The sequence below is a fragment of the Haloarcula rubra genome (genome assembly GCF_019599465.1).
Taxonomy (GTDB): Archaea; Halobacteriota; Halobacteria; order Halobacteriales; family Haloarculaceae; genus Haloarcula; species Haloarcula rubra.
This window is the reverse complement of record NZ_RKLR01000007.1, coordinates 111,442-163,999: the sequence shown is the minus strand read 5'-3', so window position 1 is coordinate 163,999 and position 52,558 is coordinate 111,442. Positions and strand designations below refer to the sequence as shown.

Below are 52,558 nucleotides of genomic sequence, written 5' to 3'. Positions count from 1 at the left end.
CACAGTTCTCGACGCACTGGACGACGAGGACTGCCGGGACATCGTCAGCGTGCTCGACGAGCCGATGACCGCGAGCGAAATCTCGGAGCAGAGTGACGTCCCACTGTCGACGACCTACCGTAAGCTCGAACTACTGACCGACTCGTCGCTGCTGTACGAGGGCGTCGAGGTTCGACCCGACGGACAACACGCCAGTCGGTACGCGGTCGACTTCGAGGAGGTGGTCATCGCGCTCGACGAGCACCGGGAGTTCGCCGTCGACATCACGCACCGCGCCCGGTCCCCGGACCAGCGGCTGGAGAACCTCTGGTCGGAAGTTCGAAAGGAGACCTAACACATGGTACACATACCCAGTTCACAGGTCGGTGTCGTCGTCTCGAAGACGCTCATCCTCATCATCGGTGGGCTGATAACCTACTACTCGTATCAGGCCTACGACCGGACGGGGGCCCCACAGCACAAGTGGCTCACCTACGGGTTCGGCATCGTCACGCTCGGTGCGATACTCGGTGGCGTGCTAGACCTCGTCGTCGGGACGTACCTCGGCGTGAACCTCATCTACACGAGCGTCTTCGTCTCCAGCGCCCTGACCGCAGTCGGCCTCGGCATCATCCTCTACTCCCTCTACGTGCGCTGAGCCGGGGCTTCTCACTCGCTGGCAACGCGCGCCGGTTTATATTGTCCAGAGTCGCGGAGCACTCCGCACGACGATGCACCCCAGTACCGTGCTGCTCGTGGCGGCCAAGACGGTGACGCTCGTCTGCGGGGCCGTCCTCACGACGCTGACGTACAGGGCGTACAACCGAACGCGAGCGACGGCGATGCGTGCGCTCTGGGTCGGTATCGGTCTCGTGACTGCCGGGGCACTGCTGGCCGGCAGCCTCCACCAGATACTCGAGTTCCCCGTGGCGACGAGCACCGCCGTCGAGAGCGTGTTCACCGCCGCCGGGTTCGCCGTGCTGACCTACTCGCTGTACACCGACCAGCCCAGCGAGGAATGAGCGAGTCAGGGCTCGGACTCTTCCACGAACCGACCGCCGACGAGCGCCGGCAACGACTGTGGCCCGTGTTCGACGAGGACGCCGAGCAGGTTGCCGGCGAACAGCACCGCCCCGACGAGGGCGAGACAGCCCACGAGCAGGCCCGTCCACGCTGGCACGGGACCGAGTCCGGTCCCGACGGCGAGGGCCGTCGCGGCGCCCAGACAGAGGCCGTCCCCGAGCGCGACCCGGTCGTCGTACAGGTTGTCTATCATCGGCACGTCCTCGAACCCGAGCCGGTCGCTGTACCGGTGGACCCAGACGACGAACGGGACGACGTGGTACAGCGTCCCGAGGACGACGAACCCGACGGCGCCCATCAGCAGCAGCGGCGCGAGCGCCGGGTGGCCGAACAGCGCACCGTAGGCGAGCGGGTCCTGCCACCACGCCCACGCCGAGAGCGGTGCCCAGACCACCAGCGAGAGGGCGACGACGGCGTACCGGGTGAGCATCGGCGTCCACTCGACGCTCGCGGCGAGGAGCCGCCGAGCCAGCAACAGGCCGACGACGGCCAACCCCCCGGCGACGAGGAGCGCACCGATGCGGGCGACGGTGGGCCGACCCAGCAATCGCCCGCCCGCGAGGAGCAGGACGCCGAGCGGGTAGCTCGCCGTCTCCGCTCGCTGGAGCGCCTCGCCGACGCGAGTGGCGTCGGTCTGCGTGAACATCGGCGCGAGTTGCGCGAGCGCGCCCGAGACGGTGGTCAGGATGGCGCCGAACACCGCGAGCGTGGCGTGGGCCAGCAGGAGGTCCGCTCGCGTGAGGCCAACGACAGGGAGGACGCCGGCGGCGTGGTCGAGCGCCAGCCCGACGCCCGCGCTCGTCACGAGGACGAAGAAGCCCAGTGCGGCCGCGAAGTGCACCGTCGTCACGTCCCACTCGGCCGCGGCGAGCGTCCGACCGACGGTGTAGACGAACGTCCAGACGCCCGCGACGGCCAGCGCTCCGGCTACCGGGAGGACGGAAGTGACGCCGAACAGGAGGCCGACGGCCAGTCCCGCGAACCCGGCGGCCGCGAGGGGCAACTGGAGCGCGGCGAGGCGGCGCGAGTAGAGGGCGACGCCCGACCAGACGGGGACGAACTGCGTCATCGCGCCCATGATGGTGAGACAGACCCAACCGGCGAGCAACAGGTGGACCTGTGCGAGGTGGCCACCGCGGCCGCCCGCCACGCCGACGGCCACGCCGGCCACGAGGAAGGCCAGCGCGACGACGAAGTGCCGGAGCGGAATCGTCATCGGCGGGCCCGCGTCCGTATCGACGTCTCCGGGTATCGCGCTCATCACTCGCCAGTTGGGGCGCCGGCCTGCTGTCGGTGTGGCCGAACACGTTCGGGGAAACCGTCGGCGCGGCGGAGCGTCAACGCCCACCTATGTCACTGGCAACCGACGCCGTCGTCGCCCAGACCGACGCGCCGGCCGACGCCCCGACCGAACGACTGGACGTGCGCGAACTGGGGCCGCCGAAACCGCTCGCCGAGACGCTCGAACGACTGCCGGAACTGGACGACGACACCGTCCTCGTCCAGTACAACGACCGCGCCCCACAGCACCTCTACCCGAAACTCGACGACCGCGGCTACGACTACGAGACCGTCGACACCGACGACGCGACCGTGACCGTCATCTGGAAACCATGCACGTGAACGACGACACCCGCGAGACGACGACCGACGTGGAACAGGCTCTCGGACAGATAGAGGCCCGAGCCGCCGAGATTCGGGCCGAACAGCTCGAACGAGCGCTCACACAGTTGCGAGCGCAGGGCGACCTGACCGACGAACAGGCCGCCGCCGTCGAACGCCTGAGCGAACGACTGGCCGAGCGACTGCTCGCGGTCCCGCGAGCGAGTCTCCGCCAGCCGAGCAGCGTCGGCGACGGGACCGTCGAGACGGCGGCCGAACTGTTCGGCTAGCCGAGGAAGCGGTCGCTCACGTCGTCGTCGGGCACCATACACTGGTCCTTGCGGCCGAACCAGTCGTACCGGTTCTCCGCGACGACGTCGTAGGCCGCGTCCCGCAGTCCGTCGGGCACGAGTCGCCCGACGCTCGCGAGACTGTAGGGCCACCCGAGCAGTTCCGCGACGCGGATGGCCGCGGCCGACTTCCGGTACACCTCGTCGCCCTCGACGAGGACGACGGACTCCATCTCGTCGGTCGGCAGGCCGACCCGCTCCAGCAGTTCCGTCCCGACTTCCGACTGGAGGGGCGCGAACCGGACGATTCCCGTCGGGTCGCGCGGGACGACGAACTGTACGGTCCGGTTACAGAGGTTGCAGACGCCGTCGAACAGCAGCACGGGGTGGTCGTCGACCGGGGCGCCTTCGGTCACGGCCGTCGCCTCCGGGCGGTCGTCAGCGTCCATCGTACCGTAACACCCATACCCACCCTAGGTCGTCCGGCCTGAAAACGTCGTTCGTCCCGTCAGGACCGCAGACGGGGATGTCTCACTCGGACGTGGCCAGTACCAGCAGCGCCTCGCAGTCGGTGACGGCGGCGGGCGAGATGTCTTGCTCGCCATCGAACCGGGCGACGTCGCTGGCCGACAGCGAGAGCGTCGTCTCGCCCAGCGTCAGGTCCACCTCGCCGTCCAGCAGGTGGAAGACGATGTCCCGGCCCGGATGCTGGTGAGGCGGGACCTCCTCGCCCGCCGAGAGCGTCAGCCGGACCGTCTTCGGTTCGCCCTCGAATAGTTGCGCGCGACCCGACGCGTCGAGGTCGGACAGCGAGACGCGTTCGAGGCCGGCGGCGCCGACCCCGCTCATGCTCTCTTCGGGAGGTCGGCGACGTACTTGCCCTCCCCCTCCTTCCGGCAGTCGTAGCGCTCGGCGTCGAACGCGTCGACTTCCGCCTGCAGTTCGTAGAACAGCGGCTTCGGTTCGTGGTCGTTGACGATGCGGAGCGTCTCACCCGGGTCCAACTCGTCGAACGCCGAGTGGATGGTCGGGTGTCGCTCGGGCGGTGCCATGTCGCGCAGGTCGAGTTTCGTGGCGGGCATCACCCGGAGGTACCCCGTCACCGGCGGAGGGGTTTCTCCCGAATATGTTCGTCACTCGGGGTCGAACTCGCCTCGCTTCAGCCCTCGTCGCACCGGGTCGTGTTCGGCGTCGGTCGGCGGCGGCGCGGTGACCAGCGTCGCTTCGAGTCGGCCTCCGTCCGCTCTGATGCCGCGTTCGTCGCCTGCTGGAACCGCCACCACGTCGCCGGACTCCACCGAGTACTCGTCGTCGCCGTCGCGGACCGTCCCCTCGCCGCTGAGGACGGTTATCGCCACGTCGCTGTCCGGCGCGTGGACCGGGATGAACTGACCCGGTTCGAAGTAGCCCAGCACGACTTTCTGGCGCTCCGTCTCGTGAATCGTCTGTGCAGAGAACCCGTCCTCGACGTACGCGCGTTCCGCGTCGAGGCTAGTGGTGACCATACGCGACTGTCGGCCGCCGTCGCCGGAGGGGGTTCCGCCGAACGTGTTCGGGGACACTGTCTGTGCGATTACCTGAGTAGGTCCCCCTATGAGCTTCCTCTCCGGCATCCGCGGCGGTGACGACACCGGCTTCGACGGCTACGACGCGTTCGCGCCCGAACACGTCCCCGACCCGGACGAGTTCCTCGACGGCCACGACGTGCTAACCAGTGCCGACCACGCCGCCTTCCACCGCCTCACGATGGCCCTGTTCGCCGAACGCGGCGTCTACGACATGACCTTCGGCTACAACCTCGCTCGACTGAACTTGGACCACCGCCATCCCGACGCCGGGTTCCGGTACGCTCGCGAGGCCGACGACCCGGCGGTCCTGCGGGCCGAGTTCACGCCGACCACGGAGTTCTGCCCGCAGAGCGACACGCTCACCGTCGGCGCGTTCCGGGCGTGGAACGGCCTCGCGGACCGCCACGAGTACGACCTCGTGAAAGTGCGCGTCGACCCGATGCACCACCAGAGCGTCGCCATCAACGGCAAACTGCGACAGTTGGAGGAGAGCTACCGTGAGACCGGCGAGATACCGGAGCAGGTGGCCGACGACGGCGACGACCTACCGGACGAGACGGACGTAGAGACGCCGTTCTGAGGGGGCGAACGCCTTCGGGACCGACGACTCCCGAGCGGGTCGCGTACGGTCGGTCATGGACCGCGAGCGACGGGCCCGGTCGCTGGCCGAGGCCCTCACCGACCGGCCGGAGGTCGCCGACGCCTGGACGGCCAAGAGCTTCACCGACCGTCTGCTGGTCGTCGAGTGCGACGCCGACAAAACCCTGCCGGCCTCGGTCGTCGACCGGCTCCGGGCCGAGGGGTTCGTCGGAGCCGAGGAGGCCTACGACATCGAGGGGGCCGCCGACGCCGCCTTCGCGGGTCGACTGGAGGACGCACACCGCTATCGGTTCGTCGACACAGAGAGCCGCGGCGAGCACCGGTCCTACGTCGTGGAGTAGCGGCCGGCCACGCCGGCGCATGGAAAGCGATTTAGCCGGCCGGGAGCCACGACCACCTAATGAGCCTGTCCGACGCGGACCACGACATCGTGGTCGACGAAATCGGTCGGGAGCCCACCCGGGCGGAGGCCGCTCTCTTCGAGAACCTCTGGAGCGAGCACTGCGCCTATCGCTCCTCTCGACCGCTCCTGACGGCGTTCGACTCCGAGGGAGAACAGGTCGTCATCGGCCCCGGCGACGACGCCGCAGTCGTCTCGCTCCCGAGCCACGGCGACGGCGAGGAGATGTACATCACCATGGGCGTCGAGTCCCACAACCACCCCTCCTACGTCGACCCGTTCGACGGCGCCGCCACCGGCGTCGGCGGCATCGTCCGCGACACCCTCTCGATGGGCGCGTACCCCATCGCGCTCGCGGACTGCCTGTACTTCGGCGACTTCGAGCGCGAACACTCCCGCTACCTCTTCGAGGGCGTCGTCGAGGGTATCTCTCACTACGGCAACTGCATCGGCGTCCCGACGGTCACCGGGTCGGTCGCGTTCCACGACGACTACGAGGGCAACCCCCTCGTCAACGTCTCCTGCATCGGCCTGATGGAGCCCGAGCGCACCATCACCGCCGAAGCGCAGGAACCGGGCAACAAACTCGTCCTCGTGGGTAACTCCACCGGTCGCGACGGCCTCGGCGGGGCCTCCTTCGCCAGCGAGGACCTCGCGGAGGACGCCGAGACGGAGGACCGCCCCGCCGTGCAGGTCGGTGACCCCTACACGGAGAAACTCCTCATCGAGTGCAACGAAGCCCTGCTGGACGAGGACCTCGTCGAGTCGGCCCGTGACCTCGGGGCGGCCGGACTGGGCGGCGCGTCCTCCGAACTCGTCGCGAAGGGCGGCCTCGGCGCGACCATCGAACTGGACCGCGTCCACGAGCGCGAACCCAACATGAACGCCATGGAGTACCTGCTCGCCGAGAGTCAGGAGCGCATGGTGTACGAGGTCGCGCCCGAGAACGTCGACCGCGTGGCCGAACTCGCCGAGCGCTACGACCTCGGTTGTTCGGTCATCGGCGAACTCACCGAACCCGGGACGAACTACGTCTGCACCTTCGAGGGCGAGACGGTCGTCGACGTCGAGGCGGAGTTCCTCGGCGACGGCGCCCCGATGAACGACCTGCCGAGCGAGGCCCCGCCCGAACAGGAGCGTGACCTCCCGACCGTCGACCTCTCGGAAGCGTTCGAGCGCATCGTCGCCAGCCCCAACACCGCCTCCAAACGGTGGGTCTACCGCCAGTACGACCACGAGGTGCAGGTCCGCACGAGCGTCCTGCCGGGCGACGACGCCGCCCTCCTCGCGATTCGTGAGGCCGGCACCGGACTGGCCTTCTCCGCCGGCGCCGACCCCAACTGGACCGACGCCGCGCCCTACGAGGGGGCCCGCGCCGTGGCGCTGGAGAACGCCACCAACGTCGCCGCGAAAGGCGCGATTCCCCACGCCGCCGTCGACTGCCTGAACGGTGGCAACCCCGAGAAACCGGACGTCTACGGCGGCTTCAAGGGCATCGTCGACGGCCTCGCGGACATGTGCAGCGACTTAGACGTGCCCGTCGTCGGCGGCAACGTCTCGCTGTACAACGACTCCGTGGCCGGCCCCATCCCGCCGACGCCGACGCTCGCGCTGGTCGGCGTCAAGGAGGGGTACGACGCCCCGCCGATGGAGCTGTCGGGCGAGGGCACCCTCGTCGTCGTCGGCGACACCGCCCTCGAAGGCGAGGCCGACCCGCGTCTCGGTGGCTCCGAGTACACCGCCACCTTCGGCGGCACCGACGCCTTCCCGGAACTCCCCGCGGACCCGACGATCCTCGTCGAGACCATCGCGGACGTGGCCGACGAGGACCACGTCCTCGCCAGCCACGACGTGAGCCACGGCGGCCTCGCAGTGGCACTCGCTGAGATGGTCCACGAGGACGCCGGCGCTAGCATCGAGATAGAGACGGTCGACCGCGGCACCCAGAAGCGTCTCCTGTTCAACGAACGGCCGGGCCGCGTCGTCTTCGAGACGACCGACCCCGCGGCGGTGCGAGAAGCGTTCGACGGCGTCGCCCCGGTGACGGAACTGGGCGAGGCCGACGGCTCGAACCACCTCTCGCTCACCGTCGAGGACGAGCGGCTCCAGTACCACGCGGGCGAAATCGCGGACCTCCGGTCGACCATCGACGACGAACTGGCCTGAACGGCGGCTCCGCGGTCTTTTAGAACAGTAAGAGAGAGCGGTGGTCTAGACCAGCGCGAACGCGATACCGAACGTGAGCGCGAGGCCGACGAGTGCGACGACGGCGCCCGTCGACACCTGCGACGTCGTGAACTCGCTCTGGGGCGCCGTCTCGCGAAGCGGCGGCTCCTTCGACGGCAGGTCGACGTTCTCGGGGTCGAACTCGGGACGGTCCTCGGCGTGGTGGTCGTCTCCCATGGACGGGCGTTCTGGAGACTCCTACCTGTAACTGTCGGATTCGCTCGGTCAAAGCCGGGTTTGAGCTACCTGAAGGCACTTTCCGGTACCGAGTCGATAGTGGCTATGGAGTACACGCGACGACGCCTGCTGACGACGGTCGGCGGCCTCGGGACCGCGAGCGTCGCCGGTTGTCTGGACCGAGTGACCGGCCGGCGCCACGAACGCATCGACTGGTACGTCCAGACGGAGGGCACCATCGGTGCGCTGGCTCCCGCGGACGGGACGCTCACGGTCCTGACGATGTGGCGCGCGCTATCCTTCCGCGCCGACGGAACCGAACGCTGGCGCGTTCTGCTGGACGACCCCGGCGATACCGTCTGCTACGATTCGGGCCTCGCCGTCGGCGACGCCGGCGGCACCGACCGCGCGTACGTCGCTGGCTGTGGGCGTGTGCAGGCGTTCCGAGTCGACGACGGGAGCGTCCTCTGGGAGACGCCGGACGTGGCGTCGCTGGAGTCGATTACCACTGTCGACGGCCGGTTGTACGTGAGCGGCGGCGGCCTGACGGCCCTCGACGGCGCGGACGGCACGGTCCGGTGGACGGCCCTCGACGACGCCGACGGACTCACACCCCCGGGGGCGACGGCGGAGACTGTCGTCGTCGGGAGCGACGCCGGCACCGTCTACGCGCTGGACGCCGCCGACGGCACCGAGCGGTGGCGCAACGACCTCGGCGGCCACCGGATCCAGACGCCCACGCTCGTCGACGGCACGGTGTACGTCGCGACGAGCGTCCCCGAGGACGACCGGGGCGAGTTGGTGGCACTGGACGCGGCCGACGGGCGCGAGCGCTGGCGGATCGACACCGGACAGGCGCTGGCCGACAGTCGGCCGGTGGTGACAGACGACACGGTGTTGCTCGGCACGGCCAGCGGGTCGCTCCACGCCCACCGCCGGGACACGGGCACACAGCGGTGGCGTTTCGACGCCGACGACTGGCTGGTGACCCAACCGGCCGTCGCGCCCGGCGGCGGGACGGCCTACGTCGGGAGCAACGACGGCAACTGCTACGCCGTCTCGCTGGCCGACGGCGAACAGCGCTGGTCGGTCGCGGTCGGGTACAGTTCCGTCACGCCGGCGGTGGACGGCGACCGCGTCTTCGTCGGGAGTCACGACGGCCTGTTCGCGCTCTCGCGGGACTGACTGCCCGCGAATTGCGCCAGCCGAAACCGTCAAACGGCCCTGTGGCAAAGGTGCGGGTATCAGATGACGCTCACGAAACGCATCATCCCCTGTATCGACGTGGACGTCGACGAGAACGGGGAGGCCGCCGTCTACACCGGCGTCAACTTCGAGGACCTGGAGTACACCGGGGACCCGGTCGAGATGGCGAAAGCCTACAACGAGTCCGGGGCCGACGAGTTCGTCTTTCTGGACATCACCGCCTCGGCCGAGGGCCGCGAGACGATGCTCGAGACCGTCTCCGCCGTCGCGGACGAGGTGTTCATTCCCCTCACGGTCGGCGGCGGCATCCGCACCCGCGAGGATATCAAGGAGACCCTGCGGGCGGGCGCAGACAAGGTGTCCATCAACTCCGGGGCCATCGCGGAGCCGGAACTCATAGAGGAGGGCGCCGCCGCCTTCGGCAGTCAGTGCATCGTCATCTCGCTGGACGCACGCCGGCGCTTCGACGACGAGGGCGAGCACTACGTCGAGGTGGACGGCGAGTCCTGCTGGTTCGAGTGCACCGTCAAGGGCGGGCGCGAGGGCACCGGTCTGGACGCCGTCGCGTGGGCGATGGAGGCCGAGGAACGCGGGGCCGGCGAGATTTTCGTCAACTCTATCGACGCCGACGGCACCAAGGACGGCTACGACATCCCGCTGATGAAAGCGGTCTGTGACGCCGTCTCGACGCCCGTCATCGCCTCCTCGGGGTGTGGAAGTCCCGCGGACATGGAGGAGGTTTTCGTCGACGCCGGCGCAGACGCCGGCCTCGCGGCCTCCATCTTCCACTTCGGCGAGTACTCCATCGCGGAGACGAAGGAGTATCTGGACAGCAAGGGCATCCCGGTCAGGTTGTAGCACGGGTCGGAGCGAGCACCGCGAGCGACGACGCGCCTTTTTCGCCCACGTTTTAGCGGCGAGTGGTGCGCCCGTGGCGCACCCGAGTCGGAAAAAGGTGGGAACGGGGTATCTGGACAGCAAGGGTATCCCGGTTCGACTGTAGCACGGGTCGGAGCGAACACAGCGAGCGACGACGCGCCTTTTTCGCCCACGTTTTTGCGGCGAGTGGTGCGCCCGTGGCGCACCCGAGTCGGAAAAAGGTGGGAACGGGGTATCTGGACAGCAAGGGCATCCCGGTCCGGTTGTAGCACGGGTCGGCGGCCGCCGCGGATGTTGACCTGACCCCCGCGCTGTCACACGCCGGTTCCGCGCACTCTTTGTATCTCGGTCACCTACGGTTACCCAATGGAATGGCGGTGTGAGTGGTGTGGCAAACCTCACGAGGAGAACGACCCGCCCTGTGACAACTGCGGCCACGGCACGTACGAGCGGGCAGTCCAGCCCGTCGGCCCGAATCGGTCCGCAGACGGCGAGGTCCACGGTGGCTCCGTCTGGGTCTGTCAGGACTGTGGCCGCCAGCACCAGCGCAACTCCCCACCCTGCAGGCGGTGTGGGAGCGCGAACTTCGAGCGCGAACGGGTGGCCGATACCGACCCGATGGCGGACATCAGCACGAGTTGGCGGGACATCATCGAACCGAAGTACGTCGCCGGCTACGCGCTCGTGGCGGTCGTGCTGGGCGTCGTCGCACTCGGTGCGGTCGGGGTCGTCCCGCTGCCCGGCTTCGACGCGGGCGGCGGCGGGGAGCCGCCCGCGATTCCCGACGCGCCGGGCAGCGCCGACACCGCTGGCGGCCTCTCCCTGTCGGCCACCGAGGACGCCTACGTCGACGCGCTGAACGAACGCCGGACCAGCGAGGGCGCCGGTGCGCTGACCCGGAACGCCACCGCAGACGACGCCGCGGCCTACTACAACAAGGCTATCGTCGCGGCCAGAGCGGGCGACGGGTCGGGTCCCGAACGCGACGCCTTCCAGCGGTTCGGCCTCGCCTGCGAACGGCCCAGCGTCGTCGCCTATCAGGTCGCCTACGACCGGACCGGCCGGTCGGTGAGCGACTTCGACAGCGAGGCGGCGCTGGCGTCGTCGCTCGTCGATAGCTACGTCGAACGCGGGAACCGCTTCCGCGCCGCAGAAGTGGGCACCGTCGGCGTCGACGTCCACGTCGCGCCGGACGGCAGCGTGTTCGTCACCTACGTCGTCTGCTGAGAACGGGATAGAGGCAGCTTACGCGGCTGCTTCGAACGCGTCGGTGAGGCTGTCTGCCTTCTCGATGACCCGGTCGGTGCCGTCTTCGAGGGCGTCGAGCGCGTCGACGCTCTCCTGCGTCTTGATGGTCAGCACGGGGTCGGTCTGCCCACCGGACTGCTCCGGGTTCACGTCGTAAGTCGCCGCCGTGACGCCCTCCGTCTCCAGCAGGGCGCCCTTGATGACGTTCATGAACGTGTGGTCCTCACCCGCAATCTCGATAGAGAGTTCCGTGTCCGACTTGTCGATGACGCGAAGGTCCATGCCTACGTGTACTCGCTCAGCGGCCCATCAACGTGTCGCTTCTCCGTAGTCGGCCGTTCCGCACCGACGGCCGCCGGCACTCTCCGGCCCGAGCGGTCGGTCGGCAGACCGAGCAGAGACGAGCCGCAGTCAGACGAGCGCGTAGATCATCAGGAGGACGAAGTATATCGCCACGAGCGCGCCAAGCGCCTGCAAGCGGAACGTCCCTAATTCCTCTTCCTCCTCGGCGTAGGCCGCCCGGAACGCCGCCACCTCGTCGTCGTCGAGTTCGTCGGGGTGGTCGAGGCCGCGGTGGAGCGCCAGCCACTCCTCGCGGGCGAACGGGCGGTCGCAGTAGGCACACTCGTAGGCCGGTGCGTCGGCGGGTACGTCGTAGTCGTGGTCGGTCATAGGTGGGGGAGTGGCACCTCCGGGCGGGAGACGACCCACAGGCTGGTCATCGTGTAGAACACCATCACGGCGACGAACGGGTACTGCGAGCGGATGGCCTGCAAGCGCGAGGGGAAGAGGTCGAACGCGGCCGCGTGGGCCACCCAGATGGCCAGCAGGTGGCCGACGACGACCGACGCCAGCGCGACGCCGCCGAACCACCCCGGCAGCTGGTAGACGGGGACCGACACGGGGTCGGCAAACGGGGCGAGCGTGGCCGCCCCCAATGCCGGCGCGAGGAAGAGGAAGTAGCCCAGATAGTGCGCGAAGTGGTAGCCGGCGGCGATGGCCAGCAGCGGCGGGGCGAACCGCTCGGCGAGTTCGTCGGGCGCGAGGTAGGTCTCGGCCGTCCGCGTGCTCGCCCGCACCGCGAGTCGGTAGACGCCCAGAAAGAGGGCAAATCCGGCGAGTAGAGCGAGCGGATACAGGAGGTGCGCCGGGAGGCCCGCGTCGACCAGCGGCGTCGTCAGGTCGCGCCACCCCGGCGTCGTCACGAGGCCGTCGTAGGTGGTCACCCAGAGGAGCGCGACGACGAACGCCACCTCGTCGGCCCCGTCGACCAGTCGTCGCTCGGAGAGCGCTATCCCGGGCAGTCTGAGGTGGAGCGAGCCGTCCCCGCGGCGGCCGACGGGCGCGACGCGGCCGTAGTACCGGAAGACGCGCTCGACCGGGTCCACGTCGTCGAACCACGTCTCGCGGCCGAAGACGACGGCCCCGGCGAGCGTCAGGACGCTGTATCCCAGGACGACCGTCGCCAGCAGTCGGGCGTCGTCGGCCAGCGGACTGACGACTTCCAGCCAGACGAGCGCCAGTAGGCCGACGACGCTGGGCCACGCGCCCAGTCGCTCGGGGTAGTCGCGGTCAAGCGACGGGAGCACGAGCGCGAGAGTCGAGAGGGGGTTGAGGACGCGCCAACTGTTTCCGACCAGATACGTCGTCATAGCGAGGCCGGCCCACCAGCCCACCCAGACGAGCAGGATGGCGAGGTTGGTTCGCGGCGTCGTCGGGCCGAGAAAGCCGACGACGAGGACGGCGGCGAGGCCGAGGAGCCCCACCGTGCGGCCGAGCAATCGAGGAATCCGAACGCCGCCGTCGACGAGCGGTGTCCCCCAGCTGTGGACGCGCTCGACGAACGAGCGGTCGGTGACGAAGGAAGCCAGCAGGAACGACGCGCCGACGGCGGCCCCGCCCGTCGAGAGGAACAGCCACGTCGGAATCGTCAGCGACTCGCGGCCGCCCGCGGCCAGACTCCCGCCGTGGGCGCTGGCCGTCCCGACGGCGAAGAGCCAACAGAGCGACCCCACGGCGGCCGCGGTGACACGGCGTCGGCGTGCTGTCATCGGCGGGCCTAGGAACCTCGGGGCCCTGTAGGTTCCGACATCGGTCCGCGTCGGGCGCGCGGAATTGGATGGGCTTTTAGTAATCGCTTCGCAAGGGACCGGTATGAGCCAGATAGAAGAACACACGGAGAGCGGACACGGGGACCACCACCTCCCGGCCACGGAGGACTGGCCCCGCGGCTTCGGCGAGGCGAGTTGGTGGCCGTTCGTGACCGCTATCGGGGGGTCGGGCATCTACGTCGGCGCGGCACTGCTGGTCCTCGCGCTTGGCGAGAACGCACTCGTGAGTACGACCATCGGGGCCGGGGCGACAGTAGCCAGCGTCGGCCTGTTCCTCGTCGGGATTTACGGCTGGCTCTACCACGCCTTCGTCTCTGACTTCTGGGAACGCGGCACGAACCACCACTCGGGCCGCACGCTGAAGTTCGCTATGTTGCTGTTCCTCGGGACCGAGGTCGCGACGTTCGGCGCGGGCTTCATCTACTACTTCATGGTCCGCGGGACGGACGTGTGGACACAGGCCGCCATCCCGCACGTCTGGGGGTCGCTCGTCGTCGTCAACACCGTCATCCTCCTCGTCAGTTCGGTGACGCTCCACTACAGTCACGTCGCCCTGCTGAACGGGAACCGCTCGCGGTTCATGAAACTGCTCGGCCTGACGCTCCTGTTGGGAATCGTCTTCATCGGCGGGCAGGTGTACGAGTACTACGAGTTCATCGTCCACGAGAACTTCACCATCGCACAGGGCATCTACGGCTCCGCGTTCTACGGCCTGACGGGCCTGCACGGCCTGCACGTCACGATGGGGGCCGTCCTGCTGGGCATCGTCTTCGTCCGGGCGTACTACGGCCAGTACTCCCCGGAACGGCACACCTCCGTCTCGACGGCGTCGATGTACTGGCACTTCGTCGACGTCGTCTGGGTGTTCCTCGTCGTCGTCCTCTACATGGGCGCGAACCTCGTCTAAGGTTTAAGCGACTGTCCGCTCTCTGTTCTCCATGGACCGACTCGACGTCAGCGACGGCTTCGACGTCCACGACTACCGCCACGGGCTGAAACTCCTGCAACAGGACCGTGGGACGATGACGCTGGCGAACCGGCAGGGGTTCGCGTGTCCCGCCTGCGGCGACGCCTTCGAGCGCCTGTTCGTCAGCGAGAACCGGACGAACACGTTCGGCGACCCGGGTAGCCCGTTCTGCCTCGTCCGCACCGACGACGAGTTGCTGGTGTTGACGCACTGACCGACACCCGTCTGGGAGCACTCGGAAGTCCCCTCGGCGAGTCTTTTTCAGCGGTTGTCACGTAGTAGCACGCGATGCGCGCAGCACGACTCCACGAGTACACCGACGACATGACGAACGGCCTCTCCGTCGACGAGGTAGACGCCCCACAGGTATCGAACAGCGGCGACGTCGTGGTCGACATCGAAGGGGCTGGCTGGTGCCAGACGGACAACCACATCATCGAGGGGATGTGGACCGACTACGTCGAACAGACCCTCCCGCTGACACTCGGCCACGAGAACGCCGGGACGGTGGTCGAGACGGGCGAAGAGGTGACAACCGTCTCCGAGGGCGACCAGGTCGTCTGTCACCCCGTCCAGACCTGCGGGACGTGTCGCCCCTGCCGACAGGGCGAGACGATGTACTGCGAGAACCAGCAGTTCAACGGTCTCACGGTCGACGGCGGCTTCGCCGACCAACTCCACACCAGCGAGCGGTCGGTCGTCCCCCTTCCGGAGGGCGTCGACCCGGCGACTATCGCACCCCACGCCGACGCCGGCATCACCGCTTACCACGCCGCGAAGAAGGCCGTCGACGGACTGAACCCCGGCGACGCCTGTGTCGTCGTCGGCGTCGGCGGCCTCGGTCACATCGGCCTCCAGTGTATCGACGCGATGAGCGCGGCCGACATCGTCGCCGTCGACATCAAACGGGAGGCCCGAGATTTGGCGACCGAACTGGGCGCGCACTACACCATCGACCCCGAGAGCGAGGACGTGGCGAACGAAGTCGCCGACATCACCGACGGCGTCGGCGCCGCACAGGTCCTGGACTTCGTCGGCGCCGACGAGACGACCCAACTCGCCCCGGACGTCTGCGCCGCGGGCGGCGACCACCACATCATCGGCTACGGCGGCCACATCCACGAACCCGCACAGGCGCTCGTCAACGGCGAGTTCGCCTATCAGGGCAACATCGTCGGCCAGTACACGGAACTGCAGGAACTGGTCGCGCTGGTCGAACGCGACGCCGTCCAGTTACACACCACCCAGTACGAACTGGACGAGATCAACACCGTGGCCGAGAAACTGGAACACGGCGAAATCGAGGGGCGAGCGGTCATCACGCCCTGACCGCTCGGTCAGGGCTGTCGCTCGGGTGCCTCCTCTCGCGCGAGCGCGCAGTACCGCCGCAGGAACGTCGCACGGTCTGTCGTTCCGGCACCGGCCTCGACCAGCCGGTCCTCCAGTCCTCGCCGCGGACTGTGACAGCACTCGCGGTAGCACGGTTTGCAGAGGAACTCGAACTCCTTCTCGTCCCGGTCCCAGCGGTCCCCGTGCTTGTCGTACTCGCGGGCGTCGTCGCGTGCCACCGATTCGCCGCAGGCGAGACAGGTCACCTCGCCGCCGTCGCGGTGCCACGCGTTCCGATACGACACGTATCAGTCACCTCCGCGTGGGCCGTGGTCGTCGGGCGTTCCGGGTCGTCGGCGTCGATGTCGTGTCATCGGTCGCTCGGTCGGTCCTTCGACCCCGCGGCGAGTCTGTCTACTGCGCCACCTCTGAGGGACGTTTATACCGGGCCGGAAGCGGTCGGGTGCTCGGCCGTCGGCGGCGCTGTCGTGCTATCACGGGCCCCAGCCACCTATTTCTCGGCTGCGCGACGACTAGCACACGAGCGACGATGTCCCCACAGTCCACCTACAAAGCCGCGTCAGAGCACCGGACGGGACGGGTGTCCCGTCGAACCCTCTCGCTCGGTCTGGCGGCCGCCGTCGCCGTCGGTGCCGTCCTCGCGGGCAAGCGCCGACTGGCGTCGCGGACGGCCCGACTGACGGCCGACTTGTCTGCCGCGTCCGGCGATACCTCCCCCCGAGTCGTCGCCGAAGACGACTACGCGGCCCTTCCGGACCCAGTCCGCCGGTACTTCGAGACGGTACTCGACCCGGGAACACCGTACGTCCGGACGGCGAGACTGACCCAGCGCGGCGCGTTCCGCCTCGGCGACGTCGACTCGGCGTGGCACCCGTTCGACGCCACCCAGACGTACGCCGTCGACCCGCCGGGGTTCGTCTGGGACGCGACGGTACGGCTGGGGTCGGTGGTGCCGGTGAACGTGGTCGACAGCTACGTCGACGGCACTGGCTCGCTGGCTGCCCACCTCCTCTGGACGGTCCCGGTCGCCGAGGCCGACCCGTCCCCGAAACTCGACGCCGGTGAACTCCAGCGCTATCTCGCCGAAGCCGTCTGGTTCCCGACGGCCCTCCTGCCCGAGAGCGGCGTCGAGTGGATGCCCGTCGACGACAGCACCGCCCGCGCCACCCTAACGGATGGCGACATGAGCGCGTCGCTCGCCTTCCACTTCGACGAGGACAGTCTGGTCGACAAGGTGGTCGCCGACCAGCGGTACCGTGCCGTCGACGACGGCTACGAGGCCGCCCGGTGGACCGGGCGTTTCGAGGACTACGCCGAGCGAGGCGGGATGGTCGTGCCGACCCGTGGCGAGGTGGCGTGGAACCTTTCGCAGGGCGATTTGCCCTACTGGCGTGGGGAGATTACCGGGTTCGAGTTCGAGACTGCCGGGTAGCGACGCTCCTGACGGATAGTGTCCAGAGAAGCAAGCCGGTGGAGGGATTTGAACCCTCGGCCTAATCCTTACGAAGGATTCGCTCTGCCAGTCTGAGCTACACCGGCGCGGGCACACACTGCCAGACGCACGTGACGACGACTCGTCTCGGGTGTGCCTGTCTGCACACGATACTTGCAGCGATAACCGCAATAAGGATTGCGAATCAGGGGCGTCGAGAGACGCGTTCTCACGCCTCCCGGGCGCCGACGACGGTGACCGGGACGTCCGACTCCAGCAGCACTTGCTGGGCGACGCTCCCGAACACGACTTTCCCCGTCGGCGAGCGCTTGCGCGACCCCATCGCGATGTGGTCGACGTCGAACTCCGTGGACAGTTCGAGGATGCCGTCGGCCGGCGGCAGACTGCCCTCCGCCAGCTCGACGGCGACGTCGCGCTCTTCGAGGTAGTCGCGGACCAACCGGACGGTCTCGACGCGGTCGACCGACTGGAGTTCGTCGGGCGCGTCGATCTCCTCCGGCGTCAGCGCGTGGGTCACTATCGCTTCGATGTTCTCCGCGGCGGTCGGCAGTTCCGCCACGAAGGCGGCCTGGCCGCGGGCACGGTCCGGGTCGGCGTCGACGGGTACGAGTATGCGGTACATGTTAGCCACCGAGGTAGAGTCGTCCGACTTCCTCGTCGTTCAGGAGTTCCGTCCCGGTGCCGGTAAACTTTATCTCCCCGCTGGCGAGGACGAACCCGCGGTCGGCGACCGAGAGCCCCTTCTCTGCGTTCTGTTCGACCAGCAGGATAGTCGTCCCGAGGTCGTTGAGTTGCTCGATGCGCTCGAACACGTCGTCGATGAAGCGCGGTTCGAGGCCGATAGACGGTTCGTCGAGCATCATCAGGTCGGGGTCGACCATCAGCGCCCGGGCGAGTTCCAGCAGACGGCGCTGGCCCCCGGAGAGGGTGCCGGCCTTCTGCTGGCGGATGTCGCCCAGCACCGGGAACTCGTCGTACAGTACCTCGGCGCGTTGGGCGGCCTGTTCGTCGTCGTCGAAGACGTACCCGCCCATCAGCATGTTCTCGTGGACGCTCATACCCGGGAACACGCTGGCGTCCTGCAGGACGTAGCTCATCCGGTTCTTGAGGTTCTCCTGTGGCGAGCGCCCGGTGATGTCCTCGTTCCGGAACGTGACGCTCCCCGACTGCACGTCGGCGAAGCCGTAGATGCTCTTCATCAGCGTGGACTTCCCCGACCCGTTCGGGCCGATGAGACACGCTATCTGTCCCTCCTCGACGGCCATGCTGACGTCGTGCAGGACGGTCGTGTTGCCGTAGCCCGACGTCACGTCGTTCATCGCGAGTATCGGGTCCTCTGTCGTCGTGGTGTCTGTGTCTGTCGTGGCCATCTCACTCCCTCCCGAGGTACGCGTCGAGGACGCGCTGGTCGTTCTGAATCTCTTCCGGGGTCCCCTCGGCGATGCGCTCGCCGTGGGCGAGGACGTAGATGCGGTCGGCTATCTCCATCACGAAGTCCATGTTGTGTTCGATGAGGAAGATGGTCGCCTCCTCGTCCTCGTTGGCGGTGCGGATGTACTGGATGAGGTTCTCCAGCATGGCGGGGTTGATACCCCCCGCCGGTTCGTCCATCAACAGCAGGTCCGGTTCCGCCATCAGTTCCATCGCGAACTCGATGAGTTTCTGCTGACCGAAGCTCAGACGGCCCGCGCGGGTGTCCGCGAGGCCGCCGAGGTCGACGTAGTCCAGCAGTTCCTCGGTCCGGGCCAGCAGCGAGTCGTCGGGCCTGCGAAGCAGGTTCCCGACGCTGGCACCGCCTTCCTGTGCGGCCAGCAGGAGGTTCTTTCGGACGGTCATGTCGCCGAAGATGCGCGTCTCCTGGAACATCCGCCCGAGGCCGGCCCGGGCAATCTTGTACTCGGGCCAGTCGGTGACGTCCTGTCCCTGCAGGTAGACGCGCCCCTCGTCGGCGTTGAGGGTGCCGGTGATGCAGTTGAACAGGGTCGACTTCCCGGCCCCGTTCGGGCCGATGAGGCCGACGATTTCGCCGTTCTGCACCTCGACGTCGACGTCGTCGACGGCCGTGAGGCCGCCGAAGCGCTTGGTGACGCCGTCGGTCCGCAGGACTGCCCGCTCGCCCTGCGGGTCGGTCTCGGCCGCGTCGGTCGCTTTACTCATCGGCACTCACCTCCTCGCCGCTGTCGGTGGCGGCCATGCCACCGCGCTTGTAGTACTCCATCTCGCTGGCGTACTCTCGGAGCGTGCCGACGGCCCCCTCCGGGAAGCCGATGACCGTCACGATGACGACGATGCCGAGCAACACGAGCTGCCAGCCGACGAAGGCCGTCTCCACGACTTCGATGACGGTGTGGAGGCCGAACGCGCCGATGACCGGGCCGGCGACGGTGCCGGACCCGCCCAGCAGCGCCATCGCGATGAGTTCGACGTTCCACGCGCCGTTGTAGGCGGTCTGTGGGTCGATGAACGTGTTGAACAGGCTGTACGCGCCGCCGGCAACCCCGGTAAAGAGGCTGGCCAGCATCCACGCGGCCGTCTTGTAGTAGGTCGTGTTGAACCCCATGGCGGTGGCCTTCTCCTCGTCGTCGCGGATGGCGTTCAGGATGAAGCCAAAGCGCGTGTTCGAGAGGTAGTAGACCACGCCCATCTCCACGACGAGCACGCCGAGGAAGAGGTAGTAGAAGACGGTTCCCGAGGGCACCTCCAGCAGAATCTTCCCGCTGGCACCGCCGGTGATGTCCAGGTTCCGGGATATCTGCTGGGCCGCGAGCAGGACGCCCAGCGTCGCGATAGCGAAGTAGTGGCCACGCAGGCGCAACACGACGGCGCCGATGACCGCCGCGAAGGCGACGGCGACGAGGCCGGCGACGACCATCGCGACCGGGAACGAGATTGCGAAGTCCTTGATGAGGATGGCGGTGGTGTACGCGCCGATGCCGAAGAAGGCCATGTTCCCGAAACTCGGATAGCCGGTCTGACCGCCGACGATGTCCCACGACAGCGCGAGGATGGCGAACAGGAACATCTCCGAGATGACCGTCATGTAGTACCCCTGCTGGAGACCCAACAGCGGCGGGAGCGCACCGACCACCGCGCTGGCCGCCAGCAGCTTCCAGCCGTGGGCACCACAGACGCCGAACAGGCGGTCGACCTGGTCCGGCGGGACCAGAGAGCGGAGCAACCCGCTGTTGCTCTCCGATTCCGCACTCATTGTTCCGCCCCCTCACCGAACAGGCCCTGCGGTTTGACGACGAGGAGCACGATGAGCAGCGTGAAACTCACTGCCAGCGTCCACCGCGAGGAGATGAAGCCCGCGGTCAGCTCCTCGACGGAGCCGAGTAGCAGTCCGCCGACCAGCGCGCCGGGAATCGAACCGACGCCGCCGAACACGACGATGACGAAGCTCTTGAGCGTGTAGATGAGCCCCATCTGTGGCTGGATGTTGAGGATGGTCGCGATGAACGCGCCCACGCCGCCGGCGATGGCCGAGGAGACGCCGAAGGTCACCGCGCGGGTGTGTTCGACGTCGATGCCGACCAGCGCCGCGGCCTCCGGGTTCTGCGAGACGGCGCGAATCGCCCGCCCCGTCCGCGTCTTCTGGAGGAACAGGTACAGCGCCGCGGTCAGCACGATGGCGCCGACGAACGCGACCAGTTTCATCTTCGGGACGACGAGTCCCGCCACGGTGAACGACGGGTCGGCGAAACTGACCTGAATCGACCGGGGGTTCGCCGACCACGCTTGCAGCGCCAGTTGCTGGATGGCGATGCTGATGCCGAACGTGACCAGCAGCGTCAGGAAGATGTCCGTCCCGATGACCCGCGAGACCAGCGTCCGCTGGAGCGCGTACCCGACGCCGAACAGCACCAGGATGGCCACCGGAATCGTGACGAGGAACAGCAACGGCGACCCCTCGGCGTTGCCGGTGACGAGGGTCAACACCCAGTAGGAGGTGTAGCCGCCGAGCATCACCATCTCCCCGTGCGCGAGATTGATGATGTCGACGACGCCCCAGATGAGCGCGAAGCCCACGGCTACCGCCGCGAACAGCGCCCCGATGAGCAGGCCGTTGACGACGAACTGCGTGAACGCCATCTGTGTTATCGTTCACTCCAGTCCGGCATCGGGTAGAGGGGGTCAGACTGGGCGACGTTCTCGGGGTACGTGATCTGGAGTCCGGGGTCCGGCTGCCACTGGTAGACCAGCATGTTCTTGTCGATGACCCCGCTGTCGTCGAAGGCCACGTTGCCGTACACCGAGGAGAAGTCCGAGTTCCGGATCTGGTTCCGGACCGGCGTCGGCCCCAGTTCGTCGACCTGCTGGAAGGCGTTCATGAACGTCAGGATGACACCCTCGGCGGCCGCACTGTGGTAGTCCGGCGTGTAGTCGTAGTTCTCCTCGATGGCCGAGACGAAGTTCTGCGTGTTGCCGAACACGGGGTCGTCGAAGTTGGCGTTGACCGCCCACGAGGAGGGGCCGTACATGTAGTCGCCGTTCGGCCCGACCTCGTTCTTAAACGACTCGTTGAGGCTGCCGACGGTCCCCATCGCCGCGTCGACGTTGACGTTCTGGCTCTCCATCTGGTTGGCCAGGATGATGTTGTGCTTCTGGTGGGCACACAGCAACAGGATGTCTGCACCCTGTTCGCGGACCTTCCCGAGGTTCGTCGAGAGGTCCGACGTGTCCGAGGGGAACGTCTCGTCGACGACGAGTTCGAGGTCCGTGTTCGATATCTTGTTGCGAGCTCCCTCGGCCGTCGACTGGCTGAAGGTGCCGTCCTCCGCGAGGATGGCGATGGACTCCGGCGCCGAGTCCTGCGCGAGGCACATGTCGATGTAGCTCTTCGCGTACTTGTTGGCCGTGGGCAGGAGCCCGAATATCCACTCGTTGCCCTGACTGAAGATTTCCGGGCTGGCACCGCCGCCCTCGACCATCGGCTTCCCGTTCTGCGCCGCGACGGCGCTGGCCGGTAGGGTCACCGTACTGGAGTACGGCCCCAGCAGGTAGTCGATGTTCTCCCGGTCGATGAGCTCCTGATAGATGGACTTCGACGCCGAGGCGTCCGTCCCGTCGTCCCGCAACACCATCTCGAGTTCGTACGTGTTGCCGTCGCCGGCTTCCACGCCACCGGACTCGTTGATGCGCTGGATGGTGAGTTCGTAGGCGTCCTTGTACAGTTGGCCGAGGTCGGCGTTGTCACCGGAGAGACTCATCGACCCCCCGAGTCGGAGGACGTTCGACTCGCCGCTCCCGCCGTCACCGGTGGAGCCGCCGTCGCTGCCGTCACTGCCGCCGTCGCTGCCGCCATCGCCGCCGTCACTACCGCCGTCGCCGCCGTCACCGGAACAGCCGGCGAGACCGGTCAATCCTAACACGCCTGCGCTCCCTGCAACCTTGATGAACTGCCGTCGGTCGTGTTCTCTCGTCATGGGTTTGTTAGTGGCGTGTATCAATGATACACGCTCTGTACGGGCCAATGTGACACGGCCTATTAAACATTAAGGATTGTTCGTCCGCAGGGTTTCGATAAGAAGGAGTCACTCGGAACGGCGGCTTTCCAGCCGTCTGGAGTGGGGTCTGCGTAACTACACACGACCTGTTCGACGGCCGGTCGCAGACACGGAGGGGGCGCACCAACCTGTCGAGTACTCACCAGAGGACGTTCGGCCAGAGCACCGAGAAGAAGACGACGAGCAACATGGTGAGCACGATGGTCATCAGCACGTTCAGGACGACGCCGGCACGTATCATGTCGCGCTGTTCGAGATGGCCGCTCCCGAAGACGATGGCGTTGGGCGGCGTCGCGACCGGGAGCGCGAACGCGAAACTGGCCGCGATAGCGCCCGTCACCGTGAGGAACACCGCCGCCGGGACCGGGTCGACGCCGAGCGTCCCGGCGAGGACGCTCCCCAGTCCGATGAGAATCGGCGCGAGGATAGTCGTCGTCGCCGTGTTCGAGGAGAGTTCGGTGACGAGGACCGTGAAGACGACCACGGCGAGGACGACCAGCACCAGCGGTGCGCCGACGACGGCGTCGAAGACGCTCCGTGCCAGCCAGTTCGTCGCCTCGGTCTCGGCCAGCGCGTCGGCCAGCGAGATGCCGCCGCCGAACAGCACGATGGTCCCCCAGTCGATGTCGACGAGGTTCTCCCAGTCGTCGGCGTCCGAGAGCACCAGCGCGGGGATGGCCAGCAGTCCGACGACGACGAAGTAGAGGATGCCACGGTGGCCAGTGAGGCCGAAGACGCTCTCGCCCTCACCACCGAACAGCGTCACGAACCACGGGTCCGGCAGGACGCCCTCGAACAGGAAGCCGAGGCCGCCGAGTATCCACAGTCCAGCCGTGACGGCGAAGATGACGGCGGCGCGCCGACCACGAGGGGACAGGTCGCCCTCCTCCTCGAGGTACGTCGCGGCCTGCTCCTGTGCGCCCTGCACGCTGTCTATCTCCGGGGGGTACAGCCAGAACGTCAGGACGTACCACGTCAGCGGCAGGGTGACGGCGACTATCGGGAGGCCGACGGCCAGCCACTGGGCGAAGGATATCTCGACGCCGACAAGCCTGTCGAGGAAGGCGACGGCCACGACGTTGGGCGGCGTCCCGATGAGCGTCCCGACCCCGCCGACGCTCGCGGCGTAGGCCGTCCCCAGCAGCGTCGCCACGCGCATGTTCGACACTTCGCCCTCGGGAGACTCACGGCCGACCACTTGCGCGAGGACGCCGAGTGCGACGGGCGTCATCATCGCCGTCGTCGCGGTGTTGGACACCCACATCGACATGAACGCCGTCGCCAGCATGATGGCCAGTATGAGCAGGCGCGGCGACCGCCCCATCCGGTTGATGAGGGTGAGCGCCAGTCGGCGGTCGATGTTGTGGGTCTGGAGCGCCTTCGCCAGCATGAACCCCGCGATGAAGAGGAAGATGAGCGGGTCGGCGAACCCCGACAGCGCCCGTTCCATCGAGTCGTAGATGCCGAAGGTGGTCAACGCGACGGGGATGAGCAACGCCGTCACGGGCAGAGGCAGCGCCTTCGTGACCCAGAGGATGGCCGCGAGTGCCATCGTCGCCAGCGCGTACTGTGCGGCCGGGTCGAGTCCCGTCGGCGTCGGCGCCGTGGCGACCAGTGCCGTGACGACGCCAGCGGTGACCAGCGCCACGACGAGACGCCGGGGCCTCGCGTGTCCGTTCCACGTCACGGCCACCACCACCGCTCACACCGGTCTCGCGTCACTGTCCCGTTCGTCTCCCGCGTGTGTACCCCCGTCATTGTCAGAAGTTCTCCACCAGCACGCACAGTTGCTCGTCGGTAATCTCGGCGCGGTACAGTTCGAACAGGTCCTCGAGTCGCGCCTCCGAGAGGCTTCGCGTGTCGCTCTCCAGCATCGAGACGTGTGCCTGCATGATGTCGTCGACTTCCGTCTCGACCTCTCGCTGTCCGAACCCGGCCGCGACGCGGAGTAGTCGCCACGCCGTGGGCGAGATGTCACGTACGTCGATGTCGTCGGCCGCGCTCACACCCATCTGTCGCTAGTTCGCATCACCTGCCGGACCCACATAACTGTTCGTCACCCAGACGGGCACGAACCGTCGGTCAGCGCCGAAGTCGGACGTCCAACACGACGTTCTGCTCGCCGGGGGCGTACGAGCGGACGGCCCGCCGCGTCTCGACGGTCACGTCGTACTCGGGGCCGGCCGCCGCCCGAATCGCCCGCTCGCCCGGCCCGTACAGGTCCTCGTCGGGTTGGATGTCGTAGTAGTGGAGCGTACAGTCGTCGCCGGCCAGTCTGACCGCGGTGTCGAGGAACTCGTCGGCGCTGTGGGGCAGGTTCATCACGATACGGTCGGCCCACCCCTCGTAGTCGGCCGCGATGTCGCGGACGTCGCCACAGATGGCCGTCACGCGGTCCGCGACGCCGTTTCGCTCGGCGTTCCGGCGGAGGTACTCGACGGCCGCCTCGTTGATGTCCGTCCCGACGCACGTCGCGCCGCGCTTCGCGAACGGAACCACGAACGGGCCGACGCCAGCGAACATGTCGAAGGCCTGTTCGCCCTCGTGGACCTGTTCGACGACGCGGTGGCGTTCGGTCGCGAGACGGGGCGAGAAGTACACTTCCGCGAGGTCCAGTTCGAAGGCACAGCCGTACTCGCGGTGGACGACTTCGGTCGTGTCGCCGGCCAGTACCTCCCAGTCCCGGACCCGCTGTTCGCCCTTTATCTTCGAGGCGCGGTTCAGGACGCCCTCGACCGGCAGGTCCGAGTCGACGATGGCGGCCGCTATCTCCCGGGCTCTCGCCGGGTCGTCCTCGTCGACGATGACGATGTCCCCGATGCGCTCGTAACTCGGGTCGAACCCGAGGACGTCCGCCGGCATCGTCTGGCCCTCGCGGACCGGCGCGTCGAACTCGACGACCGAGAGGTCCTCGGGCACGGCCGTCGGGTCGGTGACTGGGACGTACAGCGACCCGTCTTCGACCGTGATGTCGTACCCGTCGTCGACGAGGCCGGACTCGGCCAACCGCTGGCGAGTCGCCTCGCCGTCCTCGCGCGCGACGCGAACGCAGGGAACGCCCATACGCTCTCTCCCCGACCAGCGGCGGTAAGCCTGACGCTTCGCGTCCTTTATCCCCGGCGACGACCGACGCAGGGTATGCTCACTTTCGTCGGCCTCGGCCTCTACGACGAGCGCTCGGTCACCGTCGCCGGGCGGGACGCCATACGGGACGCGGACCGCGTCTTCGCGGAGTTCTACACCAGTCGACTGGTCGGTACCGACCTCGAAGCGCTGGAAGAGTACCACGACACGACCATCGAGGTCCGCGACCGGGCCGGCGTCGAACGGGACCCCGGGCCGGTCCTCGACGCTGCCGAAACCGACGACGTGGTGTTCCTGACCGCCGGCGACACGATGGTCTCGACGACCCACACCGACCTCCGCCTGCGCGCCGAGGAACGCGGCATCGAGACGCGCGTCGTCCACGGCACGACGGCACAGACGGCCGCCGGGTCTCTGACCGGCCTCCAGAACTACCGCTTCGGCAAGGCGACGACGCTCCCGTTCGAACAGGCCCACGGTGGGGACGGCGTCCCCGACAGCGTCGTCGCGACTATCGAGGACAACCGGTCCCGGGACCTCCACACGCTGGTCTACCTCGACATCAAGGTCGACGACCCACACTGGGACGACAGCGACGACACCTACATGACCGCGGACCACGCCGCGGGACTGCTGGCCGAAGAATTCCCCGAGACGCTCGGCGTCGTCGTCGCCCGTGCGGGGAGTCCCGACCCGGCGGTCGTCGCGGACACGCTTCCCGAACTCGCCACTCGAACGTTCGGCGACCCACTGCACTTACTGGTGATTCCGGGCGACCTCCACCCGATGGAAGAAGACGCGCTGGACGCTATCGCCGGCCTGCCCTAGTCGTCGCTCGGCGTCGCGGCCGCCTCCGTCCCGTCGCCGTCGATGTCGAACGCGCTCTGGAGGTCGTACTCCGTCCCCGTCACGAGGAACAGCAGGTCCTCGACGAGGATAGTTATCTCGGGTAACTCACGGACCAGCAACCACGTGATACCGACCAGTACCACGACCGACCCCGTCTGGGCGAGGATGCGGTCCGCGACGTAGTACGACACCATCCGCGGGTCCGAGAGGCCGAACAGCGACATGACGACGCCCTCGAACCACTGCATCCGTTGTTGCCCGAAGGAGATAGCGATGAACACGTTCCGGAACAGGTTCAGCACGTAGATGACCGACACCGCCATCGCGAGCGTGCGGAGTTTCCGCCGCCACGGCGCCGACACGGCGAGGATGCCGCCGGCGAAGATGGAGATGCTCCCCATCCCGGTACACGCCAGCAGTATGTTGTACGTAATCGGCCCCTCTTCGTGGTCGAACCAGAACGTGCTCTCGTAGGGGTACTGCTTCGTGGCGATTCTGATGCCGTCGTGAGTGAGGCCGTCGACGACGAGGGGGTCGACGCCGACCAGCGACAACAGGAACGCCGTCTGGTCGGTGACCACCTCGACGAGCCACTGTCTGAGCGGGTCGATGGTGATGAACGGCACGTAGACGATGCCCATGAGCCCCACCGCACGCGTCAGGACGAACAGCGAGTCGCGGCCGTTCCACAGCAGATAGCCCGCGTACAGCGACAGCGGTACCGCGGCGAGTCCGCCCACGCCCTCGATAGCGCTCTTCTGTGTCAGCACGAAGTGCGGCGTGAGGACCAGCCAGAACGCTGCGAACAGCCCCCATCCGGTGACGGCGACCCGGCGCGCCCACTCCGTCTCGAACTGGTGGAGGACCGCACTGCCGAGAAACGCCGCGAGAACCAGCCACATCAGTGGTTCCGACCACACCAACGGGTCGAAACTGAACCCACCGAACGTCACGGTGGACTGCAAGACTGGGAGAGACATTCGTGTCTACGTTGGCTAATCCGGCCTATATGCTTTGTCGTTACACCGGTGTGTGCACGCCGAACGCACTCGCGTCGGCAGTGCTGCCTTCTAGGGAATCAGGCTAACGCGGGACCGGTGTCAGTTCGTCACGACTTCGACTTCGTCCCCGCCGCCATCCTTCGTGGACGCGTACCGGTCGTCACAGCTACCGGGGTCACGGTAGTCCTCGGCAGCGCGCACTATCAGTTCGGCCCACGTCTCGTGGAGGTCGTCGGTCCGGACGGCGACGTGGCCCCGCGCGTCGGCCATCGTGTACGAGCGCCCGTCGTGGTTGGCCGGCAGTTCCAGCGACGCCGCGAGGTTTCCGATACGCATCGTCGTGTGGCCGAGCGTCAGCACACTCGGACCGTGGGACGGGTGCGCGGAAAACGCAACCATACGCGGCGGCGGTGGCTCACTCCGTCGCGGGGGCCGACGGTGGCCGAAGCAACGGCCAGTAGTACCACCACGCGAGGACGAGCAAGACGACGGTCCCAACCGGGAGCGCGACGTAGCCGATACGTCTGTTGAAGCCGAGGGCGAGGCCGACCTGCGTGAGTCCGGCACCGACCAGCGAGAACGCCGTGATGCGGGGGTCTTCTCGCCAGACGACGCCCGAGAGCGCGCTCCCGAGTGCGAGTAGGTACAGCACCACGCCGGTCCCCCACGACTCGATGAACGGCGGCAGGCCGTCGGTGAACCGGAAGAAGAAGTCGTATATCGAGACCAGCTGTGGCGGGTTCGTGTTGAACAAGCCCACCGTGAACACCATCGTCAGTTCACCGCCGACGACGAGTATCGTCCACGGGACGGGGCCGGCGACGAAGACGGCGGCGAGGCGGCGACGGGGGGCAGCGGCCATACCGGAGGGCAGGGCCTAATCGACTTACCTCTTCGCACACGCACGCGTGAACGGTCACTTCCGGGCGACGATCCGGAGGACGTCCTCGTCGGCCAATTCGTGGTCCCGACCGACCTGTTGTTCGTCGTGTTTGGCGCTCGGACCGGTGACGCGGGCGAACCGGAACCGTTCGTCGAAGCTCCCGCCGAGTTTTCGGCAGGCGTCGTCGACGGTGTCGCCCTCGCGGAGGATGAGTGGCTCCTCGTAGTCGACGCCGCGGCCCGGCTTGTCCATGTAGATACGGATGAGTCCCAGTTCGTCCCAGATGCGCTCGGTCAGGCCGTCGAGTCCCTTCTCCTCCTCGGCGCTGATGAAGATGGCCTCCTCGGGGTCTATGTCGCGCTCTTCCAGTTCCGACTCGACCGTCGGCAAGTAGTCCGGTTCGATGAGGTCGGCCTTGTTGACGGCGACGATGGAGGGGACGTACTCGCGGTTGTCCATCACGCCGTCGATGAGTCTGTCGAGGTCGACCTGTTCGCCGATGGTGACGTCGGCGTTGACGTAGCCGTGTTCGCGGAGGACGCTCTTGACAGTCTCCTCGTCCAGGTCGAGGTCGACAGAGCTGTTGACCGTCAGTCCGTCTTTGGCCTTCTTGCGGATGTTCACCCGCGGGGGCTCGGTGTCGAGGCGAATCTTGTTCTTGTACAGTTCCTCGCGCAGGCGGTCGTACTGGTCTATCTCGAAGACGGAGACCATGAAGACGATGAGGTCCGCCGTCCGGACGACAGAGAGGACCTCTTTGCCGCCACCGCGACCACCGGCCGCGCCCTCGATGAGGCCGGGGACGTCGAGAATCTGGATGTTCGCTCCCTTGTGTTTGAGCATACCGGGGTAGACGTCCAGCGTCGTGAACTCGTAGGACCCAGTCTCGGACTCGGCGTTCGTCAGGGCGTTCAGAAGCGTGGATTTCCCGACGCTCGGGAAGCCGACGAGTGCGACGGTGGCGTCGCCGTGCTTCTCGACGCCGTAGCCGCCACCGCCGCCGGAGCCAGACTGTTGCTGTTCGAGTTTCTCCTTCTTCTCGGCGAGTTTCGACTTCAGCCGGCCGATGTGGGCCTCTGTCGACTTGTTGTAGGGCGTGTCCGCTATCTCGTCTTCGAGTTCCTGTATCTCCTCTTCGAGCCCCATCAAGTGTACGTCGGCCCCTCGTCCCGAATAAGGTTTTCTTCCCTCTCCGACGAGGCCCGTGCTAGGGGCCGGGGTGGCGGGCAGACGTCGACTCTGTCTCTCGGGTCGGAGACTGTCCTCGACGCCACAGTATCACTGACGAGAAAGGGTCTGCCATCGCCGTGGTCGCGGATTCGGCGGAAGTGTGTCCGGAGCGACGACTCTACGATTCCGACACACCTATACGATGCCCGCCGTCAAATTTCGATAATGGCAGGTGCTGATCGGTTCCGCGACAGCACGCAGATTCTCTTACCCGCGGGTGCGCTCGACGGCATCCGTGACGAACTCGAGAGCCGGTTCACGGTCACGGTCCGAAAGGAGGGGCCGAAGGTCCGTATCATCGGCTCACCCGTCGAAATCAAGGACGCTGGCGACTTCCTCGCGATGAACGGCGTGACCTTCGCCTGATGCGGTCGCCGGTCGAAGCGACGACGGTTCTGCTGTAGGTCGTCCCCGTGAGCGCTGGTCGTCGGCGCAGGGAACCGTGTGTGGGCCTCACGCGGCGCTGGGTGAAACGCAATCCTTTAAACTGCCGGGACGGATTGACCGTACATGGCTGGAACTATCGAAGTGCTCGTCCCTGGCGGGCAGGCCAACCCTGGCCCGCCCCTCGGTCCCGAACTGGGTCCGACACCCGTGGACGTGCAGGCAGTCGTGCAGGAGATAAACGACCAGACAGAGGCGTTCGACGGCACCGAAGTCCCCGTCACCATCGAGTACGAGGACGACGGCTCGTTCAGCATCGACGTCGGTGTCCCGCCGACGGCCGAACTCGTCAAGGACGAGGCCGGCTTCGACACCGGGAGCGGCGAGCCACACGAGGAGTTCGTCGCCAACCTCACCGTCGACCAGGTCATGCAGATAGCCGAGCAGAAGCAGTCCGACCTCCTCGCGTACGACCTGAAGAACGCCGCGAAGGAAGTCGTCGGCACCTGCACCTCGCTGGGCGTCACCATCGAGGGCAACGACCCCCGCGAGTTCAAGAAGCGCATCGACGAGGGCGAGTACGACGACGAGTTCGCCGACGCCGCCGCGGCGTAACTGGTCACGAGCGCCCGCGAATCGGTTCTGCGGTCTTCTCTCCGACACCGAGGGCGAACAGCAACTGGTGTGGTCGACCTCGCCCGCTGCCGCCGCTAGTGTCGGTTCGACGGCTTTAAGTGTCGCATTGGCCTCTCCCCGTACGAGACAGGCATCCGCCTGTTTCACTGACCCGTAGAAGCCGTTTGGCGTACTACGGAGGTGAACAATGGCAGACCAGGAAATAGAGAACGCAGTCTCTCGCGCACTCGAGGACGCACCTGAGCGGAACTTCCGCGAGACGGTCGACCTCGCAGTCAACCTGCGCGATTTGGACCTTAACGACCCGTCGAACCGCGTCGACGAGTCCGTCGTTCTGCCTGCCGGCACCGGTCAGGAGACCAACATTGTGGTCTTCGCCGAGGGTGAGACAGCCCTCCGTGCCGAGGAGGCAGCAGACGACGTACTCGACGAGGACGAACTCGAGGAGCTTGGAGGCGACGACGACGCCGCCAAGGACCTCGCCGATGCAACTGACTTCTTCATCGCAGAGAAGGACATGATGCAGGACATCGGTCGATATCTCGGGACCGTCCTCGGCCCACGCGGGAAGATGCCGGAACCGCTCGACCCCGACGACGACGTCGTCGAGGTCATCAACCGCATGAAGAACACCGTGCAGCTGCGCAGTGGGGAGCGTCGGACGTTCCACACGCGCGTCGGTGCCGAGGACATGTCCGCCGAGGACATCGCCGACAACATCGACGTCATCATCCGCCGACTGCACGCCGACCTCGAGAAGGGGCCGCTCAACATCGACACCGTCTTCGTGAAGACGACGATGGGCCCCGCGGTGGAGGTGGCCTGATATGAGCGCCGAGCGCAAGACTGAGACCATCCCGCAGTGGAAGCAGGACGAAGTCGACTCCATCGTCGAGATGGTCGAGTCCTACGAGAGCGTCGGCGTCGTCAACATCGCCGGGATTCCGTCCCGACAGCTACAGGACATGCGCCGTGACCTCCACGGCACCGCAGAGCTCCGGGTCTCCCGGAACACGCTGCTCCGCCGCGCCCTCGAGGAGGTCGACGACGGCCTCGAAGACCTGACGCAGTTCGTCAGCGGGCAGGTCGGCCTCATCGGCACGAACAGCAACCCGTTCTCGCTGTTCCAGGAACTCGAAGCGTCGAAGACGCCCGCGCCCATCGGCGCCGGCGAAGTCGCGCCGAACGACATCGTCATCCCCGAGGGCGACACGGGTGTCGACCCGGGGCCGTTCGTCGGCGAACTGCAGGCTATCGGTGCGGACGCCCGCATCCAGGAGGGGTCGATTCAGGTCCTCTCCGACTCGACGGTGCTCGACGCCGGCGAGGAAGTCTCGCAGGACCTCGCGAACGTCCTCAACGAACTGGGCATCGAACCCAAAGAGGTCGGGCTCGACCTGCGCGGCGTCTTCGCGGACGGCGTCCTCTTCGAACCCGAGGAACTCGAACTCGACGTCGAGGAGTACGAGCAGAACATCCGTGCGGCCGCCGGGCAGGCGTTCAACCTCTCGGTCAACGCCGGCTACCCGACCGAGCAGACCGTGCCGACCATGCTCCAGTCCGCTCGTGGCGACGCCAAGAGCCTCGCGCTCCACGCCGCCATCGAGGATCCCGAGGTCGTCCCCGACCTCGTGAGCAAGGCCGACGCACAGGTCCGTGCGCTCGCCTCCCAAATCGACGACGAAGAGGCACTGCCGGAGGAGCTCCAGGACGTGGATGCCGCCCCGGCCACCGAGGAATCGACCGACGACCAGACCGAGGACACCGCATCCGAGGACGACGCCGACGACGCCGAGGCCGAGGCAGACGAGGCCGAGGACGACGATGACGACGACGAAGACGCCGGCGACGCGCTCGGAGCGATGTTCTAACACTACCACCACTACAGAACAATGGAATACGTTTACGCTGCACTCATCCTGAACGAATCGGGCGAAGAGATCAACGAAGACAACCTCACCGACGTACTCGAAGCCGCAGGCGTCGACGTCGAGGAGTCCCGCGTCAAGGCCCTCGTCGCCGCCCTCGAGGACGTCGACATCGAGGAGGCCGTCGAGCAGGCATCCGCCGCGCCCGTCCCCGCCAGTGGCGGCGCCGCCGCACCCGCCGAGGGTGACGAGAGCGCCGACGAGGGTGACGAGGACGAGGCCGAGGAAGAGGCCGCAGACGACGGCGACGACGGCGACGACGACGAGGACGACGAGGCCAGCGGCGAGGGTCTCGGCGAACTCTTCGGCTAACTCGGCCGTACTCGAACCGCATTTCTTTCGCGCACGACCGACCAGCGGTCGCGCCGTCCGGACGTTGAAGTACGAAGCCGGGACCAGCGAGCGTATGCTCCCGGTCAGACTGACGGCAGAGCCGCTGGCAGTCGCGGGGGTGTTGGTTGCGATAGCGGGTGGCGTCTGTCTCGGGACGGTGAGCGGTCTCGTCCCGGGCCTGCACGCCAACACGCTGGCGCTGTTGCTCGCGGCGACGGCCGGACAGATTCCCGGCCCGCGAGTGTACGTCGGTGCGGCGATGTTGGCGGCCGGCGTGACACACACCTTCCTCGACGTGGTGCCGGCGCTGGCACTCGGCGTCCCCGACCCGGCGATGGCCGCCGGCGCGCTCCCCGGACACCGACTCGTCGTCGAGGGGCGGGGCCGGGAGGCACTCCGTCTGTCGGCGCTCGGGAGCGGCGGTGCGGTCCTGCTCGCGGCACCGCTGGCGCTCCCGGTCACCGCCGTCATGAAGCGGGTGTACCCCGTCGTGTCGACCAACCTCCCGGTCGTGCTCGCTGCTATCGTGGCTCTACTGGTGCTGACGGAGCGAGGGGGCAGGCGGCGAGTCGGTGCGCTCGCGTCGCTCGGCGCGAGCGGCGGTCTCGGACTGGCGTTCCTCGATGCATCCGTCGAGGGAGTCCTGCCGGTCGCGGACGTCCTCGTCCCGTTGTTCGCGGGCCTGTTCGGCGCGCCGGTGTTGCTCGCCGCTATCGGTGGCGAGGGCGTCCCGCCACAGGCGGATCCGGCGGTGACGACGCCGAGCGGAACGGTCGCGACGCTGGCCACCGTCGGGACGCTGTGTGGGGCCGTCGTCGGCTACCTCCCGGGCGTATCGAGCGCCATCGCGGCGACGCTCGCGCTGGGCCTCACCTCCACGCGGGGGCCGCGCGCCTTCGTCGTCACGACCAGCGGCGTGAACACGGCGACGGCGGTGTTCGCGCTGTTCGCCCTCGTCACGTTCGGCGACGCACGGACCGGCGTCCTCGTCGCGCTGGACCGGGCGAGCGTGCCGCTCGTGCTCCCGACGCTCCTGACCGCCGTCGCCGTCGCGGCCGTCGCCGGCGCCGTACTCGTCCCGTGGCTCGGCGACCGGTATCTGCGGACCGTCGGTCGACTGGACCCGGCGTGGCTCTCCGTGTCCGTCCTGACCGCCCTCCTCGTCCTCTCTGGCGTGTTCGCGGGGCCGGTCGGCGTCGCCGCGTTCGGGGCCGCGACGCTCGTCGGCCACCTGCCGCCACGCTTCGACTGCCGGCGTGCGACGCTGATGGGGGTCCTCCTCGTCCCCCTCGTCTTATAGGTATCCCCGACGGCGGAAGTGGACGAGCATCACCGCGACCATCAGCACCATCCCGAGCATCGTCGCCGGATAGGCGAACGTCCAGCCCAGTTCGGGCATGTTGTAGGCGCTCTCGCCGAAGTTCATCCCGTAGACGCCGACGACGAACGTCAGCGGGATGAAGATGGTCGCGACGACGGTGAGCACCTTCATCACCTCGTTGGTCGACTGCGAGAGCGTGTTGAGGTAGATGTCACGCGCGCCGGAGACGAGGTCACGGTACGTCTCGGTCAGGTCGACTATCTGGACGAGGTGGTCGTGGACGTCGCGGAAGTACTTCTCCGTCTGTGGCTGTATCTGCTGTGGGTCGCCGCGCGCGAGGACGCCGACGGCCTCGCGGGCGGGCCACACCTGCTTGCGAAAGGACAGCAGGTCCCGGCGGACGTCGTTTATCTTCTCCAGCGTCTCGATGTCCGTCGAGACGGTGACCTCCTCCTCTATCTCTTCGATGTCCGTCTCGACGTCGTCGAGCAGGTCGAAGTAGGCGTCGACGACCACGTCGACGACGCGGTAGGCCGTGAAGTCGGGGCCACGGTGGAGGAGGCGTTCGTCCCCGCGTTCGACGGCGTCCATCACCCGCTGCACCGGGGTGGCCGTCCCGGTCGACAGGGTGACGACCCAGTCACGGCCGATGAAGATAGCTATCGGGGCGGTTCGGACCTCCTTCTCGAAGGTCGTCTCGCCGGGCGAGAGCGCGGCGCTCTTGACGAGGACGAACGTGTGGTCGGTGTACTCCTCCGTCTTCGCCCTGACGTCGCCCCGGACGTCGTCGATAGCCAGCGGATGGAGGTCGAACGCCGTGGCGACGGCGTCTATCTCGTCGGCCGAGGCGTCGGCGACGTGGACCCACGTCGTCCCCACGGCACGGCGGGCGCTGTCGAGGTCGTCGTAGGGGACCGCTGTCCCGTCGGCGTACACGAGCGCGGATATCACGAGTCGCCCTCCGGTCGGTTCGACCGCCCGACCGCGAGCACGGTCAGGCCGAGCATGAGCGCGGTCATGGAGAACGAACGGCCCGGATAGGGCGTCGTCACACCCAGCGCGTAGCCGAGGATTCCGGCGACAGTGAGGGCGGCACCAACCAGCGAGACCGACTGCATGGCCCACCAATCACGGTGCCGATAAAAAAGCGTACCCCCGAGAACGCCGAGACTCAGTCACCGCTGTGGGTGATGCCACCGAACATCGTGTCGACTCTCGCACGCTCGTTTATCTGGTCGGGGTGGACGGCGAGAACGACGAGCACGTCGCCCTCGTGTTCGAAACTCGCGACGTGCATCGTCACGTCTATCTCCTGTCCCTGAACGGTCACGGTGCCGGAGAACATCCCGACGTCGCGGGGTTCACCCAGAATCTCCGCGGTCCGGTTACCCTCCGACTGGACGTCGTTCACGCTCCCGGTTCGACTCGCGAGTTGCTCGACGACGCGGCGGTTCGACCACTGTGCGGCCGGATTCAGCGTCTGTCCGGCGACGTTCGCTCCGGGCGTCGAGACGACGACGAACTGGGCCAGCGGGATGGAACCGAGCGGTCCGAGGTCGACGCCGCGCTGGTACTGCTGAACGTGGTTCACGACCCGAATCGTCCGGTCCTGCCCGGCGAAGGTGACCTGACGGGTGATGTTCTGTTCGGTCGAGTTCGTCAGTTCGTACCCCGACGACGCTCGCGCCGAGTCCTCGACGGTGGCCGGTTCGGATTCGAAGGCGACCGTCTCGCCGGTGATGAGACCCGTACAACCGGCGGAGACGACGAGGAGGGCGACGAGTGCGGAGAGCAGGGGCTTTCGCATAGGTGTTGACTACGAGACGGTGCGGCGTAAAAAAGCTGTTCGCCGACGTCACCCGAACAGGCTGACGAGGGTGTTGATGACGACCCACTTCACGGCGTTCACGGTCCCGAGGCCGTCGATGGTGATGTCCCCGCCGGTGATAGCGTTCTGGAACGCCTTCGAGGGGTCGTTCGACTCGACGATACCGGTCAGCGTCGCCCGGTCGGTGGTCATCTTCATCGTCGCGTCGTCACGGGTGCCCTGTTTCAGTTCCTGAATCTGCAGGTCACCGTCCATCCGGAACGAGGCCGTGGCTTCCGTTCCGTTCGCGTCCGTCACCACGAGGTTCACGCGTTCGTTCTTCAACTGATCGCCGGCGACCCCGAGGTCGCTGGCGTCGATGTTCTCGTTGTAGACGCCGACCATGCCCTCTAGCTCGGCGTACATCTCGTCGGCCCACTCCGGCTGGTCGCTCTGGGCGGCCACCGGACCTGCGGTCGACCCGAAGACCAGTGCGAAGACCACCACGAGTGTGAGTATCCGAGAACTGTACGGTACGGTAATCATAACGAATATATAATTATCTCGAAAGGATATAAATACGTACTGTCGAAGGATAGCACGCGTTCTATCCGGCTTTCGACGAGGATTGTCGGATGATATACGTATCGACGTCGGTTCAGAACCGGTACGTCGGGCCGTCGTCCGTGTCCTGTACCTCGACGCCGAGCGCTTCGAGTTCGTCGCGCAACTCGTCGGCGCGTTCGTAGTTGCCGTCCGCACGCTCCTGTTCGCGCACGTCGAGGACGAGTTCCACGATGTCGCCGGCGAGTGCGACGTCGCTCTCCTCGCTCACCTCACCGAAGGAGAGGCCGAGGATGCCGCCGCCGAACTCCTCGAACGTCTCGACGGCCCGCCGCAGACCACGGTAGTCGTAGGCGTCGTCGTGGCCGTCGACGTGCGTGTTGACGGCGCTCGTGAGGTCCAGCAACGCCGTCGTCGCTTCCCGGGTGTTGAAGTCGTCGTTCATCGCCGCCTCGAACTCCACGCGGACGTCGTCGACGGCCTCGCGGAGCGTCTCGTCGGTCACCTTCGCGTAGGCGTCGACGCTGTCGCAGGCGTCGACCGCCCGCTCGTAGCCGCGCTGGAGGCGGTCCCAGCGCTCCTCGGCCTCGCCGATGGTCTCCTCGCTGTAGGTGGCCCGCGAGGAGTACGCCGTCGAGAGCAGGAAGGTTCGGAGGACGTCGGCCCCGAACTCCTCGACGGCGTCGGCGACGGTGAAGAAGTTCCCCAGCGAGGAGGACATCTTCTCGCCACTCGTCTCCAGCAGTCGGACGTGAAGCCAGTAGTCGGCGAACCGCTGGCCGGTCGCGGCCTCGCTCTGGGCCACCTCGTTCTCGTGGTGGGGGAAGACGAGGTCCTGCCCGCCGACGTGGACGTCGATGGTCTCGTCGAGGTGGGTCATCGACATGGCCGAGCACTCGATGTGCCAGCCGGGTCGGCCCTCGCCCCACGGCGAGTCCCACGTCTGGGCCGTCTCGCAGGCCGCCTCGGCGGGCGCGGCCTCGGGATGGCGGTGCTCCTCGATGTCGTCGGGGTCGACGCCGCCGGCCTTCCAGAGGGCGAAGTCGGCGGGGTGGCGCTTCTCGCTCTCGGCGTCCTCACCCTGTGCCTCGATGTCCTCGACGGTCTGGTTCGAGAGTTTGCCGTAGTCCTCGAAACTCGTCACGTCGAAGTACACCGACCCGTTGGCCTCGTAGGCGTGGCCGCTCTCGACGAGTCGCTCGACGAGCGAGATTATCTCGGGGACGTGTTCGGAGACGCGAGGGTACACCTCCGCGCGGTCGAGGTTGAGCGAGCGCATGTCCTCGATGACCTGCCGGACGTAGTGGCGGGCGACGTCGGCCTCGCTGTCGCCGTCCTCGCCGACGCGGGCGACGATCTTCTCGTTGACGTCGGTGAAGTTCTCGACGTGGCGCACGTCGTACCCCAGCCACTCCAGCCAGCGACACATCACGTCGACGTGGACCCAGCCGCGAGCGTGGCCCAGATGCGGCGGGTCGGAGGTCGTGAGGCCACAGTAGTACAGGAGAACGGAGTCGGGGTCGCGTGGCTCGAACGGCTCTGTCTCGCCGGTCAGCGTGTTCGTCACGCGGAGCGTCATTGTCGAACGACACTGCGCCGGGCCGCTTCAAGGCGTCGGAACCGGGCTGTGAGGCCGCCCCGCTCAGCGGCCCACCGCGGCTTCGACGACCCGGAGCGCGTCGGGCCCGTCACGTCGCTCGACGACCACCACGAGCGAGTCGGCGGCGACGCCGGCCGCCTCCACGGGCACGTCCGCGGCCCGCAAGCGGCCCAGTACGTCGCCGAGCGCCGCCGGGGTGAGGTCCCCGCTGGCGACGATGCCGGTGAGTGAGCCGGTGCCGTCGACGAACTCGGCGTCGCCGATAGCGAGCACCGCGTCCCCGTCACTACCGTCCCCACCCGACCGTCCCAGTCCGCTCCGCATCGAGACGCGCGCTTCGCTCTCGTGTGCCGGGTCGTCGGGCAGTTCCTCGGCGAAGCGACGGAGTGCCGTGGCGACGGCGTCCGTGTCCCCGTCGACATCTAACGTGCGGGCGGCGGCGGTGTAGTTGACGACGCCGGCCCGGAGCGCGTCGTAGAGGAACGGGCGCGTTCGAACGGCGTCGCGAGTGGCGGCGGCGAGTGACATACCGGAGGGTCACGAGGGCAGGCGCAAAAACCGTTCCATCGGGCCTCCCAGTCACTGAGAACCGTCCTATGGTATTGATAGGAGGCCGGCCGTCTCTCCGAACGAGGGAAGACAGTTGGCTATCGCACAACGAGAGCGGGCGGCCTTCGGGCACCCGCTCGCACCGGTAGAGCGCATCGTCGCCGGAATCGTCCTCGCGGTCGGTGCGGCGGGACACGCCGCGCTGGTCGGGGCCGCAGTCGTGCTGGCGTTCCTGCTGCTGACGGCGCTGTAACCACCTATCCACTACGCTCGCCGTCGCTCTCGCCGGACGGTTCGACGTTCTGGTTCAGCGCGAACAGGTTCGTCGGGTCGTAGGCGTCTTTCACCGCGACGAGTCGGTCGTAGGCGGTCCCGAACGTCCTCGTCATCGTCTCGTCGTTGTCTTCGAGGAACCCCGGGAAGTTCAGGTACACCGACCCGTCGGAGAACTGCCGCATGTCGGCGAGGCAGTCCCGGACCCACGCGACGTTCGCGTCGTCCATCGCCGGGTCCTCCCAGTTCGCCTCGACGCCGAGGAGGAACGGTGCGTGCCGCCCGGCGAAGGCGCTCTCCTCGGTGCCGGTGTCGGTGATGGCGCCGCCGAGTTCCCAGACGTCGACGGTCGACAACGGCGAGGGGGCCTGCTCGCCCCAGTAGACGATGCGGTCGACGGCCGACGCCGGGAGGCCGTCGAGGTACAGCGACTTCCAGTAGTAGCGCCTCCCGTCGGGGTAATCCGCGTCGAGTATCCGCTGGAACTCGGCGTACGGTCGGACCGCACTCAGGTCGACGAGCGGGTCGTCCAACTCCCGGAGCGGTGCGAGTGCCGCCTCGCCGTCCTCGGGTGGGCCGGCGTGACAGCCGATGACGCCGAACTTGAGGTCCCCGACGACGGCCTCGTCGAACAGGTCCTCGTCGTACATCACGCCGGTCGAGGTGAGCGTACTGACGTCGTCGGGTGCCGTCTCGACGTACTCCCGGTACGCTCGCAGACACGATTTCGCCGCCGACCCGTCGTAGAAGACGAGTACGGTCGCCACCTCCGGGCCGACCGGGTGGAGGTCGAACTCGAACGCCGTGACGACCCCGAAGTTTCCTCCACCACCGCGGAGCGCCCAGAAGAGGTCGGGACGCTCGTCCTCGCTGACGGTCAGGAACTCGCCGTCGGCGGTGACGAGTTCGACGGCCCGGAGGTTGTCACAGCTCAGGCCGTACCGACAGCGGAGGTGCCCGATGCCGCCACCGAGGGTGAGGCCGGCGACCCCGGTGTCCGAGACGACGCCACCGGGCGTCGCGAGCCCGAACGCTTGCGTCTCGTGGTCGACGTCGGCCCACGTCGCGCCCGCCTGCACCCACGCGGTTCGCTCGTCGGGGTCGACGCTGACGGCGGTCATCTCGGAGAGGTCGACGACCACACCGTCTTCACAGACTGCGGTCCCGGCGACGTTGTGGCCGCCACCGCGGACCGCCAGCGGTACGTCCGCCTCACGAGCGAACGCTACCGTCTCGACGACGTCGGCGACGCCCGCACACCGGACGACGACGGCGGGCCGCTTGTCTATCATCCCGTTCCAGACGGCCCTGGCGTCGTCGTAAGCCCCGTCGCCCGGCCGAATCACCGTCCCGTGGATATCGTCCGCGAACCGGTCGACCCCCCGGAGCGTCTCGTGTTCCTGACTCATGGTCGAACGAACGCTACGCGGGGCGTTAGCCTCATTCGTCACCGAACGTTCGACGGAGCGCACGCCGTTTCAGCCCGTGCAACGCGTCTCGTGTCGTGGCGTGGCTAGAGTTACTACCGTGCGAAACCGTACCTAGCTAGAGAGAACTATGGCGACGGACCGAACAGACGAGACGACCGAGGGGGCGTCCGAGCGTGCGGAGCCACCGCCGGGGTCCCCGGTGCTCGAATCCGTTCTGGAGAACGCGCGAACGCGTCGATATCTCGGCGAACGGTTGGCGGCCGCCGACGACCGGGTGGGGACGGACTACCTCGGCGATATCGTCCGCCACGGGCCGGTCCTCGAAGCCCTCCTCGAACGGCCGCTCGACCGCGGGGAGATAGAGGACCGACTCGACGTCTCGCGGGCGACCAGCCACCGGTTCACGCAGTGGCTCGACAGGCAGGGGTTCGTCGATAAGGTCGACGGACGATTTCGACTCACCGGGCGCGGCCAGACGGTCGCCGAGGAGGTCCTCCGGTTCGAGGCGAACGTGCGGACGGCCCACCGCCTGACCCCGTTGCTGGACGTCATCTGCGAGGACCATCAGGAGTTCGTCATCGAACCGTTCGTCGACGCCACGGTGACGATAGCGGCCCCCGACGACCCGTACCGACCGGTCGAGCGCTTCGTCTCGCTCGTCCGCGAGTCGGAGACACTCCGGGGGTTCAACACTACGCACATGGCGCCGCTCGTCCTCGGCGCGTTTCACCAGCAGGTGTTCGAGGAGACGGACACCGAGATAGTATACCTCCCACACATCGCCGAGAAACTGTTCGAGACGTACCCCGACCGTGCCAGCGAGGCCGTCGACAGCGGCCATCTGACGCTGCGCACCCGCGAGAACCTGCCGTACGGGCTCGCGATATTCGACGACTGCGTCGGCGTCGGTGGCTACGACGAGTCGACGGGGCTGATGGAGGTGTTCGTCGACACCGACGACCCGGTGGCCCGCGAGTGGGCAGAGCGGGTCTTCGCCTCGGTGAAGGCCGACTCGGAGCCGTTGACCGCCGGGTCGGAGTAACGCGGTGCTCGGCGGGCACCGGACCGCCGGCGGTGTGGACCGCCAGCGAAGCCCCTAAGACCGGTTCGTCCCAACGACGGGTATGGACCAAGCGCTCGTCATCGCGGCCCACGGCTCGCACCTCAACGCCGAGTCGAGCACGCCGACGTTCTCACACGCGGACACCATCCGTGCGACCGGCGCGTTCGCCGAGGTTCGCGAGGCCTTCTGGAAGGAGGAACCGTCGTTCCGGGAGGGCCTGCGCACCGTCGACGCCGAGGAGGTGTATCTGGTGCCGCTGTTCATCTCGGAGGGGTACTTCACCGAACAGGTCATCCCGCGGGAGTTCCGCCTCGACGAGTGGGACCCCGAACTGTGGGACTCCGACGGGACGAGCGCGACGCACGCGACGCTGACCGCCGCGGACACCGGCCAGACCGTCCACTACTGCGGGCCGGTCGGGACCCACGACTCGATGAGCGACGTCATCGTCCAGCGGGCGAAGTCGGTGACGGACGACCCCGACGTGGGCGAGGGGTTCGGCCTCGCCGTCGTCGGCCACGGCACCGAGCGCAACGAGAACTCCGCGAAGGCCATCGAGTACCACGCCCAGCGCATCGGCGAGATGGACCGGTTCGACGAGGTGCAGGCGCTGTTCATGGACGAGGACCCCGAGGTAGACGACGTCACCGACCACTTCGAGAGCGAGGACGTCGTCGTCGTCCCCCTCTTCGTCGCCGACGGCTACCACACGCAGGAGGATATCCCGGAGGACATGGGTCTGACCGACGACTACCGGACCGGGTGGGACACCCCCGAGACCGTCGACGGCCACGACATCTGGTACGCCGGCGCCGTCGGCACGGAACCGCTGATGGCCGACGTGGTGCTGGAGCGGGCGGCCGACGCTGGCGCCGACGTGAGCGGGGCTATCGAGCAGGTCCGACAGGCGACCGGCGACGGGAACCCGGCGACGGGCGACTAGCGGTAGTTCGCGGGGCGGAACGGGCGGCTTTTTGCAGTCCGAATCCTACCGCACCGGTATGGACCAGACCCACGTCGAGGCGTTCGCCGACGCCGCGTCGGACGGTATCTCGTTCGACGGCATCGAGGCGCAGGTCGAGGGCGACAGCTACGCCATCGAGACGGCCGACGGCTCGGCGACAGTCGTCGCGACCGACGAGTTCGGCGACGTGGCCGCCGACTACGCGCCGTACGTCACCAACTGGTACTTCTGGCACGCCACCGCTCCGCAGGCCGAGCCACGGTGGGCGTTCCTCCGATGGCTGGAGGGCGCCGAGACGACGCCGGTCCCCGAGCGATACGACGCGCTCTCCGACGGCCGCACGACCGAGTGGGGCGAACTCGCCGTCACCGTCTCGCTGACCGAGGACGGCGGGCGGGTCTACGACCTCCGGCACGAGGCCGACGTCGGGACGGCGGTCGACGAACTGGACACGTACGAGGACCCCGCCGCCGCCCGCGACGTCGCGAAACACGACGACCGGGGACGGTACCGACCGCTCAAGACCGCGCCGTCGCTCCGAGCCGGGTGGGTTTTCCCATCGCTCGACCCCGCCGCACTCGTCGAGGCCGTCCACGCGTTCTACCCCGCGACGGTCCAGAACTGGTACCGGGAACGGGAGGGCCAACTGGACGTGACCCACTGGCACGAGACCGTCGAACGCCAGACCGGCATCTACGGCGTCGTCAAGACGTGGGACCGCGGCGAGGGGTACGAACACGTCAACTGGGTCGCCGAGGCCTGCTGTGACGACTCCCAGTGTCTGAAACGCCGCGAGTGGGGGTACGACGCCGACACCGACCTCGACGTCGACGGGGGCGACGGCGAGTTTCCCTGCCGAGAGCCGTGTTCCCTCGTCGTCTCGGCCGCGCGCAAGTGGACCAAACTCGAAGCCGAGGAGCCACGGACCTACGAGTTCGAGTTGACCCCCAGCGAGAAAGAGCAGGTCGAGGCCATCGTCGACGCCGTCGCCGACGGCCGGGCCGCCGACATCCGCGAGGCCGACACCTCGGACGGGGCGAACCGCTACCGGGCACGGTTCCTCCGGGCGAAGCTGTTCGACGACGACGGCAACCTCTGTGGCGTCGAGACCGACGCCGACGACTAGGCCGCGAGCACCGCGTACACTGTCGCGAGAACGCCGACGACGACGACGAGCGCCGCCAGCAACACGACCACGTTCTGGACGAAGAACGCGGCGGTGACGGCCGCGAGCAGGGCGACGCCACCGACCGCGAGCACCGGCAAGTCGGGGACGTCGGCGAGGACGGAGTCGGACCCGGGGTCGGGTTTGGGCTGTGGTTTCGCGAGGTCCTCGTCGACTTCGACCGGGTCGTCGCTCCGGTCCGGTTCGGTGACGACGACGTCGACGTAGCGCGTCGTCGCGCCGTAGGCCGTGACGACTTTCAGTTTCCCGCGGACGGCCCCGTCCCGGGTCAGGGTCACTCGTACCCGGCGTTCGCTGTCCCGTTCGACGTGGTGGTTGGGTGCCTCGATGCTCGCGAGACTCGATAGCGCGTCGTCGAGGTGGAGGTGGACGTGCGTCGATTCCCCGTGATTCACGAGGCGGACGTCGAAACTCTCGCTCGTCTCGAACGTCGCCGGCACCTCTAACCCGTGGAGTTCCTCGCGGTTGACGTGGACGGGGAGCGAGTCAGGCACGTGAGAATCTCGGCGGGGACACGCAAAAAAGGTTCAGGGGACTCAGGCCGGCGCTTCGTCGCGCATGTCCGGTGGGAGCAGGTTCGGGATGCCGTCCTCGATGGGGAACACCTCGCCACACTCCGTACAGACCAACTGCCCGGACAGAATCTCCTCGTCGTCACGGTCCTCGACCTCGAGGTCGAGGTCGTGTTTGTCCAGCGGACAGCAGATGATGTCCATCAGGTCCTCTTTCATACACCTGCGTCGGTCCGGTAGCCCTAAAAGCGTACTGTCTGGCGCTAGCCGCGAAGTATTTGCTCGCGCAGTCCGCTTCGAGACCCATGAGCGAGACGCTGTACGACCGCCTCGGTGGCGAGGCAGGCATCGAAGCGGTCGTCGAGACGTTCTACGACCGCGTACTGGCCGACGAGTCGCTCGCCCAGTACTTCGAAGACACGGACGTCGAGGCACTCAGAGAGCACCAGCGGCAGTTCCTCGCGGCCGTCACCGGTGGCGCGGATAGCTACGACGGCCAGAGTATGCGGGCCGCCCACGCCCATCTGGACCTGACCGAGGACGACTTCGCGGCCGTGGCCGGCCACCTCGACTCGGCGCTCCGGGCACACGACGTCGACCCGTCCGACAGAGAGCAGGTGCTCACGGCCGTCGTGGACCTCGAAACAGAGATACTGGACCGTTAGAACGGCGACTCGCGGACGATGGTCTCCCCGCGGCCGGGGCCGACGCCGATGGCGTAGGCCGGCGTGTCGAGTTCGTCCTCGATGTACTCGACGTAGGTCCGTGCGTTCTCGGGGAGGGCCTCGTAGCCCTCGCTCGCGACGGTGGCGGGGTCGAACTCCGCCCACCCCTCGAAGCGTCGGAGGTTCGCCTCACAGTCCGCCCACTGCTCGGTGCGTGGGGGCATCGACCTCAGTTCCTCGCCGTCGAGCGTGTAGGTGTGGCCGACCTTCACTTCGTCGAGGCCCGCCAGCACGTCGAGGTGGTTGATGGCGAGGCCGGTGAACCCGGAGACGCGGGTCGCGTGCCGGAGCATCGGCATGTCCAGCCACCCGACGCGGCGGGGGCGCCCGGTGACGGTGCCGTACTCGCCGCCCTCCTCGCGGATGTAGTGTGCGAGGTCTTCGTTCTCGCCCTCGCCCTGTTCGTCGTAGCCGGGCGTGTCGCCGACGACGCCGCCGAGTTCGGTCGGCAGCGGGCCGCTCCCGACGCGCGTGAGGTAGCCCTTGACGATGCCGACGACTTCGCCGCCGCCGACGACGCCGGGACTGACGCCGGTTCCGACGGCGGCCCCGCCGGCCGTCGGGTTCGAGGACGTGACGTAGGGGTAGTTGCCGTGGTCGATGTCGATGATGGTCCCCTGTGCCCCCTCGAACATGACGTTCTGGCCGTTCTCCATGGCCTCCGTGAGGAAGGCACCGGCGTTGACGGTCATCTCTTCGGCCTCGAAGCGGCGGCCGAACTCGCGGAACTCCTCGTAGAGGGCGTCGACGTCCAGCGCGTCGGGGTCATCCAGGTCCGCGACGTCGAGGCCGTAGACGTCCTCGACGACGGCGCGCTTCTGCGGGACGACGTACTCCAGTCGCTCACGCAGCACGTCGGGGTCGAGTAAGTCGCCGACGCGGACGCCACGGCGGCCGGCCTTGTCCTCGTAGGTCGGGCCGATACCACGACCGGTCGTCCCCACCTCGTCGTCCGTCTCGCTCTTGACCTCTTCCTCGATGCCGTCCAGCACGCGGTGGAACGGGAGGATGACGTGCGCACGCTCGGCGACACGCACGTCCGGGTCGAGGCCACGGTTCTGCAACGTATCTATCTCGTCGAACAGCGTTCGCGGATTGACGACGCACCCGTTGCCGAGGACGCCGACCTTGCCGCGGATGGCTCCACTCGGGACCAGGGAGAGCTTGTACTCCTCGCCCTCGTGGACGACGGTGTGGCCGGCGTTGTCGCCGCCCTGATACCGCGCGACGACGTCCACGTCGTCGCCGTACAGGTCGACGATGCCGCCCTTCCCCTCGTCGCCGAGTTGCGAGCCGACGATGGTTACGGTCATCGCACGGACGTTCCGGCCACCGTGATAAACAGATTACGGTCCCTCTCGGTCCGGTTGCGGGGGAGACAGGTTGGCATGGGAGACGTTACGACGCATTTAATACCCACCTCTTCGAACGGAAAAACCGGCAAAGACGGGTGTGCGAGGGCAACTTTTAAATCCCGCAAACACAAGTTAACAATTGCCATGATAGACAGGCTTGAGAAGGAAGTCGACATGCTGGAGCGTCACCTACAGGTGCTCCGCATGGTTATTGAGAACGAGCCTATCGGTATCGTGAAGATGTCCAACGAGACTGGCTACCCCCACCACAAGGTGCGCTACTCGCTGCGCGTCCTCGAAGAGGAGAACCTCATCGAGCCCTCCAGCCAAGGTGCCATCACGACCGAACAGACGGGCGAATTCGTCGACGACCTGGACGAGAAGATAGACGAGATAATCGAGAAGCTCGAAGGAATGAAGATAGAGGACGCGGCCGAGATAGAAGGCTAACGCGTTTCGCTCTGCCCTCAGAGTTCCGGCACGGCGAGGTGGAACTCTTGATTTCTCGCTTCGAGGAGACAGAGGTGGTACCCGTCCTTTCGCGAGAGATTCACGAAGCTCTTGCGCTTGTCACGACTGAACAGGCCGCTGGAAGTCGCTTCTTCGGCCGTCTCGAGCGCCTCTGGTTCGAAGAAGCTACTGGTGACGAGGAACGCCGCCGCCAGCGAGTCCGAGGCGTTGCCGACCCGCTCGGCGTTCCGGACGATGTCGGTCATCTGGCCCTCGGTCGCCGGCTGGCGGCTATCGTTGATGTTCGCGACGAGCAGCGGGTTCCCCATCCGGTCGCGGACGACGACGTCGAACTGCTCCTGTGAGCGGTGTTCCTGTCCGTCCTCGACGTAGGTGACCGTCACCTTGCCGTTCAGTTCGGCTCGGTCTATCTCGGGTAGGGCGTCGTACAGGACCTGCATCGCGCTCGCGTGACCGGTGTCACGGATCTCGTACAACAGGTTCCGAATCAGCCACTCGACGAATCGGTAGTGGAGGCTGTCTTGGAGGAACGTCTCGAACTCGGTGCCGTCGACGCTGGCGTCGGTGGCGTCGAACTGCGTGTGGTACTCTAGCCGGAGGTTCTCCTCGACCTGTGTCGGGTCGGCGTTCCCGTCGTGGGCCTCGGCGAGCGTCGCCTCCCCCTTCGAGTGATAGCGCACGAAGAGGTTCGTCCCGTCGATGGCCTCCGGCACGGAGAGGCGAGTCCCGACCGAAGGGGTGTCGTCGCGCCGGGCCTCCGCGAGTCCGTCCTCCAGACGCTCTATCTCCGCTCGCGCCTCCTCCAGTTCGGACTGGAGGCGGTCACGCTCGGCCCGGAGGTCCTCGTTCGTCGCCTGCAAGTCGTCTATCTCCGACTGGAGGCGCGAGATTTCGGCCTCTTTTCCGTCGAGTTCCGCTTCGAGGTCGGCCACCGCGTCCGGCGCCGGCGACTGGGGGACTGGCTCCTCGGACGTCTGTGCCGGGGGTTGTTCTGCCGTGGTGGTCGTCGGTTGGGACTGTGCGTCCGCAGACGGCGTCTGCTGGGGACGGTCGCCGGTCGACCCGGTGACCACGTCGTCGCTCGCTGCCGACGTGTCCGGCGAGTTCGTCGACCGGTCGGGGTCGAGCGACGGGATGGAGCGCGTCTCGAGGTCCGCCGTCGTCGCGACGGCGGCGCCGTCACCACCTTGGCTCGCCCCGTTCGACGAGGTCGTCTCCGGTTGCGTCTGTGGCTCCCCGGCCGAGCGGTTCGCTCGCTGTTCCGAGTCGGGTTCTCGTGCCGGTTCTGGGTCGCTGGTACGCTGTCGCGGGGACGCCGACGAAGCCACCGACTCCGTCGAGGGTGGCTCGGACGGTCGGTGGTCGGTCTCCGGGGTCCGCTCGGACGTGTCGGCGTCGGCAGTCTCCGACACGTCGTCCCGAGTCCGTGGCTGACCCTGCTGAGACTGCTGGGACTGCTGAGAGTGCTCGGGTTCGGTCTCCTCGTCCGACGACTCGACCGCACCCGTGCGATTCGCCGCGGCGCCCTGGTTCGCACCGGCGGCTTTCGACCCCGGGGGACCACCGGCGGCCGGTCCCGGTCCCCGGTCGACGGCCGACTCGTCCGTGTCGGGTTCGCCGGCGCCACGGTCGGAGTCCGGGGCATCTGTCTCGGCGGTCGGTTCGGCGTCGACCGGGCCCTCGTCGGTCGCCGTGGCGTCGTCGGCGATGTCGCTCGCGGCGACGCCGCCGGCCGCGTCGGCCGTATCCGACCCCGTCGACGGCGCCGGAATCTCGATAGGCGATATCTCGGCGGGCTTCACTTCGTAGATGCCGACTTCGCCGTCCGCCTGTTCGAACGCCTCGTCGTCGGTGATGAGTCGCTCGGCGCTCCCGACCCAGGCGACGCTCATCGAGCGACCCTGATGGTAGACCAGATAGTAGTCGCCAGAGAGGACGTTCTCGGAGAGTTCGACGAAACCGGTGAAGTTCCCGTCCGCGAGCGTGCGGTCCACTTCGGATATCGGCGTCTCCTGAGTGTAGTACTTGGCACGGACCTCGTCCGCGCTCGCCTGCATCACTGCCAGCAGGGGGAGAGCCTCGTGCGGTGCTTCGCGGGCGGTGCCACTACCGGACTCGAAGGCCTCGATGTCGCCGTCCAGGATGCCGACCACCGTCCCGTTCAACATGAACAGCCGGGTCGGGCCGGTGACGACGGCACCGGAGAACTCCTGGTCTGCGAGTGTCCGGAGCCCCTCGTACCCGCCGTCGAAAGGCACCGAGTCCCACTCTGAAACCAGCTCTACCGTCTGCGTGCTCATTACCTTCATCAAGCCGCATGGCAGACAAATAGTTTGTGCCCCGTCAGACACGTGTCTCCCCGGCGACCGATTCTGTGGGCAATACGGGACCACGGGCGGGTACGGTTCCGTCGTCGACCCACTTACGAGGCGCGTCACGGCGAGTCCGATGGGCATATGCCGACCGAGTCCGAACCAACGGTATGGAAGAACAACCGGGTCTGAGTGACCAGTATCGGATGTCGAGTCCGTGGCCGGTGTTCGTCGCTCTGGGTCTCGCACTCTCGGAGATCGGCGTCTTCATCGGACTGTTCCCGGTCGCGGTGTTCGGTCTCATCCTGTTCGGCGGGAGCGTGGCCGGCATCCTCACCGAGTCCGGCTACGCCACCCGGCCGTGGCCGACGCTCGTCGGCATCGGCGTGTTGCTCGCCGTCCTCGCAGCACTCGTCGCCGTCCTCCAGTTGCCGACGTCGGCGTTCACGCTCGCGAACGTCGGCGAGGGCCCGCTGTTCACCCGTCTGGTCGCCGTCGTCGTCGCCGGCGCCGTGATGGTCGCGATGGGGGGAGCCGGCTCGGTCGCCGAGCAGACCAAGGTCTGAACGAAACCAACAGCCTATTTACTGGCCTGCGCCAACGCCGAACCATACATGGCACTGTTCGGGTTCGAAAAGGATACCCTACTCGACCTCACCGTCAACGTCATCCCACTCGGTATCATCCTCTTCTTCATCGCCGCGTTCGCGGTCGTGCCGGCGTTCGGCACCGACCCCGTCTTCACCGGCATGCAGTTCGCGCTGATGATATCGATGTTCCTCCTGCTGGCGGTGCTGACGTACTACGCCGGCCGAGCGATCGAGGGCGCGGAGCAGGAACAGGAGTCACTCGAAGAAGCCAGCGCGGTGAACGAACCGGAAGGCGAGGTCACCGGGCTAGAGGACGGCGACGACGCGGAGGCGGAACTAGACGACGCCTCGGCGGACGGCGACGACGAGTAACCGGATTCAAACCGCGGCACCGCGGAACCGACCCTTTCATTATCGGCCAGTCCTGACGTGCCACCATGGCAGCAGGAGATCTAGTGCTGACGGGGTTGATGGCCGTCCTCCTCGTCGGTATCGCAGCGCTTCTCACGCGCATCGAGAACTGGCGGTCGTACACGCCGCTCGCGGGTGGCGGCACCGCGACGGGCGAGACCGTCGTCCACCGTGAGAAGCCCGCAGGTATCGTTCGCTGGCTAACGACAGTCGACCACAAGGACATCGGGTTACTGTACGGCGTCTACGCCGTCATCGCCTTCGCCGTCGGTGGCATCATGGCGATGCTCATCCGCCTCCAGCTCGTCACCCCCGGCGGGGCGTTGCTGGGCGCGAACGCCTACAACTCCATCCTGACGAGTCACGGCATCACGATGCTGTTCCTGTTCGGGACGCCCATCATCGCGGCGTTCGCGAACTACTTCATCCCGCTGCTCATCGGCGCCGACGACATGGCGTTCCCGCGTATCAACGCCATCGCCTTCTGGCTCCTCCCCCCGGCCGCCCTGCTCATCTGGGCCGGGTTCTTCCTCGCGCCGGTCACCGAGAACATGATCGAACCCGCACAGACGGCGTGGACGATGTACACGCCGCTGTCGGTCGAACAGACCAACCCCGGCGTCGACCTGATGCTGCTGGGACTGCACCTCTCGGGCGTCGCTGCCACGATGGGTGCTATCAACTTCATCGCGACCGTCTTCACCGAGCGTGCCGAGGAGGTGACGTGGGCGAACCTCGACATCTTCTCGTGGACTATCCTGACCCAGTCGGCGCTCATCCTCTTCGCGTTCCCGCTACTGGGCAGCGCCATCGTCATGCTCCTGCTGGACCGGAACCTCGCGACGACGTTCTTCGCCGTCGAGGGTGGCGGTCCGCTCCTCTGGCAACACCTGTTCTGGTTCTTCGGCCACCCCGAGGTGTACATCCTCGTGCTCCCGCCGATGGGACTGGTGAGCCTCATCCTGCCGAAGTTCGCCGGCCGGAAGCTGTTCGGCTTCAAGTTCGTCGTCTACTCCACGCTGGCCATCGGCGTGCTCTCCTTCGGCGTCTGGGCCCACCACATGTTCTCGACGGGCATGGACCCGCGCCTGCGGGCCTCGTTCATGGCCGTCTCGCTGGCTATCGCCATCCCGAGCGCCGTCAAGACGTTCAACTGGATAACGACGATGTGGAACGGACGGCTTCGGCTCACGTCGCCGATGCTGTTCTGTATCGGCTTCATCTCGAACTTCATCATCGGCGGCGTCACCGGCGTCTTCCTCGCCGCGATTCCGGTCGACCTCGTGCTCCACGACACCTACTACGTCGTCGGGCACTTCCACTACATCGTCATGGGTGCCATCGGCTTCGCCGCCTTCGCGGGCATCTACTACTGGTTCCCGGTGTTCACCGGCCGGATGTACCAGCGCACCCTCGGGAAGGCCCACTTCTGGCTCTCGATGATCGGGACCAACGTCACGTTCTTCGCGATGCTGGCGCTGGGCTACCTCGGGATGCCGCGCCGCTACGCGACCTACCAGTTCGACGGCGCCATCGCACCGCTGGCACAGGTCCAGACGTACCACCTGCTCGCCACCGTCGGCGCAGTGCTCCTGTTCGTCGGCCAACTCATCTTCGTCTGGAACGTCGTCCAGTCGTGGCTCGAAGGCCCGAAAGTCGAGGACGGCGACCCGTGGGACCTCGAGCGCGACGGGATGCTCGACCGCGAGTTCCAGTGGTTCGACCGCAAACTTGAGACGGCCGTCACGGACGGCGGCGAGGACGAGGAACAGTCCGCGCTGACCGGCGCTCGAAGCGACGACTGAACGCGGTCCGTTTTTTCCGACGAGTAACTGGTAGCGGCGGTGTTCGAGGCGACCGACGCCCGGCTAGGCGCCCGAGACGAGCACGATAGCCGTCACGAACATCATCACGGCGATACCGGCGAGGACGACGAACAGCAGTTCCTTCTGACTCATAGCCACGCTAGGGGCTGGAAGTGAAAAAGGCTAATCGTCTCTGTCACCTAGCGGGAAGCATGAGCGAGCAACCGGCCGGGCGGTCCGGAGAGCGGGTGGTCGTCCAGTTGTACGTCGTCATCGTCGCCCTCGCCGGCGTGATGGGGTTCGTGCTCGGCAACATCCGCCCGGCCGACCTCGAACCGGAACTGTTCGGGTTCATCGCCCTCCCACCGACGCCGCTCGGCGTCGCTATCTACGGGTTGGTCACCGTCGGCCTCGGCCTCGGCGTGTTGCTGGCGCTGGTCGTCGTCGTCTCGCGGCGGACCGACGACGAAGCGGGCAAGCGCGACCCGCAGTGAGCGCGGTCAGGCGACCCCGGCGGTCTCCCGGTAGGTGCCGTACTCGGACTCGAAGACGGCCATAATCTCGCCCATCGTCGCGTGGGCCTTCACGGCGTCGACGATAGCGGGCATCACGTTCTCGTCGGCCTCGACGCGTGCCCGCACGTCGT

The 52,558-nt window shown here is 67.2% G+C and carries 67 protein-coding genes and 1 tRNA gene (2 of these 68 running past the window's edge); 32 read left to right on the top strand and 36 right to left on the bottom strand.

Going from position 1 to position 52,558, the window contains the following annotated elements; all coding sequences use genetic code 11:
* From EGH21_RS16555 to EGH21_RS16545, 3 genes are all read left to right on the top strand, one after another.
* On the top strand, window positions 1-334 hold the 3' portion of the coding sequence (locus EGH21_RS16555) for a winged helix-turn-helix domain-containing protein (protein WP_220619593.1). 44 nt of this gene lie to the left of the window's left edge; the window shows 334 of its 378 coding nt (coding positions 45-378); its start codon lies beyond the left edge, outside the window; it ends in the stop codon at window positions 332-334.
* A gap of 3 nt (window positions 335-337) precedes the next feature.
* Entirely contained in the window at window positions 338-637 is a 300-nt protein-coding gene (locus tag EGH21_RS16550; RefSeq protein WP_220619592.1) for a DUF7521 family protein, read from the top strand.
* 73 nt (window positions 638-710) lie between these two features.
* A complete protein-coding gene (locus tag EGH21_RS16545; protein WP_220619591.1) occupies window positions 711-1,001 on the top strand; it encodes a DUF7521 family protein in 291 nt (96 codons plus the stop codon).
* 5 nt (window positions 1,002-1,006) lie between these two features.
* On the opposite strand, the gene EGH21_RS16540 is transcribed toward EGH21_RS16545, so the two are convergent.
* Window positions 1,007-2,323 carry a hypothetical protein gene (locus EGH21_RS16540; RefSeq protein WP_220619590.1) on the bottom strand — a complete coding sequence of 439 codons (1,317 nt, stop codon included), beginning with the start codon at window positions 2,321-2,323 and terminating at the stop codon, window positions 1,007-1,009.
* 89 nt (window positions 2,324-2,412) lie between these two features.
* Here EGH21_RS16540 and EGH21_RS16535 point away from each other — a divergent pair, with 89 nt between their 5' ends.
* Window positions 2,413-2,685, top strand: coding sequence for a DUF2249 domain-containing protein (locus tag EGH21_RS16535; protein WP_220619589.1), 273 nt, complete (start codon window positions 2,413-2,415; stop codon window positions 2,683-2,685).
* Window positions 2,676-2,954, top strand: a complete 279-nt coding sequence (locus EGH21_RS16530; protein ID WP_236035604.1) for a glutamyl-tRNA reductase — start codon at window positions 2,676-2,678, stop codon at window positions 2,952-2,954. The genes EGH21_RS16535 and EGH21_RS16530 overlap by 10 nt, the downstream gene beginning before the upstream one ends.
* Here EGH21_RS16530 and EGH21_RS16525 read toward each other — a convergent pair.
* The 4 genes from EGH21_RS16525 to EGH21_RS16510 all read right to left on the bottom strand — a co-directional run bounded on the left by EGH21_RS16525 (window position 2,951) and on the right by EGH21_RS16510 (window position 4,459).
* Complete coding sequence (locus EGH21_RS16525) at window positions 2,951-3,403, bottom strand: thiol-disulfide oxidoreductase DCC family protein (RefSeq protein WP_220619588.1); 453 nt, start codon at window positions 3,401-3,403, stop codon at window positions 2,951-2,953. The genes EGH21_RS16530 and EGH21_RS16525 overlap by 4 nt on opposite strands.
* Before the next feature lie 82 nt (window positions 3,404-3,485).
* Window positions 3,486-3,803, bottom strand: coding sequence for a cupin domain-containing protein (locus EGH21_RS16520; RefSeq protein ID WP_220619587.1), 318 nt, complete (start codon window positions 3,801-3,803; stop codon window positions 3,486-3,488).
* Complete coding sequence (locus EGH21_RS16515; protein WP_220619656.1) at window positions 3,800-4,036, bottom strand: DUF2249 domain-containing protein; 237 nt, start codon at window positions 4,034-4,036, stop codon at window positions 3,800-3,802. Before EGH21_RS16515 ends, EGH21_RS16520 begins: the two co-directional genes overlap by 4 nt.
* Before the next feature lie 51 nt (window positions 4,037-4,087).
* Window positions 4,088-4,459, bottom strand: coding sequence for a cupin domain-containing protein (locus tag EGH21_RS16510; protein WP_220619586.1), 372 nt, complete (start codon window positions 4,457-4,459; stop codon window positions 4,088-4,090).
* An 88-nt stretch (window positions 4,460-4,547) separates the two neighbouring features.
* Here EGH21_RS16510 and EGH21_RS16505 point away from each other — a divergent pair, with 88 nt between their 5' ends.
* The 3 genes from EGH21_RS16505 to purL are packed head-to-tail and all read left to right on the top strand — an operon-like array spanning window position 4,548 to window position 7,688.
* Window positions 4,548-5,102 carry a DUF7998 family protein gene (locus EGH21_RS16505; RefSeq protein WP_220619585.1) on the top strand — a complete coding sequence of 185 codons (555 nt, stop codon included), beginning with the start codon at window positions 4,548-4,550 and terminating at the stop codon, window positions 5,100-5,102.
* Between the two features lie 55 nt (window positions 5,103-5,157).
* Entirely contained in the window at window positions 5,158-5,463 is a 306-nt protein-coding gene (locus EGH21_RS16500) for a hypothetical protein (RefSeq protein ID WP_220619584.1), read from the top strand.
* A 59-nt stretch (window positions 5,464-5,522) separates the two neighbouring features.
* Window positions 5,523-7,688, top strand: a complete 2,166-nt coding sequence (gene purL / locus EGH21_RS16495) for a phosphoribosylformylglycinamidine synthase subunit PurL (protein ID WP_220619583.1) — start codon at window positions 5,523-5,525, stop codon at window positions 7,686-7,688.
* Between the two features lie 45 nt (window positions 7,689-7,733).
* Here purL and EGH21_RS16490 read toward each other — a convergent pair whose 3' ends face one another.
* The gene (locus EGH21_RS16490) at window positions 7,734-7,925 is read right to left on the bottom strand and encodes a DUF7550 family protein (protein ID WP_220619582.1); all 192 of its coding nucleotides are present in this window, start codon (window positions 7,923-7,925) and stop codon (window positions 7,734-7,736) included.
* Between the two features lie 105 nt (window positions 7,926-8,030).
* Here EGH21_RS16490 and EGH21_RS16485 point away from each other — a divergent pair, with 105 nt between their 5' ends.
* The 3 genes from EGH21_RS16485 to EGH21_RS16475 all read left to right on the top strand — a co-directional run bounded on the left by EGH21_RS16485 (window position 8,031) and on the right by EGH21_RS16475 (window position 11,237).
* Entirely contained in the window at window positions 8,031-9,110 is a 1,080-nt protein-coding gene (locus tag EGH21_RS16485) for a PQQ-binding-like beta-propeller repeat protein (protein ID WP_220619581.1), read from the top strand.
* A 63-nt stretch (window positions 9,111-9,173) separates the two neighbouring features.
* Window positions 9,174-9,989: an imidazole glycerol phosphate synthase subunit HisF gene (gene hisF / locus EGH21_RS16480; RefSeq protein ID WP_220619580.1), complete on the top strand. Its 816-nt coding sequence runs from the start codon at window positions 9,174-9,176 to the stop codon at window positions 9,987-9,989.
* A gap of 387 nt (window positions 9,990-10,376) precedes the next feature.
* Window positions 10,377-11,237 carry a hypothetical protein gene (locus EGH21_RS16475; RefSeq protein ID WP_220619579.1) on the top strand — a complete coding sequence of 287 codons (861 nt, stop codon included), beginning with the start codon at window positions 10,377-10,379 and terminating at the stop codon, window positions 11,235-11,237.
* 18 nt (window positions 11,238-11,255) lie between these two features.
* On the opposite strand, the gene EGH21_RS16470 is transcribed toward EGH21_RS16475, so the two are convergent.
* The 3 genes from EGH21_RS16470 to EGH21_RS16460 all read right to left on the bottom strand — a co-directional run bounded on the left by EGH21_RS16470 (window position 11,256) and on the right by EGH21_RS16460 (window position 13,309).
* The gene (locus tag EGH21_RS16470) at window positions 11,256-11,540 is read right to left on the bottom strand and encodes a DNA-directed RNA polymerase subunit L (RefSeq protein ID WP_220619578.1); all 285 of its coding nucleotides are present in this window, start codon (window positions 11,538-11,540) and stop codon (window positions 11,256-11,258) included.
* Window positions 11,541-11,669: 129 nt separating this feature from the next.
* A complete protein-coding gene (locus tag EGH21_RS16465) occupies window positions 11,670-11,930 on the bottom strand; it encodes a DUF7410 domain-containing protein (protein WP_220619577.1) in 261 nt (86 codons plus the stop codon).
* Window positions 11,927-13,309: a hypothetical protein gene (locus EGH21_RS16460; RefSeq protein WP_220619576.1), complete on the bottom strand. Its 1,383-nt coding sequence runs from the start codon at window positions 13,307-13,309 to the stop codon at window positions 11,927-11,929. The genes EGH21_RS16465 and EGH21_RS16460 overlap by 4 nt, the downstream gene beginning before the upstream one ends.
* A 103-nt stretch (window positions 13,310-13,412) precedes the next feature.
* On the opposite strand from EGH21_RS16460, the gene EGH21_RS16455 reads away from it, so the two are divergent.
* From EGH21_RS16455 to EGH21_RS16445, 3 genes are all read left to right on the top strand, one after another.
* Window positions 13,413-14,276 carry a cytochrome c oxidase subunit 3 gene (locus EGH21_RS16455; RefSeq protein WP_220619575.1) on the top strand — a complete coding sequence of 288 codons (864 nt, stop codon included), beginning with the start codon at window positions 13,413-13,415 and terminating at the stop codon, window positions 14,274-14,276.
* A 31-nt stretch (window positions 14,277-14,307) separates the two neighbouring features.
* On the top strand, window positions 14,308-14,550 hold the full coding sequence (locus EGH21_RS16450; RefSeq protein ID WP_220619574.1) for a DUF7385 family protein: 243 nt from the start codon (window positions 14,308-14,310) through the stop codon (window positions 14,548-14,550).
* Between the two features lie 74 nt (window positions 14,551-14,624).
* On the top strand, window positions 14,625-15,665 hold the full coding sequence (locus EGH21_RS16445) for an NAD(P)-dependent alcohol dehydrogenase (RefSeq protein WP_220619573.1): 1,041 nt from the start codon (window positions 14,625-14,627) through the stop codon (window positions 15,663-15,665).
* 8 nt (window positions 15,666-15,673) lie between these two features.
* Here EGH21_RS16445 and EGH21_RS16440 read toward each other — a convergent pair whose 3' ends face one another.
* Window positions 15,674-15,970, bottom strand: coding sequence for a DUF7562 family protein (locus EGH21_RS16440; protein WP_220619572.1), 297 nt, complete (start codon window positions 15,968-15,970; stop codon window positions 15,674-15,676).
* A gap of 296 nt (window positions 15,971-16,266) precedes the next feature.
* Between EGH21_RS16440 and EGH21_RS16435 the strand changes: the two genes are divergently transcribed.
* Window positions 16,267-17,118 carry a DUF6920 family protein gene (locus EGH21_RS16435; RefSeq protein ID WP_220619571.1) on the top strand — a complete coding sequence of 284 codons (852 nt, stop codon included), beginning with the start codon at window positions 16,267-16,269 and terminating at the stop codon, window positions 17,116-17,118.
* Window positions 17,119-17,151: 33 nt separating this feature from the next.
* On the opposite strand, the gene EGH21_RS16430 is transcribed toward EGH21_RS16435, so the two are convergent.
* The 10 genes from EGH21_RS16430 to EGH21_RS16385 form a co-directional block, all read right to left on the bottom strand.
* A tRNA-Thr gene (locus EGH21_RS16430) sits at window positions 17,152-17,225 on the bottom strand.
* A gap of 122 nt (window positions 17,226-17,347) precedes the next feature.
* On the bottom strand, window positions 17,348-17,761 hold the full coding sequence (locus EGH21_RS16425) for a universal stress protein (protein ID WP_220619570.1): 414 nt from the start codon (window positions 17,759-17,761) through the stop codon (window positions 17,348-17,350).
* A 1-nt stretch (window position 17,762) separates the two neighbouring features.
* Complete coding sequence (locus EGH21_RS16420) at window positions 17,763-18,509, bottom strand: ABC transporter ATP-binding protein (protein WP_220619569.1); 747 nt, start codon at window positions 18,507-18,509, stop codon at window positions 17,763-17,765.
* Between the two features lies 1 nt (window position 18,510).
* Entirely contained in the window at window positions 18,511-19,296 is a 786-nt protein-coding gene (locus tag EGH21_RS16415) for an ABC transporter ATP-binding protein (RefSeq protein WP_220619568.1), read from the bottom strand.
* A complete protein-coding gene (locus EGH21_RS16410; RefSeq protein WP_220619567.1) occupies window positions 19,289-20,347 on the bottom strand; it encodes a branched-chain amino acid ABC transporter permease in 1,059 nt (352 codons plus the stop codon). The genes EGH21_RS16415 and EGH21_RS16410 overlap by 8 nt, the downstream gene beginning before the upstream one ends.
* Entirely contained in the window at window positions 20,344-21,231 is an 888-nt protein-coding gene (locus tag EGH21_RS16405; protein WP_220619566.1) for a branched-chain amino acid ABC transporter permease, read from the bottom strand. Before EGH21_RS16405 ends, EGH21_RS16410 begins: the two co-directional genes overlap by 4 nt.
* Window positions 21,232-21,236: 5 nt before the next feature.
* Window positions 21,237-22,565: an amino acid ABC transporter substrate-binding protein gene (locus EGH21_RS16400; RefSeq protein WP_220619565.1), complete on the bottom strand. Its 1,329-nt coding sequence runs from the start codon at window positions 22,563-22,565 to the stop codon at window positions 21,237-21,239.
* 220 nt (window positions 22,566-22,785) lie between these two features.
* Window positions 22,786-24,333: an SLC13 family permease gene (locus EGH21_RS16395; protein WP_220619564.1), complete on the bottom strand. Its 1,548-nt coding sequence runs from the start codon at window positions 24,331-24,333 to the stop codon at window positions 22,786-22,788.
* A gap of 73 nt (window positions 24,334-24,406) precedes the next feature.
* On the bottom strand, window positions 24,407-24,658 hold the full coding sequence (locus EGH21_RS16390) for a hypothetical protein (RefSeq protein WP_220619563.1): 252 nt from the start codon (window positions 24,656-24,658) through the stop codon (window positions 24,407-24,409).
* 70 nt (window positions 24,659-24,728) lie between these two features.
* Window positions 24,729-25,709 (bottom strand): class I SAM-dependent methyltransferase, encoded by a 981-nt coding sequence (locus EGH21_RS16385; protein ID WP_220619562.1) that lies wholly within the window; start codon window positions 25,707-25,709, stop codon window positions 24,729-24,731.
* Between the two features lie 75 nt (window positions 25,710-25,784).
* Between EGH21_RS16385 and dph5 the strand changes: the two genes are divergently transcribed.
* Window positions 25,785-26,558 (top strand): diphthine synthase, encoded by a 774-nt coding sequence (gene dph5, locus EGH21_RS16380; RefSeq protein WP_220619561.1) that lies wholly within the window; start codon window positions 25,785-25,787, stop codon window positions 26,556-26,558.
* On the opposite strand, the gene artA is transcribed toward dph5, so the two are convergent.
* The 4 genes from artA to EGH21_RS16360 form a co-directional block, all read right to left on the bottom strand.
* Window positions 26,555-27,559: an archaeosortase A gene (artA, locus tag EGH21_RS16375; RefSeq protein WP_220619560.1), complete on the bottom strand. Its 1,005-nt coding sequence runs from the start codon at window positions 27,557-27,559 to the stop codon at window positions 26,555-26,557. The genes dph5 and artA overlap by 4 nt on opposite strands.
* A 120-nt stretch (window positions 27,560-27,679) precedes the next feature.
* Window positions 27,680-27,940, bottom strand: a complete 261-nt coding sequence (locus EGH21_RS16370) for a VOC family protein (RefSeq protein WP_220619559.1) — start codon at window positions 27,938-27,940, stop codon at window positions 27,680-27,682.
* A gap of 55 nt (window positions 27,941-27,995) precedes the next feature.
* Window positions 27,996-28,442: a TIGR04206 family protein gene (locus tag EGH21_RS16365; protein ID WP_220619558.1), complete on the bottom strand. Its 447-nt coding sequence runs from the start codon at window positions 28,440-28,442 to the stop codon at window positions 27,996-27,998.
* Between the two features lie 54 nt (window positions 28,443-28,496).
* Window positions 28,497-29,609: an OBG GTPase family GTP-binding protein gene (locus EGH21_RS16360; protein WP_220619557.1), complete on the bottom strand. Its 1,113-nt coding sequence runs from the start codon at window positions 29,607-29,609 to the stop codon at window positions 28,497-28,499.
* A gap of 249 nt (window positions 29,610-29,858) precedes the next feature.
* Between EGH21_RS16360 and EGH21_RS16355 the strand changes: the two genes are divergently transcribed.
* From EGH21_RS16355 to EGH21_RS16330, 6 genes are all read left to right on the top strand, one after another.
* Window positions 29,859-30,059 (top strand): VNG_1110C family protein, encoded by a 201-nt coding sequence (locus tag EGH21_RS16355; protein WP_220619556.1) that lies wholly within the window; start codon window positions 29,859-29,861, stop codon window positions 30,057-30,059.
* A gap of 144 nt (window positions 30,060-30,203) precedes the next feature.
* Window positions 30,204-30,692: a 50S ribosomal protein L11 gene (locus tag EGH21_RS16350; RefSeq protein ID WP_220619555.1), complete on the top strand. Its 489-nt coding sequence runs from the start codon at window positions 30,204-30,206 to the stop codon at window positions 30,690-30,692.
* 208 nt (window positions 30,693-30,900) lie between these two features.
* Window positions 30,901-31,539: a 50S ribosomal protein L1 gene (locus EGH21_RS16345; RefSeq protein ID WP_220619554.1), complete on the top strand. Its 639-nt coding sequence runs from the start codon at window positions 30,901-30,903 to the stop codon at window positions 31,537-31,539.
* Window position 31,540: 1 nt separating this feature from the next.
* Window positions 31,541-32,584 carry a 50S ribosomal protein L10 gene (locus EGH21_RS16340; RefSeq protein WP_220619553.1) on the top strand — a complete coding sequence of 348 codons (1,044 nt, stop codon included), beginning with the start codon at window positions 31,541-31,543 and terminating at the stop codon, window positions 32,582-32,584.
* Window positions 32,585-32,605: 21 nt separating this feature from the next.
* Complete coding sequence (gene rpl12p / locus EGH21_RS16335; protein WP_220619552.1) at window positions 32,606-32,953, top strand: 50S ribosomal protein P1; 348 nt, start codon at window positions 32,606-32,608, stop codon at window positions 32,951-32,953.
* Window positions 32,954-33,047: 94 nt separating this feature from the next.
* Entirely contained in the window at window positions 33,048-34,274 is a 1,227-nt protein-coding gene (locus EGH21_RS16330) for a tripartite tricarboxylate transporter permease (RefSeq protein ID WP_220619551.1), read from the top strand.
* Here the strand turns inward: EGH21_RS16330 and corA are convergent.
* From corA to EGH21_RS16300, 6 genes are all read right to left on the bottom strand, one after another.
* A complete protein-coding gene (gene corA, locus EGH21_RS16325) occupies window positions 34,269-35,246 on the bottom strand; it encodes a magnesium/cobalt transporter CorA (protein ID WP_220619550.1) in 978 nt (325 codons plus the stop codon). The genes EGH21_RS16330 and corA overlap by 6 nt on opposite strands.
* Window positions 35,243-35,413 (bottom strand): hypothetical protein, encoded by a 171-nt coding sequence (locus EGH21_RS16320; protein ID WP_220619549.1) that lies wholly within the window; start codon window positions 35,411-35,413, stop codon window positions 35,243-35,245. Before EGH21_RS16320 ends, corA begins: the two co-directional genes overlap by 4 nt.
* Before the next feature lie 53 nt (window positions 35,414-35,466).
* Window positions 35,467-36,102, bottom strand: coding sequence for a DUF6517 family protein (locus EGH21_RS16315; protein ID WP_220619548.1), 636 nt, complete (start codon window positions 36,100-36,102; stop codon window positions 35,467-35,469).
* Between the two features lie 48 nt (window positions 36,103-36,150).
* Window positions 36,151-36,648 carry a hypothetical protein gene (locus EGH21_RS16310; RefSeq protein WP_220619547.1) on the bottom strand — a complete coding sequence of 166 codons (498 nt, stop codon included), beginning with the start codon at window positions 36,646-36,648 and terminating at the stop codon, window positions 36,151-36,153.
* A gap of 112 nt (window positions 36,649-36,760) precedes the next feature.
* Entirely contained in the window at window positions 36,761-38,245 is a 1,485-nt protein-coding gene (gene cysS, locus EGH21_RS16305) for a cysteine--tRNA ligase (protein WP_220619546.1), read from the bottom strand.
* Between the two features lie 63 nt (window positions 38,246-38,308).
* Window positions 38,309-38,794 carry a DUF7523 family protein gene (locus EGH21_RS16300; protein ID WP_220619545.1) on the bottom strand — a complete coding sequence of 162 codons (486 nt, stop codon included), beginning with the start codon at window positions 38,792-38,794 and terminating at the stop codon, window positions 38,309-38,311.
* Window positions 38,795-38,909: 115 nt separating this feature from the next.
* Here EGH21_RS16300 and EGH21_RS16295 point away from each other — a divergent pair, with 115 nt between their 5' ends.
* The gene (locus tag EGH21_RS16295; RefSeq protein WP_220619544.1) at window positions 38,910-39,068 is read left to right on the top strand and encodes a hypothetical protein; all 159 of its coding nucleotides are present in this window, start codon (window positions 38,910-38,912) and stop codon (window positions 39,066-39,068) included.
* 4 nt (window positions 39,069-39,072) lie between these two features.
* On the opposite strand, the gene EGH21_RS16290 is transcribed toward EGH21_RS16295, so the two are convergent.
* On the bottom strand, window positions 39,073-40,497 hold the full coding sequence (locus tag EGH21_RS16290; RefSeq protein WP_220619543.1) for an FAD-binding oxidoreductase: 1,425 nt from the start codon (window positions 40,495-40,497) through the stop codon (window positions 39,073-39,075).
* Window positions 40,498-40,645: 148 nt separating this feature from the next.
* On the opposite strand from EGH21_RS16290, the gene EGH21_RS16285 reads away from it, so the two are divergent.
* The 3 genes from EGH21_RS16285 to EGH21_RS16275 all read left to right on the top strand — a co-directional run bounded on the left by EGH21_RS16285 (window position 40,646) and on the right by EGH21_RS16275 (window position 43,671).
* Entirely contained in the window at window positions 40,646-41,560 is a 915-nt protein-coding gene (locus EGH21_RS16285) for a helix-turn-helix transcriptional regulator (RefSeq protein WP_220619542.1), read from the top strand.
* Between the two features lie 82 nt (window positions 41,561-41,642).
* Window positions 41,643-42,524: a CbiX/SirB N-terminal domain-containing protein gene (locus tag EGH21_RS16280; RefSeq protein ID WP_220619541.1), complete on the top strand. Its 882-nt coding sequence runs from the start codon at window positions 41,643-41,645 to the stop codon at window positions 42,522-42,524.
* Between the two features lie 58 nt (window positions 42,525-42,582).
* Window positions 42,583-43,671, top strand: coding sequence for a DR2241 family protein (locus EGH21_RS16275; RefSeq protein WP_220619540.1), 1,089 nt, complete (start codon window positions 42,583-42,585; stop codon window positions 43,669-43,671).
* Here the strand turns inward: EGH21_RS16275 and EGH21_RS16270 are convergent.
* On the bottom strand, window positions 43,668-44,225 hold the full coding sequence (locus EGH21_RS16270) for a DUF7524 family protein (protein ID WP_220619539.1): 558 nt from the start codon (window positions 44,223-44,225) through the stop codon (window positions 43,668-43,670). The two genes, EGH21_RS16275 and EGH21_RS16270, sit on opposite strands and share 4 nt — an antisense overlap.
* A 42-nt stretch (window positions 44,226-44,267) precedes the next feature.
* Window positions 44,268-44,462 (bottom strand): methytransferase partner Trm112, encoded by a 195-nt coding sequence (locus EGH21_RS16265; RefSeq protein WP_220619538.1) that lies wholly within the window; start codon window positions 44,460-44,462, stop codon window positions 44,268-44,270.
* Between the two features lie 86 nt (window positions 44,463-44,548).
* Between EGH21_RS16265 and EGH21_RS16260 the strand changes: the two genes are divergently transcribed.
* Entirely contained in the window at window positions 44,549-44,908 is a 360-nt protein-coding gene (locus EGH21_RS16260; RefSeq protein WP_220619537.1) for a group I truncated hemoglobin, read from the top strand.
* On the opposite strand, the gene EGH21_RS16255 is transcribed toward EGH21_RS16260, so the two are convergent.
* Window positions 44,905-46,281 (bottom strand): adenylosuccinate synthase, encoded by a 1,377-nt coding sequence (locus EGH21_RS16255; protein WP_220619536.1) that lies wholly within the window; start codon window positions 46,279-46,281, stop codon window positions 44,905-44,907. The two genes, EGH21_RS16260 and EGH21_RS16255, sit on opposite strands and share 4 nt — an antisense overlap.
* 186 nt (window positions 46,282-46,467) lie before the next feature.
* Here EGH21_RS16255 and EGH21_RS16250 point away from each other — a divergent pair, with 186 nt between their 5' ends.
* Window positions 46,468-46,773 carry a hypothetical protein gene (locus tag EGH21_RS16250; RefSeq protein WP_135304560.1) on the top strand — a complete coding sequence of 102 codons (306 nt, stop codon included), beginning with the start codon at window positions 46,468-46,470 and terminating at the stop codon, window positions 46,771-46,773.
* A gap of 17 nt (window positions 46,774-46,790) precedes the next feature.
* Here EGH21_RS16250 and EGH21_RS16245 read toward each other — a convergent pair whose 3' ends face one another.
* Window positions 46,791-49,094, bottom strand: a complete 2,304-nt coding sequence (locus EGH21_RS16245; RefSeq protein WP_220619535.1) for a DUF7527 domain-containing protein — start codon at window positions 49,092-49,094, stop codon at window positions 46,791-46,793.
* Window positions 49,095-49,276: 182 nt separating this feature from the next.
* Here EGH21_RS16245 and EGH21_RS16240 point away from each other — a divergent pair, with 182 nt between their 5' ends.
* The 4 genes from EGH21_RS16240 to EGH21_RS16225 all read left to right on the top strand — a co-directional run bounded on the left by EGH21_RS16240 (window position 49,277) and on the right by EGH21_RS16225 (window position 52,406).
* Complete coding sequence (locus EGH21_RS16240; RefSeq protein ID WP_220619534.1) at window positions 49,277-49,672, top strand: DUF7541 family protein; 396 nt, start codon at window positions 49,277-49,279, stop codon at window positions 49,670-49,672.
* A gap of 48 nt (window positions 49,673-49,720) precedes the next feature.
* A complete protein-coding gene (locus EGH21_RS24730) occupies window positions 49,721-50,068 on the top strand; it encodes a DUF6684 family protein (protein ID WP_236035603.1) in 348 nt (115 codons plus the stop codon).
* Between the two features lie 65 nt (window positions 50,069-50,133).
* Window positions 50,134-51,912, top strand: coding sequence for a cytochrome c oxidase subunit I (gene ctaD / locus EGH21_RS16230; RefSeq protein ID WP_220619533.1), 1,779 nt, complete (start codon window positions 50,134-50,136; stop codon window positions 51,910-51,912).
* A gap of 212 nt (window positions 51,913-52,124) precedes the next feature.
* The gene (locus tag EGH21_RS16225; protein ID WP_220619532.1) at window positions 52,125-52,406 is read left to right on the top strand and encodes a DUF7520 family protein; all 282 of its coding nucleotides are present in this window, start codon (window positions 52,125-52,127) and stop codon (window positions 52,404-52,406) included.
* 6 nt (window positions 52,407-52,412) lie between these two features.
* Here the strand turns inward: EGH21_RS16225 and EGH21_RS16220 are convergent, their stop codons facing one another.
* Window positions 52,413-52,558, bottom strand: partial view of a methylmalonyl-CoA mutase family protein gene (locus tag EGH21_RS16220; protein ID WP_220619531.1) — the final stretch only. It continues 1,558 nt past the right edge of the window; 146 of the gene's 1,704 nt are visible here — the last part of the coding sequence; its start codon lies off the right edge, out of view — the gene reads right to left on this strand; the stop codon is at window positions 52,413-52,415.

Coding starts and splice junctions, on each gene's coding strand:
- EGH21_RS16550 (WP_220619592.1), top strand. CDS start 338: ATGGTACACATACCCAGTTCACAGGTCGGTGTCGTCGTCTCGAAGACG.
- EGH21_RS16545 (WP_220619591.1), top strand. CDS start 711: ATGCACCCCAGTACCGTGCTGCTCGTGGCGGCCAAGACGGTGACGCTC.
- EGH21_RS16540 (WP_220619590.1), bottom strand. CDS start 2,323: ATGAGCGCGATACCCGGAGACGTCGATACGGACGCGGGCCCGCCGATG.
- EGH21_RS16535 (WP_220619589.1), top strand. CDS start 2,413: ATGTCACTGGCAACCGACGCCGTCGTCGCCCAGACCGACGCGCCGGCC.
- EGH21_RS16530 (WP_236035604.1), top strand. CDS start 2,676: ATGCACGTGAACGACGACACCCGCGAGACGACGACCGACGTGGAACAG.
- EGH21_RS16525 (WP_220619588.1), bottom strand. CDS start 3,403: ATGGACGCTGACGACCGCCCGGAGGCGACGGCCGTGACCGAAGGCGCC.
- EGH21_RS16520 (WP_220619587.1), bottom strand. CDS start 3,803: ATGAGCGGGGTCGGCGCCGCCGGCCTCGAACGCGTCTCGCTGTCCGAC.
- EGH21_RS16515 (WP_220619656.1), bottom strand. CDS start 4,036: ATGCCCGCCACGAAACTCGACCTGCGCGACATGGCACCGCCCGAGCGA.
- EGH21_RS16510 (WP_220619586.1), bottom strand. CDS start 4,459: ATGGTCACCACTAGCCTCGACGCGGAACGCGCGTACGTCGAGGACGGG.
- EGH21_RS16505 (WP_220619585.1), top strand. CDS start 4,548: ATGAGCTTCCTCTCCGGCATCCGCGGCGGTGACGACACCGGCTTCGAC.
- EGH21_RS16500 (WP_220619584.1), top strand. CDS start 5,158: ATGGACCGCGAGCGACGGGCCCGGTCGCTGGCCGAGGCCCTCACCGAC.
- purL (WP_220619583.1), top strand. CDS start 5,523: ATGAGCCTGTCCGACGCGGACCACGACATCGTGGTCGACGAAATCGGT.
- EGH21_RS16490 (WP_220619582.1), bottom strand. CDS start 7,925: ATGGGAGACGACCACCACGCCGAGGACCGTCCCGAGTTCGACCCCGAG.
- EGH21_RS16485 (WP_220619581.1), top strand. CDS start 8,031: ATGGAGTACACGCGACGACGCCTGCTGACGACGGTCGGCGGCCTCGGG.
- hisF (WP_220619580.1), top strand. CDS start 9,174: ATGACGCTCACGAAACGCATCATCCCCTGTATCGACGTGGACGTCGAC.
- EGH21_RS16475 (WP_220619579.1), top strand. CDS start 10,377: ATGGAATGGCGGTGTGAGTGGTGTGGCAAACCTCACGAGGAGAACGAC.
- EGH21_RS16470 (WP_220619578.1), bottom strand. CDS start 11,540: ATGGACCTTCGCGTCATCGACAAGTCGGACACGGAACTCTCTATCGAG.
- EGH21_RS16465 (WP_220619577.1), bottom strand. CDS start 11,930: ATGACCGACCACGACTACGACGTACCCGCCGACGCACCGGCCTACGAG.
- EGH21_RS16460 (WP_220619576.1), bottom strand. CDS start 13,309: ATGACAGCACGCCGACGCCGTGTCACCGCGGCCGCCGTGGGGTCGCTC.
- EGH21_RS16455 (WP_220619575.1), top strand. CDS start 13,413: ATGAGCCAGATAGAAGAACACACGGAGAGCGGACACGGGGACCACCAC.
- EGH21_RS16450 (WP_220619574.1), top strand. CDS start 14,308: ATGGACCGACTCGACGTCAGCGACGGCTTCGACGTCCACGACTACCGC.
- EGH21_RS16445 (WP_220619573.1), top strand. CDS start 14,625: ATGCGCGCAGCACGACTCCACGAGTACACCGACGACATGACGAACGGC.
- EGH21_RS16425 (WP_220619570.1), bottom strand. CDS start 17,761: ATGTACCGCATACTCGTACCCGTCGACGCCGACCCGGACCGTGCCCGC.
- EGH21_RS16420 (WP_220619569.1), bottom strand. CDS start 18,509: ATGGCCACGACAGACACAGACACCACGACGACAGAGGACCCGATACTC.
- EGH21_RS16415 (WP_220619568.1), bottom strand. CDS start 19,296: ATGAGTAAAGCGACCGACGCGGCCGAGACCGACCCGCAGGGCGAGCGG.
- EGH21_RS16410 (WP_220619567.1), bottom strand. CDS start 20,347: ATGAGTGCGGAATCGGAGAGCAACAGCGGGTTGCTCCGCTCTCTGGTC.
- EGH21_RS16405 (WP_220619566.1), bottom strand. CDS start 21,231: ATGGCGTTCACGCAGTTCGTCGTCAACGGCCTGCTCATCGGGGCGCTG.
- EGH21_RS16400 (WP_220619565.1), bottom strand. CDS start 22,565: ATGACGAGAGAACACGACCGACGGCAGTTCATCAAGGTTGCAGGGAGC.
- EGH21_RS16390 (WP_220619563.1), bottom strand. CDS start 24,658: ATGGGTGTGAGCGCGGCCGACGACATCGACGTACGTGACATCTCGCCC.
- EGH21_RS16385 (WP_220619562.1), bottom strand. CDS start 25,709: ATGGGCGTTCCCTGCGTTCGCGTCGCGCGCGAGGACGGCGAGGCGACT.
- dph5 (WP_220619561.1), top strand. CDS start 25,785: ATGCTCACTTTCGTCGGCCTCGGCCTCTACGACGAGCGCTCGGTCACC.
- artA (WP_220619560.1), bottom strand. CDS start 27,559: ATGTCTCTCCCAGTCTTGCAGTCCACCGTGACGTTCGGTGGGTTCAGT.
- EGH21_RS16365 (WP_220619558.1), bottom strand. CDS start 28,442: ATGGCCGCTGCCCCCCGTCGCCGCCTCGCCGCCGTCTTCGTCGCCGGC.
- EGH21_RS16360 (WP_220619557.1), bottom strand. CDS start 29,609: ATGGGGCTCGAAGAGGAGATACAGGAACTCGAAGACGAGATAGCGGAC.
- EGH21_RS16355 (WP_220619556.1), top strand. CDS start 29,859: ATGGCAGGTGCTGATCGGTTCCGCGACAGCACGCAGATTCTCTTACCC.
- EGH21_RS16350 (WP_220619555.1), top strand. CDS start 30,204: ATGGCTGGAACTATCGAAGTGCTCGTCCCTGGCGGGCAGGCCAACCCT.
- EGH21_RS16345 (WP_220619554.1), top strand. CDS start 30,901: ATGGCAGACCAGGAAATAGAGAACGCAGTCTCTCGCGCACTCGAGGAC.
- EGH21_RS16340 (WP_220619553.1), top strand. CDS start 31,541: ATGAGCGCCGAGCGCAAGACTGAGACCATCCCGCAGTGGAAGCAGGAC.
- rpl12p (WP_220619552.1), top strand. CDS start 32,606: ATGGAATACGTTTACGCTGCACTCATCCTGAACGAATCGGGCGAAGAG.
- EGH21_RS16330 (WP_220619551.1), top strand. CDS start 33,048: ATGCTCCCGGTCAGACTGACGGCAGAGCCGCTGGCAGTCGCGGGGGTG.
- EGH21_RS16320 (WP_220619549.1), bottom strand. CDS start 35,413: ATGCAGTCGGTCTCGCTGGTTGGTGCCGCCCTCACTGTCGCCGGAATC.
- EGH21_RS16315 (WP_220619548.1), bottom strand. CDS start 36,102: ATGCGAAAGCCCCTGCTCTCCGCACTCGTCGCCCTCCTCGTCGTCTCC.
- EGH21_RS16310 (WP_220619547.1), bottom strand. CDS start 36,648: ATGATTACCGTACCGTACAGTTCTCGGATACTCACACTCGTGGTGGTC.
- cysS (WP_220619546.1), bottom strand. CDS start 38,245: ATGACGCTCCGCGTGACGAACACGCTGACCGGCGAGACAGAGCCGTTC.
- EGH21_RS16300 (WP_220619545.1), bottom strand. CDS start 38,794: ATGTCACTCGCCGCCGCCACTCGCGACGCCGTTCGAACGCGCCCGTTC.
- EGH21_RS16290 (WP_220619543.1), bottom strand. CDS start 40,497: ATGAGTCAGGAACACGAGACGCTCCGGGGGGTCGACCGGTTCGCGGAC.
- EGH21_RS16285 (WP_220619542.1), top strand. CDS start 40,646: ATGGCGACGGACCGAACAGACGAGACGACCGAGGGGGCGTCCGAGCGT.
- EGH21_RS16280 (WP_220619541.1), top strand. CDS start 41,643: ATGGACCAAGCGCTCGTCATCGCGGCCCACGGCTCGCACCTCAACGCC.
- EGH21_RS16275 (WP_220619540.1), top strand. CDS start 42,583: ATGGACCAGACCCACGTCGAGGCGTTCGCCGACGCCGCGTCGGACGGT.
- EGH21_RS16265 (WP_220619538.1), bottom strand. CDS start 44,462: ATGAAAGAGGACCTGATGGACATCATCTGCTGTCCGCTGGACAAACAC.
- EGH21_RS16260 (WP_220619537.1), top strand. CDS start 44,549: ATGAGCGAGACGCTGTACGACCGCCTCGGTGGCGAGGCAGGCATCGAA.
- EGH21_RS16255 (WP_220619536.1), bottom strand. CDS start 46,281: ATGACCGTAACCATCGTCGGCTCGCAACTCGGCGACGAGGGGAAGGGC.
- EGH21_RS16250 (WP_135304560.1), top strand. CDS start 46,468: ATGATAGACAGGCTTGAGAAGGAAGTCGACATGCTGGAGCGTCACCTA.
- EGH21_RS16245 (WP_220619535.1), bottom strand. CDS start 49,094: ATGAGCACGCAGACGGTAGAGCTGGTTTCAGAGTGGGACTCGGTGCCT.
- EGH21_RS16240 (WP_220619534.1), top strand. CDS start 49,277: ATGGAAGAACAACCGGGTCTGAGTGACCAGTATCGGATGTCGAGTCCG.
- EGH21_RS24730 (WP_236035603.1), top strand. CDS start 49,721: ATGGCACTGTTCGGGTTCGAAAAGGATACCCTACTCGACCTCACCGTC.
- ctaD (WP_220619533.1), top strand. CDS start 50,134: ATGGCAGCAGGAGATCTAGTGCTGACGGGGTTGATGGCCGTCCTCCTC.
- EGH21_RS16225 (WP_220619532.1), top strand. CDS start 52,125: ATGAGCGAGCAACCGGCCGGGCGGTCCGGAGAGCGGGTGGTCGTCCAG.